General features: G+C 62.8%; 45 protein-coding genes and 1 tRNA gene. 29 read left to right on the forward strand and 17 right to left on the reverse strand.

Features of this window, described 5'->3' with window-relative positions; translation table 11 throughout:
* From XB14_RS01710 to XB14_RS01730, 5 genes are all read right to left on the reverse strand, one after another.
* Positions 1-312: electron transfer flavoprotein subunit beta/FixA family protein (locus XB14_RS01710; protein WP_419178556.1), on the reverse strand; the 312-nt coding region annotated here is incomplete at its 3' end.
* Between the two features lie 291 nt (positions 313-603).
* A complete protein-coding gene (locus XB14_RS01715) occupies positions 604-1,395 on the reverse strand; it encodes a rhomboid family intramembrane serine protease (RefSeq protein WP_077959904.1) in 792 nt (263 codons plus the stop codon).
* Between the two features lie 75 nt (positions 1,396-1,470).
* Complete coding sequence (locus XB14_RS01720; RefSeq protein ID WP_077959905.1) at positions 1,471-2,049, reverse strand: cob(I)yrinic acid a,c-diamide adenosyltransferase; 579 nt, start codon at positions 2,047-2,049, stop codon at positions 1,471-1,473.
* A 57-nt stretch (positions 2,050-2,106) separates the two neighbouring features.
* Complete coding sequence (locus XB14_RS01725) at positions 2,107-2,310, reverse strand: twin transmembrane helix small protein (RefSeq protein WP_034797863.1); 204 nt, start codon at positions 2,308-2,310, stop codon at positions 2,107-2,109.
* Between the two features lie 24 nt (positions 2,311-2,334).
* Positions 2,335-3,168, reverse strand: a complete 834-nt coding sequence (locus XB14_RS01730; protein ID WP_077959906.1) for an SDR family oxidoreductase — start codon at positions 3,166-3,168, stop codon at positions 2,335-2,337.
* Between the two features lie 181 nt (positions 3,169-3,349).
* Here XB14_RS01730 and XB14_RS01735 point away from each other — a divergent pair, with 181 nt between their 5' ends.
* Entirely contained in the window at positions 3,350-4,258 is a 909-nt protein-coding gene (locus tag XB14_RS01735) for a YihY/virulence factor BrkB family protein (protein WP_077959907.1), read from the forward strand.
* On the opposite strand, the gene gluQRS is transcribed toward XB14_RS01735, so the two are convergent.
* On the reverse strand, positions 4,247-5,128 hold the full coding sequence (gluQRS, locus tag XB14_RS01740; RefSeq protein WP_077959908.1) for a tRNA glutamyl-Q(34) synthetase GluQRS: 882 nt from the start codon (positions 5,126-5,128) through the stop codon (positions 4,247-4,249). The genes XB14_RS01735 and gluQRS overlap by 12 nt on opposite strands.
* A 54-nt stretch (positions 5,129-5,182) precedes the next feature.
* Here gluQRS and XB14_RS01745 point away from each other — a divergent pair, with 54 nt between their 5' ends.
* Both XB14_RS01745 and XB14_RS01750 read left to right on the forward strand, forming a co-directional pair.
* Positions 5,183-5,830: a DNA-3-methyladenine glycosylase family protein gene (locus tag XB14_RS01745; RefSeq protein WP_077959909.1), complete on the forward strand. Its 648-nt coding sequence runs from the start codon at positions 5,183-5,185 to the stop codon at positions 5,828-5,830.
* 107 nt (positions 5,831-5,937) lie between these two features.
* A complete protein-coding gene (locus XB14_RS01750) occupies positions 5,938-6,495 on the forward strand; it encodes an HNH endonuclease (protein ID WP_043623031.1) in 558 nt (185 codons plus the stop codon).
* Positions 6,496-6,615: 120 nt separating this feature from the next.
* Here XB14_RS01750 and XB14_RS01755 read toward each other — a convergent pair whose 3' ends face one another.
* Positions 6,616-7,128: a disulfide bond formation protein B gene (locus tag XB14_RS01755; RefSeq protein ID WP_077959910.1), complete on the reverse strand. Its 513-nt coding sequence runs from the start codon at positions 7,126-7,128 to the stop codon at positions 6,616-6,618.
* A 212-nt stretch (positions 7,129-7,340) separates the two neighbouring features.
* Here XB14_RS01755 and XB14_RS01760 point away from each other — a divergent pair.
* Positions 7,341-7,425, forward strand: a tRNA-Leu gene (locus tag XB14_RS01760).
* A 333-nt stretch (positions 7,426-7,758) separates the two neighbouring features.
* Here the strand turns inward: XB14_RS01760 and XB14_RS01765 are convergent.
* Positions 7,759-8,310, reverse strand: coding sequence for a hypothetical protein (locus XB14_RS01765; RefSeq protein ID WP_077959911.1), 552 nt, complete (start codon positions 8,308-8,310; stop codon positions 7,759-7,761).
* 199 nt (positions 8,311-8,509) lie between these two features.
* Here XB14_RS01765 and XB14_RS01770 point away from each other — a divergent pair, with 199 nt between their 5' ends.
* From XB14_RS01770 to XB14_RS01785, 4 genes are all read left to right on the forward strand, one after another.
* Entirely contained in the window at positions 8,510-8,953 is a 444-nt protein-coding gene (locus tag XB14_RS01770) for a CopD family protein (protein ID WP_077959912.1), read from the forward strand.
* 8 nt (positions 8,954-8,961) lie between these two features.
* Complete coding sequence (locus XB14_RS01775) at positions 8,962-9,270, forward strand: DUF3817 domain-containing protein (RefSeq protein WP_077959913.1); 309 nt, start codon at positions 8,962-8,964, stop codon at positions 9,268-9,270.
* A 5-nt stretch (positions 9,271-9,275) separates the two neighbouring features.
* Entirely contained in the window at positions 9,276-9,863 is a 588-nt protein-coding gene (locus XB14_RS01780; protein ID WP_077959914.1) for a TetR/AcrR family transcriptional regulator, read from the forward strand.
* A gap of 135 nt (positions 9,864-9,998) precedes the next feature.
* Positions 9,999-11,660: an AMP-binding protein gene (locus XB14_RS01785; RefSeq protein WP_077959915.1), complete on the forward strand. Its 1,662-nt coding sequence runs from the start codon at positions 9,999-10,001 to the stop codon at positions 11,658-11,660.
* A 15-nt stretch (positions 11,661-11,675) separates the two neighbouring features.
* Here XB14_RS01785 and XB14_RS01790 read toward each other — a convergent pair whose 3' ends face one another.
* Both XB14_RS01790 and XB14_RS01795 read right to left on the reverse strand, forming a co-directional pair.
* Entirely contained in the window at positions 11,676-12,950 is a 1,275-nt protein-coding gene (locus XB14_RS01790; protein WP_077959916.1) for a GNAT family N-acetyltransferase, read from the reverse strand.
* Entirely contained in the window at positions 12,947-14,338 is a 1,392-nt protein-coding gene (locus XB14_RS01795) for a lipopolysaccharide biosynthesis protein (protein WP_077959917.1), read from the reverse strand. Before XB14_RS01795 ends, XB14_RS01790 begins: the two co-directional genes overlap by 4 nt.
* A gap of 212 nt (positions 14,339-14,550) precedes the next feature.
* Between XB14_RS01795 and XB14_RS01800 the strand changes: the two genes are divergently transcribed.
* A complete protein-coding gene (locus XB14_RS01800) occupies positions 14,551-14,772 on the forward strand; it encodes a hypothetical protein (protein ID WP_077959918.1) in 222 nt (73 codons plus the stop codon).
* A gap of 10 nt (positions 14,773-14,782) precedes the next feature.
* Positions 14,783-15,298, forward strand: coding sequence for a Clp protease N-terminal domain-containing protein (locus XB14_RS01805; RefSeq protein WP_077959919.1), 516 nt, complete (start codon positions 14,783-14,785; stop codon positions 15,296-15,298).
* Positions 15,299-15,396: 98 nt separating this feature from the next.
* Here XB14_RS01805 and secA read toward each other — a convergent pair whose 3' ends face one another.
* Entirely contained in the window at positions 15,397-18,105 is a 2,709-nt protein-coding gene (gene secA / locus XB14_RS01810) for a preprotein translocase subunit SecA (protein ID WP_077959920.1), read from the reverse strand.
* A gap of 243 nt (positions 18,106-18,348) precedes the next feature.
* On the opposite strand from secA, the gene XB14_RS01815 reads away from it, so the two are divergent.
* From XB14_RS01815 to XB14_RS01840, 6 genes are all read left to right on the forward strand, one after another.
* Entirely contained in the window at positions 18,349-19,215 is an 867-nt protein-coding gene (locus XB14_RS01815; protein WP_077959921.1) for a peptidylprolyl isomerase, read from the forward strand.
* A 211-nt stretch (positions 19,216-19,426) separates the two neighbouring features.
* Positions 19,427-20,668, forward strand: coding sequence for a bifunctional glutamate N-acetyltransferase/amino-acid acetyltransferase ArgJ (gene argJ, locus XB14_RS01820; RefSeq protein WP_077959922.1), 1,242 nt, complete (start codon positions 19,427-19,429; stop codon positions 20,666-20,668).
* Positions 20,669-20,726: 58 nt separating this feature from the next.
* A complete protein-coding gene (locus XB14_RS01825; protein ID WP_077959923.1) occupies positions 20,727-21,545 on the forward strand; it encodes a GNAT family N-acetyltransferase in 819 nt (272 codons plus the stop codon).
* A 4-nt stretch (positions 21,546-21,549) separates the two neighbouring features.
* The gene (gene mutT / locus XB14_RS01830) at positions 21,550-21,963 is read left to right on the forward strand and encodes an 8-oxo-dGTP diphosphatase MutT (RefSeq protein WP_077959924.1); all 414 of its coding nucleotides are present in this window, start codon (positions 21,550-21,552) and stop codon (positions 21,961-21,963) included.
* Between the two features lie 180 nt (positions 21,964-22,143).
* Entirely contained in the window at positions 22,144-22,464 is a 321-nt protein-coding gene (locus tag XB14_RS01835) for a hypothetical protein (RefSeq protein WP_077959925.1), read from the forward strand.
* 69 nt (positions 22,465-22,533) lie between these two features.
* Positions 22,534-22,701: a Flp family type IVb pilin gene (locus XB14_RS01840; RefSeq protein ID WP_077959926.1), complete on the forward strand. Its 168-nt coding sequence runs from the start codon at positions 22,534-22,536 to the stop codon at positions 22,699-22,701.
* Positions 22,702-22,735: 34 nt separating this feature from the next.
* Here XB14_RS01840 and XB14_RS01845 read toward each other — a convergent pair whose 3' ends face one another.
* Complete coding sequence (locus XB14_RS01845; protein ID WP_077959927.1) at positions 22,736-23,614, reverse strand: methyltransferase domain-containing protein; 879 nt, start codon at positions 23,612-23,614, stop codon at positions 22,736-22,738.
* 103 nt (positions 23,615-23,717) lie between these two features.
* On the opposite strand from XB14_RS01845, the gene XB14_RS01850 reads away from it, so the two are divergent.
* From XB14_RS01850 to XB14_RS01870, 5 genes are all read left to right on the forward strand, one after another.
* Positions 23,718-24,449 (forward strand): ComF family protein, encoded by a 732-nt coding sequence (locus tag XB14_RS01850; protein ID WP_234803933.1) that lies wholly within the window; start codon positions 23,718-23,720, stop codon positions 24,447-24,449.
* Positions 24,450-24,496: 47 nt separating this feature from the next.
* Complete coding sequence (grxC, locus tag XB14_RS01855) at positions 24,497-24,754, forward strand: glutaredoxin 3 (RefSeq protein WP_077959929.1); 258 nt, start codon at positions 24,497-24,499, stop codon at positions 24,752-24,754.
* Positions 24,755-24,821: 67 nt separating this feature from the next.
* A complete protein-coding gene (locus XB14_RS01860; protein ID WP_077959944.1) occupies positions 24,822-25,679 on the forward strand; it encodes a carbon-nitrogen hydrolase family protein in 858 nt (285 codons plus the stop codon).
* Entirely contained in the window at positions 25,676-26,104 is a 429-nt protein-coding gene (locus XB14_RS01865) for a DUF1178 family protein (protein ID WP_077959930.1), read from the forward strand. Before XB14_RS01860 ends, XB14_RS01865 begins: the two co-directional genes overlap by 4 nt.
* 104 nt (positions 26,105-26,208) lie before the next feature.
* Complete coding sequence (locus XB14_RS01870; protein ID WP_077959931.1) at positions 26,209-26,775, forward strand: GNAT family N-acetyltransferase; 567 nt, start codon at positions 26,209-26,211, stop codon at positions 26,773-26,775.
* 15 nt (positions 26,776-26,790) lie between these two features.
* Here XB14_RS01870 and ubiG read toward each other — a convergent pair whose 3' ends face one another.
* Positions 26,791-27,537, reverse strand: coding sequence for a bifunctional 2-polyprenyl-6-hydroxyphenol methylase/3-demethylubiquinol 3-O-methyltransferase UbiG (gene ubiG, locus XB14_RS01875; protein ID WP_077959932.1), 747 nt, complete (start codon positions 27,535-27,537; stop codon positions 26,791-26,793).
* 204 nt (positions 27,538-27,741) lie between these two features.
* Positions 27,742-28,293: a dihydrofolate reductase family protein gene (locus XB14_RS01880; RefSeq protein WP_077959933.1), complete on the reverse strand. Its 552-nt coding sequence runs from the start codon at positions 28,291-28,293 to the stop codon at positions 27,742-27,744.
* A gap of 148 nt (positions 28,294-28,441) precedes the next feature.
* On the opposite strand from XB14_RS01880, the gene XB14_RS01885 reads away from it, so the two are divergent.
* Complete coding sequence (locus tag XB14_RS01885; RefSeq protein ID WP_179119509.1) at positions 28,442-28,963, forward strand: SAM-dependent methyltransferase; 522 nt, start codon at positions 28,442-28,444, stop codon at positions 28,961-28,963.
* A 65-nt stretch (positions 28,964-29,028) separates the two neighbouring features.
* On the opposite strand, the gene XB14_RS01890 is transcribed toward XB14_RS01885, so the two are convergent.
* The gene (locus tag XB14_RS01890) at positions 29,029-30,561 is read right to left on the reverse strand and encodes an ABC-F family ATP-binding cassette domain-containing protein (RefSeq protein ID WP_077959935.1); all 1,533 of its coding nucleotides are present in this window, start codon (positions 30,559-30,561) and stop codon (positions 29,029-29,031) included.
* 651 nt (positions 30,562-31,212) lie between these two features.
* On the opposite strand from XB14_RS01890, the gene XB14_RS01895 reads away from it, so the two are divergent.
* From XB14_RS01895 to XB14_RS01920, 5 genes are all read left to right on the forward strand, one after another.
* Complete coding sequence (locus tag XB14_RS01895; protein WP_077959936.1) at positions 31,213-32,487, forward strand: aspartate kinase; 1,275 nt, start codon at positions 31,213-31,215, stop codon at positions 32,485-32,487.
* 87 nt (positions 32,488-32,574) lie between these two features.
* Positions 32,575-34,842, forward strand: a complete 2,268-nt coding sequence (gene ptsP / locus XB14_RS01900) for a phosphoenolpyruvate--protein phosphotransferase (RefSeq protein WP_077959937.1) — start codon at positions 32,575-32,577, stop codon at positions 34,840-34,842.
* Positions 34,843-34,911: 69 nt separating this feature from the next.
* Positions 34,912-35,994: a peptide chain release factor 1 gene (gene prfA / locus XB14_RS01905; protein WP_077959938.1), complete on the forward strand. Its 1,083-nt coding sequence runs from the start codon at positions 34,912-34,914 to the stop codon at positions 35,992-35,994.
* Between the two features lie 3 nt (positions 35,995-35,997).
* The gene (prmC, locus tag XB14_RS01910; RefSeq protein WP_077959939.1) at positions 35,998-36,867 is read left to right on the forward strand and encodes a peptide chain release factor N(5)-glutamine methyltransferase; all 870 of its coding nucleotides are present in this window, start codon (positions 35,998-36,000) and stop codon (positions 36,865-36,867) included.
* A gap of 327 nt (positions 36,868-37,194) precedes the next feature.
* Positions 37,195-37,860 carry a DUF4167 domain-containing protein gene (locus XB14_RS01920; RefSeq protein WP_077959940.1) on the forward strand — a complete coding sequence of 222 codons (666 nt, stop codon included), beginning with the start codon at positions 37,195-37,197 and terminating at the stop codon, positions 37,858-37,860.
* 203 nt (positions 37,861-38,063) lie between these two features.
* On the opposite strand, the gene XB14_RS01925 is transcribed toward XB14_RS01920, so the two are convergent.
* A complete protein-coding gene (locus XB14_RS01925; RefSeq protein WP_077959941.1) occupies positions 38,064-38,648 on the reverse strand; it encodes a TetR/AcrR family transcriptional regulator in 585 nt (194 codons plus the stop codon).
* Positions 38,649-38,778: 130 nt separating this feature from the next.
* Here XB14_RS01925 and XB14_RS01930 point away from each other — a divergent pair, with 130 nt between their 5' ends.
* Entirely contained in the window at positions 38,779-39,798 is a 1,020-nt protein-coding gene (locus XB14_RS01930; protein WP_077959942.1) for a saccharopine dehydrogenase, read from the forward strand.
* Between the two features lie 240 nt (positions 39,799-40,038).
* Entirely contained in the window at positions 40,039-42,645 is a 2,607-nt protein-coding gene (clpB, locus tag XB14_RS01935) for an ATP-dependent chaperone ClpB (protein ID WP_077959943.1), read from the forward strand.
* An 83-nt stretch (positions 42,646-42,728) separates the two neighbouring features.
* On the opposite strand, the gene XB14_RS01940 is transcribed toward clpB, so the two are convergent.
* Entirely contained in the window at positions 42,729-44,696 is a 1,968-nt protein-coding gene (locus tag XB14_RS01940; protein ID WP_077959945.1) for a M23 family metallopeptidase, read from the reverse strand.
* Positions 44,697-45,379 lie beyond the last annotated feature (683 nt).

The following is a 45,379-nucleotide window of genomic DNA, read 5'->3' on the forward strand; positions in this document are numbered from 1 at the left end:
AACGCCCTTGATGATCTTGGCGACGGCGAGCGGCTCGACCTGGTCTTCGGTCTCGATCAGGATGGCGCGGTCGGCGCCCATGGCAAGCGCCGTGCGCAGCGTCTCTTCGGCCTTGGCCGGACCGACGGACACGACGACGACTTCGTCCGCCTTGCCGGCTTCCTTCAGCCGCAGCGCTTCTTCGACCGAGATTTCGTCGAACGGGTTCATCGACATCTTCACGTTGGCAAGCTCGACGCCCGAACCGTCTGCCTTCACGCGGATCTTGACGTTGTAGTCAACGACCCGCTTCACCGTCACAAGTATTTTCATGGATTCTTCCCTCCAAGAGCTTTCGCAGGAAAATGCGCCTTAACGGAGCCGCCTGATTGTCGGTTGGCGACATCGATACGCGTTTTTTCTCCAATTACAATCGCTGTGCATGGCGCTAAATCGGTATAATCCCGAGAATTGGAATTACGTTTACGTACACGTAAGAATGAGCGATGGCAAGTGGCTTGGGGGCTAACGCACCGCTGTCCCGGATGGGTCGGGTGCATCTCGGGCAAGCCATTGAAATAGCGGTAGATCCGCGTCGGGGCCTCGCCTTCGCGGCTGCCAGGATCAGGTCTGGCGTCCCCAGGGGATGGGCGGTCTTGTCGCATCCGACGGCGGCTGCTGGCCCGCGGTGACCGGCTCCGCCTTGTGCTCGACGGCGCGCGGGGTGACGATCGTGCGGTCGAACAGCGGCACATCGCGGCGTCGCAAAATGACCACCAGAACCAGACCCGCGAGGATGCCGCCGACATGGGCGCTCCAGGAAACGCCGCTGCCGGGATCGACGACCAACATGAAGAACTGCTGGCCGATCCAGAAGGCGAGCGGAATGGCGGCAGGCAGCGGCAGCGGAATGCGGAAAAAGACCAGAACCCAGACGCGCACCTTCGGATGCAGCAGGAAATAGGCCGCAACGACGCCTGAGATCGCCCCGGACGCGCCGATCAGCGGGGCTTCGGAGGCCGGGTCGAGAAGCCCGTGCGCCAGCGCCCCGGCGGCGGCGCACAGAAGATAGAAGACGAGGTAGCGGAAGTGTCCGAGCGCATCCTCGACATTGTCGCCGAACACCCAGAGGAACAGCATGTTCATGGCGAGATGCATGAAGTCGCCATGCAGGAAGGAATAGGTAACGAAGGTGAAGCCGTCGGGGACGACGACGAGCGAGGGATCGAGCTGGGCGTAATCGAAGATGAGCGCGGGGATGTAGCCGAAGCCGAGCAGCGCGGCGTTGGCGAATTCTTCAGACGCGATCGGACCGGTGATCAGCCAGACGGCGATGTTGATGACGATCAGGCTGATCGTGACGTACTGGACCTTGATGTGCTTGAGGGTGTTCGTATCGTGAAGCGGAATGAACATGCGGTCTCCGGAAGCACAAGTTGTGGCCCATTCCTCCCGCCGAATCTGGATCGGGCGACGATGCGGAAGCCGACGTTATCTGTTTTTTCCGGGAATCCAAAGGACGTCGGCTTGACCTTTGTCATTTGCAAAGCGGGCCGCGACGAACAGGAAATCCGACAGACGGTTGATATAGGCGATCGCGTCTTTGCTGACGATCTCGCCTTCGATCTGGGCAAGGGCCACCAGCTGGCGTTCCGCACGGCGTGCGACCGTGCGGGAGACGTGGAGGGCTGCGGAGGCGGGGCTCCCGGCCGGAAGCACGAAGGAGCGCAAGGGATCAAGTTCGGTATTCAGCCGGTCGATTTCGGTTTCAAGCCAGGTCACCTGTGCTGCCACGATCCTGAGCGGCTCGTATTGCGGCGTCTCGCCGGTGTCGGGCGTGGCGAGGTCTGCGCCGAGATCGAAGAGGTCGTTCTGGATACGCATCAGCGCGCCGTCGAGATCGGTGCTGTTGGCGGTGTGCTGCCGCGCCAGGCCGACGAAGGCATTGGTTTCGTCCACCGCGCCATAGGCATCGACCCGGAGATCGCTCTTTAGCCGGCGCGGCCCGGCGACGAGCCCGGTGGTGCCGTTGTCACCCGTCCGGGTATAGATCTTGTTGAGCTTCACCATCTGTCGTCATCGTCCTCTAGAGCAATTCCACGAAGGATTTCCGTCAGGAATTGCGCCTTAGGTCGGGCGGCCGCCGCCGGTGATCCAAAGGGTCACCATGATCAGCACGATCGCGATTGCCTGCAACAGCACGCGTGCCTGCATCAGCTTGTTTGAGGTGTTGCCGCTGCCACCCTTCGCCATGTTCACGAGGCCGCGGATCAGGACGATCACGACCAGGCCCATGACGAACAGGGTCAGGCCGGTAAAGAAGCTGGACATCGAACTCTTCCTTGCAATTCTGCTTCAGCCAAGTCGGCCGATGATGCGATAAAACAATGCCGCCGGCAGGAGCTTCTTCAGAAGCGCGCCCTGTTTGGCGGGCCTTGTTACAATATAGTGCGGTTTCGGTTTCTTTGCTCTCAGCGCGTGCTTCAAAACCGCGTAAACCGCATCAGGCCCGAGCTTGCCGGCCGCCGGTTTGCTTTCACCCTTCAGGCGGCGCATCTGCCGTTCGTATTCGGCGCGATGCACCGAATTCTTGAGGTCGATGAAGCGCTCGATATAGGCGATGGCGTTGGTGGTGAACTTGGATGTGATCGGCCCCGGCTCGATCAGGCTCACCTCGATGCCGCTGCCGGCCAGCTCCATCTTGAGGGTGAGAGACAGGCCCTCGATCGCAAACTTGGAGGCGTTGTAGGCGCCGCGCCAGCGGTAGGGCACGATGCCGAGAATGGAGGAGCACTGCACGATGCGGCCGCTGCCCCGGGCGCGCATGGCCGGAATCACCCGCCGCGTCAGGTCGTGCCAGCCGATCACGTTGGTCTCGAGCTGGAGCCTCAGCGCCTCGGTCGGCAGATCCTCGACCGCACCCGCCTGGCCATAGGCGCCGTTGTTGAACAGCGCGTCGATGCGCCCGCCGGAAAGCGCCAGCACCGTATCGGCCAGTGCAGCGATGGTTTCCGGCTTCGTATAGTCCATCAGGAAGGTCTCGATGCCTTCCGCTTCAAGGGCTTGGCGGTCCTCTTCCCGTCGTACCGTGGCAAAGACCCGCCAGCCGTCGGCGTGCAGCGCGCGGGCGCAATAGGCACCGATCCCGGACGAGCATCCGGTGACAATGATTGTGGGGCGATCCGTCATCCGGTCGAATCCTGTAGAAATCCTGCCTCGGTTTCCCATATTCATCGGCGGGATACAATTGAATTGCGCAAGCCGGAACCCGCCAGCGTTGTCGCCGTCGGGGTCATGCGAAGCCAAGGAAACGGCGCCGAGACGGACGTACTGATAGTGCGGTCCCGGCGCCTCGTAGGATTGGAATGGAATGCCAGCATTTATACGCATCACCTGGAAAGTCGTTTTCGATGCGCTCTGGCATTTCAGCCTCGACGACGGTTGGGCGATGGCAAGTCACGTGGCGCTCTCGTCGCTCTTGGCCGTCTTTCCCTTCCTGATCTTCGGCACGGCGCTCGGCAGTTTTCTCGGCGCCGATCAGTTCGCCGAAACGGCCGTACACCTGATCTTCGATGCCTGGCCGGAATCGATCGCCAAGCCCGTCGCCGACGAAATCGTGCGGGTGCTGACGATCCCGCGCGGTGGGCTATTGACCATTTCCGTTCTCGCCGCAGCCTATTTTGCCTCCAACGGCGTGGAGGCGCTGCGCGTCTCGCTGAACCGCGCCTATCGCGTTACCGAGAGCCGCTACTGGTACGCCACCCGGCTTGCGAGCCTTGGCTTCGTGCTTGCCGGCGTGCTGATCCTTGCGGCGCTCAGCATCCTCCTGGTCGCAGTGCCGCTCGCGGTGCGTTACGCCGGGGAATGGTGGCCATGGCTCGGCGGGGTGCTTGCGACCGTCGACAACTGGAGCTTGCCGCTTGCGCTCGTCATGCTGACCGGCGGTCTGCTGGTGTCACATCTCTGGCTGCCCGACGGCCACCGCAAGGTGGTCGACGTGCTCCCCGGTATCGTGCTCACGCTCGTCTGCTGGACGATCGGCGCCTATGCCTTTGCCTCCTACCTCACGACCTTCGCCACCTATGTCTCGACCTATGCGGGCCTGGCGTCGATCATGATCGTGCTCGTTTTCCTCTATATGATCGCGGCAATCTTCATCATCGGCGCCGAGATCAATGCGGCGATCCTCAAGTACCGGGTCAAGCGCATGGTGCGGCGCAGCTTCCAGCTCCGCAACGGTGGCGAAGCGGCGAGCGAAGAGCAGGACCTAGCCGATTAGCACCCGGATCTCCTCCGGCGTGCGACCGGCGGCGCGGAAGGCTGCGATGCCAGTATCCTGATTGCTCTTCGAGAGCTTGCGGCCATCCGGGCCGAGCACCAGCCGATGATGGTGATAGAGCGGCTCCGGCAGGCCGAGAAGCTGCTGCAGCAGTCGGTGAACGGCGGTCGCCTGATAGAGATCGCGGCCGCGCACCACATGGGTGATGCCCTGCAGCGCGTCGTCGACGACGACGGAGAGGTGGTAGCTCGAAGGCGCATCGGAGCGCGACAGGATGATGTCGCCCCAGGCAGCGGGATTGGCGATGATGGTGCCCGTTTCGCCTTCAGGACCATGGCCGTTCTCGGCCCAGGTCAGACGGTCTTTTCCCAAAAGCGCGACGGCCTTCTCCATGTCGAGCCGCCAGGCGTAAGCCTTGCCGCTCGCGACGAGAGCCGCGCGCTCGATTTGGAGCAATTCGCGCTCGCGGCCCGGATAGAGCGGGCTGCCATCCGGATCGCGCGGCCAGATCCGCCCGCCGGCTTCCGCATCTGTCACCGCCGCCTTGATCTCGCCGCGGGTCATGGCCGAGGGGTAGACGATGCCGAGCGCGTCCAGCCGGTGAAGCGCCGACGCATAGGCGTCGAGATGCTCCGACTGGCGGCGTACCGGGCGCTCCCAGTCGAGGCGCAGCCAGGCAAGGTCTTCGAAGATCGCCGCCTCGAATTCGGGCCGGCAGCGGGTCTGGTCGATATCCTCGATGCGCAGCAGGAAACGCCCGTTCGCGGCCTTCGCCATGTCGTGGTTCAGCAGCGCGGAAAGCGCGTGGCCGAGATGGAGCAGCCCGTTCGGGCTGGGGGCAAAGCGGAAAACGGGTGGCGTGTCAGGCATGCTTTCCCTTTGCCATGGAAGGGGTATAAAAATCATCCGCTTTGTGGAGGCGTCATGCGGATCATCCGGACACATGAGGACATCGAGGCCGGGCTTTCCGGCCTGGTGATGCTCGATGCGCGCCTCGGGCACGTGGTTGCAAGGGCCGGCCCGGTGCCGCTGCGGCGCACCGATCCCGGCTATCGCGGCCTTGCCAGCATCATCGTTTCGCAAATGGTCTCGAAGGCGAGCGCTGCGGCGATCTGGCGGCGCATGGAGGAGAGGCTCGGCGAGGTCACAGCGGCGGGTGTCAATTCGCTGAGCGACGAGGATTGCCGGGTGATCGGGCTGTCGCGGGCGAAGGCCGAGGCGCTCAGGCGCGTGGCCGAGGTGGTCGTCGGCGGGGAAATCGATCTCGACGCGATCTGCAATGTCGAGGCGTCGGAGGCGATCCGCGAGCTGACGGCGATCAAGGGGGTGGGGCGCTGGACGGCAGAGGTCTACCTGCTCTTCTGCGCCGGTCACCCGGATGTCTTTCCCTCCGGCGATGTCGCGCTTCAGAACGCCATCGGGCACGGACTGGGTCTCGAATTGCGCCCGACGGCGCGGGAAATTGATTCGCTCGCGGCCTCCTGGTCGCCCTGGCGCAGCGTCGCCGCGCGTCTCTTCTGGGCCTATTATTCACAGGAAATGCGCCGTGATGCTGTTCCTGTGACACCTTGAAGGAAAAAGCGAATCCAGCGCACGCATTTTTGTTTCCGGCTTCACAATCCTGTTGCAACGGGCCTAATATAGAAGGTGCAGATGCCGAATCGATCAGGAGAATACGCTTGACGATTGCAGTCTCACCACAGGCCTTGCCGGCGCTCGTCTTGAACGCTGACTATAGACCGCTGAGTTACTACCCCTTGTCGCTTTGGTCCTGGCAGGACGCGATCAAGGCTGTCTTCCTTGACCGCGTAAACATCCTTGCCGAGTACGAACATTCGGTGTCGTCTCCGAGCTTCTCGATGCGGCTTCCGAGCGTTGTATGCCTCAAGAGCTACGTGCAGCCCTCACGCCACCCGGCCTTCACCCGGTTCAACGTGTTCCTGCGCGATAAATTCGAATGCCAGTATTGCGGTTCGCCCGACGATCTTACCTTCGATCACGTGGTGCCCCGCGCTCACGGCGGCCAGACGACCTGGGACAATGTCGTCGCAGCCTGCTCGCCCTGCAATCTGCGCAAGGGCAGCAAGCTGCCGAAGCAGGCCGGCATGTTCCCGCACCAGAGGCCCTACCAGCCGACGGTTCAGGACCTGCACAACAACGGCCGGCTCTTCCCGCCGAACCATCTGCATGAAAGCTGGATGGACTATCTCTACTGGGACGTCGAACTGCAGCCCTGACGCTGTTCGTGCCTACTTGCCGGATCGAGCCCAGTGCGGGGTCGGGACAGGTGTGTGCCGTGTTTGGCCGTTACCTGTCGCCGCGTCATGACGCCCTGAGTGTCATGGATTGATGCGAAATCAGCGTGCCTTGGCAGCGCCGCGCAGGGCGATTGCTGCGAGCACGAGGCTGGCAATCACGTTCCATCCGGCAAAGGACAGGCCGAGCACCCGCAGTGCCGCCTCCGTGCAGGACGGGCCGTGCTTGGAATCGAGATCGCCGAGCAGGTCGCCGACATTGGACGAAACGCCTTGAGCGGTCGTCGCACAGGTCGACGGCCCTTCCCAGAAGCCCCATTCGGCGCCCGAATGATAGACGCCCATGCCGGCGCCGACGAGCATCAGGATGCCGACGATCAGGAGCAGGGTGCGGGTCGTCCATGCTGGCAGTTTGAACGCGCTTGTGGCGATTGCCAGAACACCGACCGGGATGCCCCAGTAGTATGGATCCCGCTGCAACAGGCAGAGTGCGCAGGGGATATAGCCGCCGATATGTTCGAAGCCGAGCGCCCCGCCGACGGTCGCCGCCATGCCAAGCGTGACGACAATGGCGATGAAGAGGTGTTGGCGGGATTGGGTGGCGGCGTCGATCATCTATACCTCGCGGGCGGCAGCTCGAAACCGAGGGATGCCGCAGTCCAAACTGGATGGCGCCTTCTTAGGCAGGATCGGTCACACTGTAAATCGTGGCGGCTGCGACGGGTCCGCACGCTTTCGTGATTGTTGGTCGTGCATCCTGAAAATGATGGTTGACCGCGGCGAAATCCTCAGTGTAAACCCGAGCCGCTGATATCGCACTTCCCTGAGCCCCATTGGCGGAATTGGTAGACGCGCTCGACTCAAAATCGAGTTCCGAAAGGAGTGCTGGTTCGACCCCGGCATGGGGCACCACCTATCCTAGACAGCTATTGTTTTTGTTGTTCTTTTTCGCTGTTTTTGCCCACATTTTCGCACCCCGGAACAATCTCGCTGCTTACAATTCCTCACTGGGTCCAGTGGAAGCGCCCGCTAAACAGAACAAGAAGAAGCCTAGGCGGCCAACCGGTGCGAGTGCAGACGTGCCGGCGCAGTTGTTTAAGGTTTTCACGGAAACTGGACGACGGCGCGATTGGAGCGCTGTTTCAGCGTCGTGTGGAACTGATAGGCGCATGTAATTCCGGTTCAGGGTTTCGAAAAATCATCGGACATACCGTCCGAATGGAAGCGCAAGTCTGCGGCTGCGGATCAAAGTGGAGGGGTCAATGCCTCATCATCGAACTTCCGGATTTCAACTAGTCCTAGTCCGGACTTAAGCTTGACTCCCCACGGCCCAATTCGCATTTTTACAATTCGTCCATCGTCATGCGTAATCCAAAAATCCACTTTAGAGACCTGCGGCACCTCATGACGGATAGCTGAATAGTGCTTTGCTGCGAGACCCAGGTGACTCTCATCACCCTCAAATACACAGTCAGTTATTTTCGGGCCAGATTGGTCCGCTGGAACCCACTTTGTCTGTGGGTACCGGATCCATTGCTTTCGCGTTGAATCTTTCAGATAATTAGTACCTGACTGGGTTCGCAAATCGGCAGTAAACACTAAAGATCCATCGTCCTGCTCGGCATAAACCGTCACGCTCGACCGGGTAGCGTTCATGGTTGCCGCGTATGCTAAGTTGACGATTTCACAAGATTGGCCTTGGCCATTGTCACTGTTAGCTTCCGCCGGTTGAACTGCGCTAATGACGACCAATGTCGCTCCCGCCAATCCCATCAAAAGTTCAGAGATGCACTTCATGAATCGCCCCTATCTTGACGGCCTCACCATGTAGTCAGATGAGTCTGATGCAAAGCTAGAATGAAGTGCAATTTGAGCGCTGTTCTGCCACTTCACTCCAGATGGTTCATTTCCTTTCTAGGTGGGACAGCCGATTTGTCGCAGTGACATCCGAGCATGTATCAATAAAACAGAATGACCTTTCTGTTTTGGGTCCGCGATGCTCGAGTTGATTTTCCCGTACTACCTCTGGATCAAGGCGGCGCATGTCGCTTCGGTTGTCCTGTGGCTCGGTGGGCAATGCCTGCTTGTCGTTCTGCTATCGAGCCAACGGCAGATGCTTGCCGAGAACGGTGATGCCGCATTCTTGAGCGTCGTGGTGCAACGTGGGCTGCGCCAGGTGGTCAATCCCGCGATGCTTGCGACCCTCCTCGTCGGTGCGACGCTGTTTTTCCTGCGGGGGGCGGAAACGCTTGGGGAGCCCTGGTTTCAGGTCAAGCTTGTCTGCGTGTTGGCGATGACGGCGTTGCATGGCGCGATCTCCGGGACTGCCGCTTCGCTGCGTCGTGGCAATGGCAAGGTTTCGGCGTTTCGCGTCCGCTGCCTGCAGGTATCCAGCTTTGCGCTGACCATAGCCATCATTTTCCCAGCCATCATCAAGTGAGGCCGCATATGTCCGAACTGCAATCCCGCCCTCCGCTCTCGCGCCTGCTGCGCATCGCCGCGATCGCTGAGGGAACGACGCTGCTATTGCTCGTATTCGTTGGCGTGCCCCTGAAGCACGGCTTCGGCATTCCAGAAATCACCCGCTTTCTCGGCCCTTTGCACGGCGTTGCCTTCCTCACCTACATCTGGGCCGTGATCAATGAACTGTCCCTGCGCGATCAGCCACGCGGCTGGACTGCAAAGGCGGTGCTGTTCAGCTTCGTGCCGGGCGGGACTTTCTGGTTCTTCCGGCGTTCGATCGCATCGGCGAGGTAGGCGCTATGGGGTACGACAAGGGACTTCGTACCCGAGACGAGATCCTCGAAGCCGCCGGCCGGCTCGTCTTCGTCCGTGGGTATGCGGCATCCTCCTTCTCGGAGATCACGGCCGCACTCGGCATATCGCTTGGCAAGCTCACACACCATTTTCCGAGCAAGGCGGCGCTGTTCGAGGCTCTGTTTGCGCAGGCGGTGGCGCATTTTCGCGATGAAACACTGCCAATTTTCGAGGACCCGTATCTTTCGCCGTTGCAGCGCATCGAGCGGGTGCTCTTCCGGATCGAGACGTTCTACGCGACACAGGGAGAGATCATCGGCTGCCCGGTCGGGCAGACGATGGCTGATCCGGTGACGACAACCCCCGCGATGCGCGAACTGGCGGCAGGCGTGCTGGCGGACACCGAACGGCTGATGGCATCGAACCTCGTTCAAACGGGATGGTCGCCGCAGCAGGCGGCGTCACGAGCGGCGATCGTGACGGCGGCATGGCAGGGGGCGGTCCTGCTCGCCCGCGGTGGCAGCGGGATCGGCGGCTTCCGCCGGATACTCGGTCATGTCCGGATGCTCATCAGCGAAACACCGCAGGGCTGAACGCGGCAAATGCTTGACGGCGCTTGCGACGATGCAAGGAAAACGCGACTGCGCAGTGTTGTCGTGCCGGTTATTGAATAGCGGCCCGCGAAGGTGTTAGGTGCGCTGCAGCAAGAAAACTGTCATGGCAGCGTCATGTTACCGAGAATAGAGACCTACGACGAACTCTACCGCGCCTTCCGCTGGCAGATCCCGGAGAAGTTCAACATCGGCGTTGCCGTCAGCGACGACTGGGCGGCGCGGGACCCGGAGCGCGTCTGTCTTCAGCATTTCAATCCCGATGGCGCACATCAGGCGCTCACCTACGGCGAATTCGCCCTGAAGTCCTCGGCCTTCGCAAAGGGGCTTCTCGGGAAGGGCATTGTTCCCGGCGAGCGCGTCGCCATCCTGTTGCCGCAGGGGTTCGAGACGGCGATCGCCCATGCGGCGATCTACAAGCATGGCGCGATCGCGCTGCCGCTGGCGTTGCTCTTCGGCGTCGAGGCGCTCGAATACCGGCTGCGCGATGCCGGCGTCTCGGCGATCGTGACCAACGGCTTCGGCTATGAGCGCATCGCGGCCATTCGTGATCTGTTGCCGGACCTGCGCCTGGTGGTGCTGGCAGAGGACCAGCCGCAGCCGGGAACGATCGCGTTTTCGACGTTGGCATCCGGCGATCCCTCCGGCTTCGTGCCGGCCGATACCGGCCCTGACGATCCGGCGCTGATGATCTATACGTCCGGCACCACCGGACCGCCCAAGGGGGCGCTGCACGGGCACCGGGTGCTGCTCGGCCATCTGCCGGGCTTCGAGTTCCACCATCACTTCCTGCCGCAGCCGGGCGACCGGATGTGGACGCCGGCGGACTGGGCCTGGGCGGGCGGGCTGCTCAATGCATTGTTGCCGTCGCTGCTGCACGGCGTGCCCGTCGTGTCGTCGCCGGCGCAGAAGTTCGATCCGCATACGGCTTTCCGCATCCTGGAAGAGATGGACGTGCGCAACGCCTTCATTCCGCCGACGGCGCTCAGGCTGATGAAGGCAGTCGAGAACCCGCGCGAGCGCTATCGGCTTAATCTGAGAACCATCGGCTCGGCTGGCGAGTCCCTCGGCCGCGAGACCTATGAATGGGCAAAGGCGGCGCTCGGTCTCGAGGTCAGCGAGTTCTACGGCCAGACCGAGTGCAACATCGTCATTTCGTCAGCCGCCGATCTCGGCGTCGTCAAGCCGGGGTCGATGGGCAAGGCCGCACCCGGCCACCGGGTGGCGATCATCGACGGCGAAGGCCGCGAACTGCCGGCCGGCAGCGTCGGGCAGGTGGCGGTGAAGCGACCGGATCCGGTGATGTTCCTCGGCTACTGGGGCAATGAGGCGGCGACCGAGAAGAAGTTCATCGGCGACTGGATGACGACCGGCGACCAGGGGGTGATGGACGAGGAGGGTTATTTCACCTTCTTCGGCCGTGACGACGACGTCATCACCTCGTCGGGCTACCGCATCGGGCCCGGCGAGATCGAGGATTGTCTTGCCGGCCATCCGGACGTGCAGCTTGCCGCGGCCGTCGGCAAGCCCGATCCGGTCAGGACCGAGATCGTCAAGGCCTATGTCGTGCTGCGCCCCGGCGTCACCGGTGACGACCGTGTCGCGGCGTCCATTCGCGAATGGGTGAAGACCCGGCTGTCCATGCACGAATATCCGCGCGAGATCGCGTTCGTCGACAGCCTGCCGCTGACGACCTCGGGCAAGGTTATCCGCCGGTTCCTGCGCGAGCAGGCGGCGGCGGAAGCGCGCGGCGAGCACACCGGAGAGGCCGTATCGTAAAGCAGCGGTGCCGGGCTAGCGCCCGGCCAGCGCCTTGATCTTGTCGCGCAGGATCCGCGCCATGTTGCGGGTGTTGCGGTAAAGGTGGAGCTGGGCTGCCACCTGGCGCACTTCGCGGTCGCGGGTCTGTTGCAGGCCGATGACCAGCGTTCCCATCTCCTCGCGCTCCTGCCAGAACCGGCTCATGATCGGGTGGTCGGGCACGGCGCAGGAATCGGAGCGGGCGATGTTGGCGTCATCGAGGTGCCATTCCGTCAGCTCAGCCAGAAGCAGCTTGCCCGGAGAGTACTTGGCGTAGCGCTCGTCGTAGGCGGTCTTCCAGGTATAGGCCTCGCCCGACATCAGGAAGACGACCATCGAGGCGATCGCCTTGCCATCGAGATCGAGCGTGTGGATACGCACGCTGTCGCCGTCGGCGAGATTGGTGATCGCCTCGCGTGCGAAGGCCGCCCGGAAACGGTCGAGCACCATGGCGCTGCGCGCCTTGCCCTTCCAGCCGGAGGCTTCGAGCGCCAGGAACTCTTCCATGCGCAGGCGGACTTCGGCGGGCTGGCGGGCAACGGAATAGACGAGCTCACCCTGTTTTTCGAGATTGTTCCACTGCCGCCGCAGCTCGCGGAAATGCGCCGGGCTGATGGCGTCGCGCAAGTAGGTCGGTCCGTCGAGCAGGCTTTCGAGCATCGGCCGGCTGAAGGTGTCGGTCACCGTCAGCGGCAGGTTGCGGCCGATGGCGACGGCGCGGGTGAGGCGGGCGACCTTTCCGTTCAAGCGCATGTCAGGCAGTACCAGGATCGATGGCAGCCCGGTTGCCGGCGCGGTAAAGGCTTCGAACAGGTTGTCGATCGTCTCGGCCGCATCCTCGGCGTCGAGCAGCGGCACGCCAAGCGGGCCGAACGGGTTCGACCAGGCGCGGATGATCGGCGCGCCGATCGAGAAGCCGGGCTTTTCGATCGAGAACGGCATCAGGAAGCGCAGACGGCTGCGGCGCTCGTCGTTGTCGCGCATGATCGCAAGCCGGATGACGCGCTCTTCGAGGCGCGGCATGGCCGGGGCAAGGAAGCGGCCGGTGAAGAAGACGTTCGGCTCGAGCGCCCGGTTCGACAGGAAGTCGAGCTCGCGCTGCAACTCGTAGCCGGCCTTGGCCGGATAGATGGCGAGGTGACGACCGGGGCGGCCGACCTCGATCATATGCTCGGCGATGGGGCCGCTCTCGCCACCCTGTTCCAGGCCGCCCAGAACCCGTGCGGCCCGGCTGTTTGCATCGCTCGGAAGATTGGTATTGCCGATCATGGATGGACAGCCCCGTTGTTATCATTGCTGGCCCGTGCGCTTGCGAAGGCAAAGAGCGCGAAGCCGAAGGTACGCCGGACGGCGATGTGCAGCAGCATCGCCTCTACGAACATAGCGCCAGCGGTTGCAAAAGCAGCACCGTTCAGTCCGAAAAGAGGGATGAGGCTGAGGTTGAGTGCGATGTTGACCACCAGCGCGCCGGCGTAGAGGACCACGCACAGCGTCTGTTGGCCGGCCATCGTCAGCAGCGTTTCGGCCGGGCCGACGAAAGCCTTGGCGAGGATGCCCGCAAAAAGCACCATCATCAGCGGCTGCCCGGTGACGAACGCCGGCCCGAAGAGTGAAAGCAGGAAGGGTCCCGCGAGAAGCACCAGCGCGCCGAGCAGCAGTGACGGCCAGAAGGCCCAGCGGGCGCTCTCGATCGCGATGCCGGGGATCTGGCCGGGATCGCGCGCCATGGCATTGGAGACGCGCGGACCCGCGGCTGCCTTGACCGCAAACATGACGAAATGCACAAGCGCCATGGTCTTGGCGGCGGCGAAATAGATCGCGACGTCGTCCGGCTCGAGATAGAGGCCGACGATCACCACATCGGAATTGGTCAGGAGAAAACCGAAGCCATCGACCAGGAAGACGGGGACCGAGACCTTGAGCCAGCGGCGAAGCTCGATGCGCCGCGGCCCCGGCACATAGCGCGAGCGAAGACGGTAGGTCAGCACCAGGAACTGCCCGACGGTGGTGACATAGGCGGCCGCCATGGCTGCGATCATGGCGGTTTGCGCCGTGTGGGGCGCCCCTGCGGTGACCGCGAGAACCATGAAGACGAGGACGAGCACCGGCCGGATGATGAAGGTGGGGCTCAGAGCGGAGAGCGCCCAGCCATGGGCTCTGGCCGTACCGTCCATGACATCGCCAAGCGAGATCATCGGCAGGGTGAAGAGCCCGAGATAGAGTGGGACGAGGTAATAGGCCTCGATGTGGGTTCCAAAGAGCCAGAGACAGGCGAGGCCGAGGATCGCGACCGTGGTGGCGGAAGAAAGGGCGAAGACACGCACTGTTGTTGTCACGCCGCGGATTTCGTCCATGGCCGCCGACGCCTGGTACTCCGGCAGGAAGCGGATCACGACGGAGTGAAATCCGACGCAGGAGAGGCTGCCGAACAGGATGACCAGGACCCAGACGAAGACGAAGATGCCGTATTCGAACTCGCCCATCAGCCGCGCAAGGATGATCTGCGACAGAAAGGCGATGGCGGCGCTGACGATGCGAACCGAAAAGGCGACAAGCGCCATGCGGCGCGCGGCATTCTTCGCGTCAGTGCCGGTCAGGATGGAGAGGAGCTCGCTGATTATTGCGGACAGGCGGTGTCTCAGTGCCGACGGCAGCATTCGTCCGGCCGTTTGACATACCGCCATGAACACGAGAACACCCTGAGATTACGCAATACAGGGTCTCAGTACTGCCAGAACAGCGTTAACAAAGGGTGCAGCGCGGTTGTAAGGAACGGGGACAACCATGCCGATTGAGGACAGTCGCACCAGGCTTCCGATCACCGTCAACATTGGTTGACGCCATCAGGATCGTCAACTAAGGTTGACGCATGGTTGACCTGCACGACATTACCGTTCCGACCGACCCCGACGAAGCGCTTGCTGCTGTCGTCGCCTTGCGAAGGCTGGCCGACAGCATCGAGCGCCAGGCCGTGCGATCAGCGCTGCGCCAAGGCTGGTCGTGGGCGAGGATCGCTCAAGCCCTCGGGATCACCAAGCAGGCCGCTCACAAGCGGCTATCGGACGTGGCCGCAGACAACGGTTCCAGATAAGGGGATTGCGATGTTCGACGGAATGAAATCGAAGCTCAATGACATCAGCACCATCAAACTGCTTTGCGAGCGGGCCGAAGCCCACGCTTTGCTGGACCAGCAGCGGGAACCCGGTGCCGAACATTTCCTGCTGGCCGCACTTGACCTGCCTGACGGGACAGCGCGGCTCGCTTTTGAGCAGGTGGGTGTCGAGCCTGGCGCCGTGAGGGCAGCGATCGAGCGGCAATATACCGATGCTCTTCGCTCGATCGGCCTGAACGCAAATATGCCGGCCGACACGCCGGTGTCGACAAAGCCTGGCGTCTATCAGGCCGCTCCCTCGGGCCGCGAAGTCATGGAGGAACTGGCGGCAACCCGGAAGCATCACAGCCCGCTGCTCGGCGCGCATGTCGTTGGAATTGTCGCGGGCATGTCGCATGGCGTGGCGGCGCGGGCGCTCCGCATTTTGGGCGTCGATTGCAGTGCCCTGAAAACGGCAGCCGATGCGATAGCCGGCGTTGGTCGCTTGCAAGCGTTCGACCGTTAAGCGCTTTTTTCTAAAAGCAAAAATGCCGCCGAAGAGGCGGCATTCTCTATTTGGGGAAGGGCGCGCAGGCGACAGCGTGCGTGCCCGGATCTTGCTTCCTATGCCTCGTAGATGCCGTGGCAGTGCTTGTACTTCTTGCCCGAACCGCAGGGGCAGGGTTCGTTGCGCGAAACCTTGCCCCAGGACAACGGGTTGGTTGCGTCGCGCTGGACCGGGGGGGCGGCCAGAAGCGTTCCGCCGCCGAAATCGTCCTCGCCGGTCAGCGGATCGATATGGTGGCCATGCATGGCCGGCGGGACCGGCTGCGGCGCTTCGGCTGCTTCGCGCACCAGTTCGACGCGCATGAGTTGTGCGGTCACGGCCTGGCGCAGGTTGCCGAGCAGGGCCTGGAACAGCTCGAAGGCTTCGGACTTGTATTCCTGCAGCGGATCGCGCTGGGCGTAGCCGCGGAAGCCGATGACTGAGCGCAGATGGTCGAGGTTGACGATGTGCTCGCGCCAGAGATGGTCGAGCGTCTGCAGCACGACCGAGCGTTCCACATACTGCATGATCTCCGGACCGAAGCGCTCGGCGCGGTCGGCAGCTTCCTTATCGGCAGCGGTCATGACGCGCTCGAGAATGTCGGCCTCGTCGATGCCTTCCTCGGCAGCCCATTCGGTGACGGGCAGGTCGAGATTGAGGTACTGCTGCACGTCGGCCTTGAGGCCGGCGACATCCCACTGCTCGGCATAGGCCTTCTCGGGAATGCGCTTGCTGACCATCTCCTCGACGACTTCGGTGCGCATGTCGGTCACGGTTTCGGTGACGCTTTCGGCATCCATCAACTCGATGCGCTGCTCGAAGATCACCTTGCGCTGGTCGTTGAGAACGTCGTCGTACTTCAGAAGGTTCTTGCGGATATCGAAGTTGCGGGCTTCGACCTTCTTCTGGGCGCGTTCAAGAGCCTTGTTGATCCACGGATGGATGATCGACTCGCCTTCCTTGAGGCCCAGCTTCTGCAGCATGCCGTCCATGCGATCGGAGCCGAAGATGCGCATCAGGTCGTCCTGGAGCGACAGGTAGAACTTGGAGCGACCCGGGTCGCCCTGACGGCCGGAACGGCCGCGAAGCTGGTTGTCGATGCGACGGCTTTCGTGGCGTTCGGTGGCCAGAACGTAAAGGCCGCCGGCGGCAAGCGCCTGTTCCTTGAGCTTCTGCACTTCGGCGCGGATCGCCTCGATGCGCTGGTCGCGCTCGGGGCCCGGCTCGATTTCCGAGAGCTCCTGCTGGATGCGCATGTCGATGTTGCCGCCGAGCTGGATGTCGGTACCACGGCCGGCCATGTTGGTGGCAATCGTCACGGCGCCGGGCACGCCGGCCTGGGCGACGATGAAGGCTTCCTGCTCGTGGTAGCGGGCGTTCAGAACCTGGAAGTTGGCAAAGCCGGACTTCTTCAGGAGATCGGCCAGCTGCTCGGACTTTTCGATCGACGTCGTGCCGACCAGCATCGGCTGGCCGCGCTCGTGCGCCGACTTGATCTCGTCGATGATGGCCTTGAGCTTCTCGCCCTGCGTCCGATAGACCTCGTCGTCCTCGTCGATACGCTTGATCGGCAGGTTGGTCGGAACCTCGATGACTTCCAGGCCGTAGATGTTGCCGAATTCTTCCGCTTCGGTGGAAGCCGTGCCGGTCATGCCGCCGAGCTTGGAATACATGCGGAAGTAGTTCTGGAAGGTGATCGAGGCGAGCGTCTGGTTCTCGGGCTGGATCTGCACCTTTTCCTTGGCTTCGAGCGCCTGGTGCTGGCCTTCGGAATAACGGCGGCCCGGCATCATGCGGCCGGTAAACTCGTCGATGATGACGATCTCGCCGTTACGGACGATGTAGTCCTTGTCGCGCTGGAACAGCTTGTGGGCCTTGAGCGCGTTGTTGACGTGGTGGACGATCGCGACGTTTTCGATGTCGTAGAGCGATTCACCCTTCAGGAGGCCCGCTTCACGCAGCAGGTTTTCGAGCTTTTCCGTGCCGTCTTCCGAGAAGTTGGCGGAGCGCTGCTTCTCGTCGATTTCGTAATCTTCGGGCGCCAGCAGCGGAATGAACTCGTTGATCGTGTTGTAGAGATCGGAGCGGTCGTCGAGCGGGCCAGAGATAATCAGCGGCGTGCGCGCTTCGTCGACCAGGATCGAGTCCACTTCGTCGACGATGGCGAAGAAGTGGCCGCGCTGGACCATCTGTCCGCGCTCGTACTTCATGTTGTCGCGCAGATAATCGAAGCCGAGCTCGTTGTTGGTGGCATAGGTAATATCGCAGGCGTAGGCGTCGCGGCGCTGCTCGTCGGTCAGACCGTGGACGATGACGCCGGTCGTCATGCCGAGGAAGCTGTAGATGCGGCCCATGGTGCCGGCGTCGCGCTGGGCGAGGTAGTCGTTGACAGTAACGACGTGCACACCCTTGCCGGCAAGCGCGTTCAGGTAGACGGGAAGCGTCGCGACGAGGGTCTTGCCTTCGCCGGTCTTCATTTCGGCAATCGCGCGCTCATGCAGGATCATGCCGCCGATGAGCTGAACGTCGAACGGACGCAGGCCGAGCACGCGGCGGGCGGCTTCGCGGGCCACCGCAAAGGCCGGAACCAGGAGGTCGTCGAGCGTCTTGCCCTCTTCCAGTTGCTTGCGGAATTCGAGGGTCTTGGCGGCGAGTGCCTCATCCGACAAAGCCTTCATGTCGGCTTCAAGAGCGTTGATGGCATCCACCCGGGCCTTGTAGCCACGCACACGGCGATCGTTGGAGGAGCCGAACAACTTGCGGGCTAGGCCGCCGAGACTGACCATATGAATGGTCCTTTCTTTTTTGTTGCCTTGGGTCTCATGGCCGCGCCGCCAAAACCGCGCAATGCCGTGAAACGCCCGGAAACTGTTCTGGACGCGAGGTTGCGTGACAGATAAGAGGGGGGTCGAATTATGTCAACGCACTTGCGCTGCCGGACGGCTACAGAACTGCCACATTCTGGTGGTGTGCAGCCGCTACAAGCTGCAGGCAATTGCGCCGAAGGCCAATGTGAAAGGTTAGTGAGCATGACCAAGTTGAAGACCCTGGCCGCCGCGGCACTGGTTGCGGCGATGGCCGTACATGGTGGCGCGCGGGCGGAAGACGCCGATCCGGTGGTCGCCAAGGTTGGCGGCGAGGAAGTGCGCCAGTCCGAGCTCAATCTCGCTCTGGGTGGTCTCGACCCGCAGCTGCAGCAGATGCCGGAAGAACAGAAGCGCGCTGCGGCGCTTTCGGCGATCATCGACGTCAAGCTCCTGTCTGCGACGGCCGAAAAGGAAGGCCTGCAGGATGACGCCACCTTCAAGCAGCGCGTCGCGTACCTCACCGAGCGCGAACTGCACAACGCCTACTTCAAGAAGCATGTCGTCGACGCCATCACCAAGGACGAGGTGAAGGCCCGCTACGACAAGGAAATCGCCGCCATTCCGGTTCAGGAAGAAGTGAAGGCACGCCATATCCTGGTCAAGACGGAAGACGAAGCCAAGGAAATCATCAAGGAACTCGACGCCGGCAAGAGCTTCGTCGAACTTGCGAAGGCCAAGTCCACCGATCCGAACAAGAACGACGGCGGCGACCTCGGCTACTTCACCAAGGGCCGCATGGTGCCGGAGTTCGAAACGGCCGTCTTCACGCTTGAGAAGGGCGCCTATACCAAGACCCCGGTGAAGACGCAGTTCGGCTTCCACGTCATTCTGGTCGAGGACAAGCGTCCGCAGGCCCCGCCGCCGCTGGAGCAGGTCGAGCAGCAGGTTCGTCAGCTCGTCATGCGCGACAAGTATGTCGAGCTGCTTTCCACCGCCAAGAAGGATGCGGGCGTCGAGATTTCCGACCCGGCGCTGAAGAAGGCCTATGACGAGGCCAACAAGGCGCAGGAAGCGCAGGAAACCAAGTAATTCGATGGGCAGGCCCTGCCGCCGATAGGGCCCGCCGTCACCGCGTTTTGTCGATGCCCGGCGGTGAAAACCGTTCGGGCATTTGTCGCAAGATAGATCCGGAGCGGTTTCGGTCGTAGACCCTCCGGATCTTTGTTCTTACGCATTTCCAGAAGGCCGCCAGGCTTTTCCTGGAAATGCTTTGGCTCCAACACGTCACAGCAGGTTTCCCATGTCCGGCTCCGTTTCTCCGCTCGCTCCGAAAACCTTTGCCGAAATGCCCTCCGTGCGCGGTGTCCGCATGGCGACCGCAGCCGCCGGCATCAAGTACAAGAACCGTACCGACGTGCTGATGATGGTGTTCGACCGGCCGGCGACCGTGGCCGGTGTCTTCACCCGCTCCAAGTGCCCTTCGGCTCCGGTCGATTTCTGCCGCAAGAATCTTGCGGGCGGTGTGGCGCGCGCCGTCGTCGTCAATTCCGGCAACGCCAATGCCTTTACCGGCAAGAAGGGCCGCGAAGCCACGGAACTGACGGCGAAGTCGGCGGCAAAGGCGGTCGGCTGCGCGGAGAGCGAAGTGTTCCTGGCATCGACCGGCGTCATCGGCGAGCCGCTGGATGCGACCAAGTTTGCCGGCGTGCTCGACGATCTGGCCGCCACCGGCAAGGAGGACTTCTGGTTCGAAGCCGCCAAGGCGATCATGACGACGGATACCTATCCGAAGGTTGCGACGCGCAGTGCCGAAATCGGTGGCGTCAAGGTGACGATCAACGGCATCGCCAAGGGTGCCGGCATGATCGCGCCCGACATGGCGACGATGCTCTCCTTCGTGGTCACCGATGCCGACATCGCGCCGGCAGCACTGCAGGCCCTGCTTTCGGCGGGCGTCGGCCCGACCTTCAATTCCGTCACGGTCGACAGCGACACGTCGACGTCCGATACGCTGATGCTCTTTGCGACGGGGGCGGCGTCGGCCGACGGCCAGCCGGCAATCTCCGACGCGGCCGACCCGCGTCTTGATGCCTTCCGCGCCGCCTTGAACGACCTGCTGCGCGATCTCGCGCTCCAGGTGGTGCGTGACGGCGAAGGCGCACGCAAGATGGTCGAAGTGACGGTCGAGGGCGCCGAAAACGACACGGCCGCCAAGCGCATTGCGCTTTCGATCGCCAATTCGCCGCTGGTCAAGACCGCCGTTGCGGGCGAGGACGCCAATTGGGGCCGGGTGGTCATGGCCGTCGGCAAGTCCGGAGAGATGGCCGAACGCGACCGGCTGGCGATCTGGTTCGGCGATGTGCGCGTGGCCGTCGATGGCGAGCGTGATCCGACCTATTCGGAAGCGGCTGCCACCGCCGTGATGAAGGAAGAGGACATCACGGTTCGCGTCGAAATCGGCCTCGGCTCGGGTCGCGCCACCGTCTATACCTGCGACTTGACGAAGGAATATGTCGAAATCAACGGCGATTACCGGAGCTGAGGCGCTGGTCGGACGATGGTGAGCGGCCTGGCATGCCGGGCTGCCCAGAGGGTGCAAGATGACATCGAGTGATATTCGGCCCGCGACGGGCAACGTTAAGGCCGAAGCTGGGGAAGTGGCAATGTTGGATCTTCCGAACGTGCGCCGTCTCGAGGCCGTGGGTTTCCGTGCCTGGCCGGCAGCGTCCGTGCAATATGACGGCAGCTGGCTGATCCGGCTCAATGCGGGCCACGATTCCAAGCGGCTGAATTCCGTCAATCCGCTTGATCCGTCCGACTATCGCGACATCCCGATCCGGCTGGAAAAGGCTGCCCGGCGCTTCGCCGATTACGGTCGGCCGCTGACCGTGCGCCAGACCCCGCTGACGCCGCCGCAGCTTATTGCCCACATGGATGCCGAGGGCTGGACGGCCTTCAGCCGCAGCCTGGTCATGACCGTCGATCTTGTCGAGCGCGAGTTTGGCGATGGCATCGACCACTTGCCGATCAAGGATGTCGGCCGTTTCGTCGACGCCTGCATCGGCATCGCGAAGAGCGATCCGAAGCGCAAGGCGGCACTGGCCGAGATCATCAACGCGATCAAGCCGGAGAGCGGCCTCTTCCTGTTCGAGGATGCGGAAATGGGCCCGACCGCCGTGGCGCTCGTCGTCCAGGACAACGATCTTGCCGGCATCATGCAGTTCGCCGTGGACAAGCGGGTCCGTGGCCGGGGCGTCGGCAAGGCCATGCTCGACGTCTGCCTGCGCTGGGCGCGCCTGCGCGGCGCGAAGAAGGCCTGGCTGCAGGTGGAGGCGGACAACAGCGCGGCGCTGGCGCTTTATCGTGGCGCCGGGTTCAGCGAAGTCTACAACTACATTTACCGAACGCCGGGAGCTTGAGGCCATGGACGCCAACGGAAAGAAGATCGTGCTTGTCGCGGCTTGCGCGCTTGTCGATTCCGATGGCCGCATCCTGCTCGCGCAGCGGCCGGAAGGAAAGTCGCTGGCCGGCCTCTGGGAGTTTCCGGGCGGCAAGGTCGAAGCCGGCGAGACGCCGGAGGAAACCCTGATCCGCGAGCTCGAGGAAGAACTGGGCATCCGCACCAAGGTCGCATGCCTGGCGCCGCTCACCTTCGCCAGCCACACCTATGATGATTTCCATCTGCTGATGCCGCTCTATGTCTGCCGCCGCTACGAAGGGGTGGCGATCGGGCGAGAGGGCCAGGCGATCAAATGGGTGCGGCCAAAGGCCCTGCGCGACTATCCGATGCCGCCGGCCGATGAGCCGCTCATCCCGTTTCTCATGGATTTGCTCTGAACCTACCCGAATTCTGATTGATTATTAATCGATCGTTTATCTCCCTCGCGCAAAGATAGCTTCAATTCAGTTTCGGTACGTAACGTTGGCAAACGGCGTACCGATTTCAGGCAGTGCGGTTGAACCAAGCTTGGGAAGGACGCTTGCGTTCGCCGTATTTTGTGCGTTTGTGAGGCTGGGATGGTGGACGACGATTTCTGGAGCACGGTTCAGGAAAAGGACCTGATGAAAAATCAGTCCCGCCGGACAGGTGTGCTCAATCTGTCGCTGTTGTTCGGAACGGCAGTGATCGCGCTGACGCTTATCCTGACGCCTATGCTGTCGTCCAAGACCGACAAGCGCATCATGGCCAACACGCCCGTCGATTACGACAACATTTCCACCGGCTCCATCCCTTCGAATGGCACCACCAAGCGCTATACGGTTCGGCGCAGCGTCCTTCAGGAAATGCCCGGAGCGGTTTGCATCATCGATGCCGACGGCCGCAAGAGCGGCTGCTGAGACGAACGCCTTTGGCCCGCTCGGTTCCGGCTTGCGTTTCAGATTGAACAAAAATCAGGCTGGGGACGCATGGAAACGCTTAGACGCTTGTTTCGCGGTACGGACGGCGGCATCGCCATCGAGTATGCGCTGATCGCCGCCATCGTCTCTCTCAGCCTGATCCTCGGAGCCGAGCGGATAGGCAATGCCCTTACCTCTATATACGATTCGCTCGCGGCAGTGTTTCCGAGCGCATAAGCGGAACGCCCAGGATCGAGCGTGAGCGCCGCCGTTAAAGCGGCTGCTCCTTCGTGCCAAGTGCTGCCGAAAGCCGCTGCTTGGCGGAACCCGGCTTCAACGGCTTCTGCTGGCTCTCGTGCGGCGCCCAGCCGGACAGATAGATGATCGAGAACGTTGCGCGAATGCGGCCGTCCGGATCGGAGAAACGTTCTGCATAGATTTCCGCAGCCCTGAGGAAAAAGCGCCGGGAAACGGGCGATCGGCTGCGCGCCGAAAGCGGGCTGGTCATGCCCATGGCACGCAGGTCGCGGATCAGGGCGAACAGCGAATCGTAGCGCACCGTGTAGGTTTCCGTGTCGGTGACCGGCAGCGCGAATCCGGCTCGCTGCAGGAGCGCGCCGACATCCCGGACGTCGGCGAAGGGAATGACGCGCGGACTGGCGCCGCCGGTCAGTTCGGCTTCCGCAGCCAGCAGTGCCTCGCGCAGTTCCTGCAGCGTGCCGCTGCCGGGAATGGCGGCTAGGAACAGCCCATCGGGCTTCAGCGCCCGCTGCACCTGGATGAAGGCGCCCGGCGTATCGTTGGTCAGGTGCAGGGAAAGCGGCGAGACGATCAGATTGAGGCTATCGGGTTCAGCCGGAACTTCCTCGAGCGAGGCGATCGTCACCGGCGCCTCGGCCGAGCCGAAGCGGACATCGGTCTCGACCCGCTCGATGGCGTCGATCTTGCCGGTCGCCATCAGATGGCGGGCGGTTTGACCGGTGTAGCCGTGCAATTCCATAGCGCGGTCAAAGTGCCGCTCCACGACGCCGACACGCTCGGCAAGTTCCTCGGCAACGATGTCGAGAAGGAAGCCGGCTTTCGGATCTGCGTTTCTAAGCGCCCTTGCCCGGTGCGCCTCGACGAGGCTCTGGTCAAAGATTTTTTCCACGATAGTCTCTCCGCGCGATGGGCAGCAAAGAGACCTTCGGAGGCACAAAGTCAACCGCATGGCATGGGAGAGGTTGCGTATTCCTGAGGCGTGGCGAGAAGGCATGCTGAGACGGCTCGGCCTGGGGCTTGTCGATCTCGTTTTTCCACCCGCCTGTTGCGGCTGTGGCCGGCTGGTCGGCGACCATCGCGCAGTCTGTGCCGCCTGTTGGGCGACGCTGCCGCTGATCGAGCGTCCCTATTGCGACATTCTCGGCACGCCGTTTGCAGTCGATCATGGCGCCGGGTCGGTGTCGCCGGAAGCGATCGCCAACCCGCCGGCCTTCGATCGCTTGAGGTCGGTGGCGATCCACGAAGGCGTGGCGCGCGATCTGGTCCATGGGCTGAAGTATCGCGACCGCACCGATCTCGCGCCGATGATGGCGGCCTGGATGATCCGGGCGAGCGACGGCGCCGTCGCTTCTGCCGACGCGATCATTCCGGTGCCGCTGCATGCCTTTAGGCTCTGGCGGCGGCGGTTCAATCAGTCGGCGGAGCTGGCGCGGGCCATTGCGCAGCTTTCCGGCCGACCCTATCAGCCCGATGTCCTGAAGCGCATCCGGCGCACGAGCCCGCAGGTTCGCCTCGGGCTTCGCGCCCGCGAAGACAATGTGCGCGGTGCTTTTGCCGTCTCGGAAAGCGGCAGGGCGGGTCTCAGCGGGAAAAGCGTGGTTCTCGTCGACGATGTATACACGACCGGTGCAACCGTTGCCGCAGCGACCCGTGCGCTGAAGCGGGCGGGGGCTGGACCGATCACGGTTTTGACCTTTGCAAGAGCCGTATCCGGTCTTATATGACAATCAGATGTCCGGCACGGTCGCCGGCAAAGGAGCGGTTCAGGATCATGGCTTCGGTGGTCATTTATACGCGTCAGTTCTGCGGCTATTGCTCGGCCGCGAAGAAACTCCTGGAAACCAAGGGTGTTTCCTTTCTCGAGCACGATGCCACCTATGATCCGAAGGTCCGGCAGGTGATGATCGAGAAGTCGCACGGCGGCTCGACGTTCCCGCAGATCTTCATCAACGACATCCATGTCGGTGGCTGCGACGACCTGCACGCGCTGGAACGCGCCGGCAAACTCGACGCGATGCTGGCTGCCTGAGGCACCGCACCCCTGCATGAGGCGACGCCCCTTTTTATCAGCGGTGCGCGCTTAAGAGTTGGACGAGATGACTTTCAAGGCCGCAGCCATTCAGATGTGTTCCGGCGTCGATCCGCGCAAGAATGCGGAGACGATGGTGCGGCTTGCGCGTGAAGCGGCAGCCCAGGGCGCGACCTATATCCAGACGCCGGAAATGACCGGAGCGCTCCAGCGGGACCGTGCGGCTCTGCGCGCGGTCCTGAAAGACGAGGCCAACGATCTCATCGCTGCGGCGGCAGCGCAGCTTGCCGGCGAACTCGGCGTCTATCTCCATGTCGGCTCGACGCCGATTGCGCTTCCCGACGGCAAGATCGCCAATCGTGGCCTGCTGTTTGGACCGGACGGCGGCAAGATCTGCGATTACGACAAGATCCATATGTTCGACGTCGATCTCGACAACGGCGAGAGCTGGCGGGAAAGTGCGGCCTACCAGCCCGGTAGCATCGCGCGCCTGGCCGAACTCGACTTCGGCAAGCTCGGCTTTTCCATCTGCTACGACGTGCGCTTTCCGGAGCTTTTCCGGCAGCAGGCCGTTGCCGGCGCCGAGATCATGTCGGTGCCTGCCGCCTTCACCCGGCAGACGGGCGAGGCGCATTGGGAAATCCTGCTGCGCGCCCGCGCGATCGAAAACGGCCTCTTCGTCATTGCTGCCGCGCAAGGTGGCAGACATGAAGACGGACGCGAGACCTTCGGCCACTCGATGATCATCGATCCCTGGGGTCGTGTGCTCGCTTCTGCCGGCCCCGCCGGCGAGGCGATCGTGCTTGCCGACATCGACGTTGCCGCCGTGCACGCGGCGCGCGCCAAGATACCGAACCTGAAAAACGCCCGCAGTTTCGTGCTCGATGAAGTGGCGCCGACCGGGAAGGGAGGCGTTGTCGCTTGATCCGCTACACCCTTTCTTGCGACAACGGCCATTCCTTCGAGGGCTGGTTTTCGTCGAGTGACGATTTCGACCGTCAGGTCGAACGCAAGCTGGTGGCCTGTCCGAGCTGCAATTCCACCATCGTCGCCAAGCAACTGATGGCGCCCTCGGTCGCGACCGCGCGCAAGAAGGAGGCGACGCGGGCGGTGATCATGGACCAGGCGCAGAAGGAAACGATCTCCAAGATCCGCGAGCTGGTGAAATCCGTGCGCGAGAACGCCGAGGATGTCGGCGAGCGCTTTCCGGAGGAGGCGCGCAAGATCCATTATGGCGAAGCGGAAGAACGCGGGTTGATCGGCAAGGCGACGGCGGAAGAGGCGGTAGCACTGCTCGAAGAAGGGATCGCGGTCGCGCCGCTGCCGATCTTGCCCGACGAGGTCAACTGACGCGGCGAACTTTCCCGTCTGTGCGTCTAAACTTTAGTTCCTGCCCTTTAAAAACAATGCCTTGGCTCCCATCTCGCAGCTTTGCAATGGGAGTTTTCCAGCCAATGGCATTGTCCGATGTTCACATTTCCACCGATCGCCTCGTTATCCGGCCCTTCGCGCCTGGCGATTTTGCGGCATTCTTTGCCTATCATCGCCTGCCGGAGGTCTACCGTTATCTCTATCAGGACCCGCTCGACGAAACGGCAGCGCGGATAAAATTCGCCAAGGCTTCGGCGCCAAAGCTCGTTGACGATGGGGACGTCGCGGTGTTTGCCGTCGAGCGCAGCGAGGATGGCGCACTGATCGGCGAAGTCCTGCTGAAGCTCGCAAGCAGTGCGGCGGAGCAGGCGGAGACCGGCTACATCTTCAATCCCGACTTTGCCGGCAAGGGCTACGCTACGGAAGCGATGCGGGCGTTGCTGGATCTCGGCTTTTCGACGCTGAAGTTTCACCGGATCTTTGCCCGGCTCGACGCCCTCAACACAGGGTCGGTCGGCGTCGTCGAGCGTCTCGGCATGCGCCGCGAAGCGCATCTGGTCGAGAACGACCGGTTCAACGATGTCTGGGGCGACGAATACGTCTATGCACTGCTGAAGCGCGAATGGCAGGAGCGTCGGCAGGCCGGCTGAGCCCGCCGACAGCTCTTACAGCGGCCGCTTGGCGACGATCATGTAGTTGACGTCCATATCCTTCGACAGGTTCCACTGGTTGGCGAGCGGATTGAAGAAGACCCCGGTCCGCTCGGTGACTTCAAGGCCGTTGGCCACCAGCGGCTTTTCGAGCTCCTCCGGACGCACCAGCTTTTCGTACTGGTGCGTGCCGCGCGGCAGCCAGCGCAGCACGTTCTCGGCTGCGAAGATGGCAAGCGCCGCCGCCTTCATCGTGCGGTTGATGGTGGCGACGAACATCAGGCCGCCGGGGCGCACCATATGGGCGCAGGTGGTCATGAAGAAGTCGACATCGGCGACGTGCTCGACCACTTCCATGTTGAGCACGATGTCGAAGCTCTCGCCGGCTTCGGCAAGCGCTTCGGCGGTCACGGCGCGGTAATCGACGGCAACACCGCTTCCAGCCGCATGCGTCTTGGCAATGCCGATGTTCTTTTCCGAAGCGTCGGCGCCGAGGACATCGGCGCCCATGCGCGCCATCGGCTCCGACAGCAAACCGCCGCCGCAGCCGATATCGAGCAGCCGCAGACCCTTGAGCGGCTGCGGGCCTTTCGGGTCGCGGCCGAAATGTTCGGCCACCTTGTCGCGGATATAGGCAAGGCGAACGGGATTGAACTTGTGCAGCGGCCGGAACTTGCCGGTCGGGTCCCACCACTCCGCAGCCATGGCGGAAAACCGGTCCACCTCGCTCTGGTCGATCGTCGTGCGTGCGGTCTCGCTCATGTCGCCGTCTCCTTGCATCGTCCCTACAGCGCCGCGCGTCTTTCAGACGCGCTAAGGACGCTGTAACACTTTAAACTGCTGCATGATTTTATCCTTAAATCGATCCCGATTTAGGGAAGTATGCAGCAGTGAAGTCGGACGATCGGGCAGGGAAGTCAAGAGCCGGCGATGGGCCAGATGGGCGCAGGCCAAGCGGAAGTGTTTCTAGCCTGCGTCTGCCGCCGGCTCGTAGTGCAGGATGACCACGCCCGATTTCAGCGGACGTGTGTGGGTCAGCTTCAGTTTCGTCCGCTGCGGGCCGGGTTTGAACAGAGGCACGCCATCGCCAAGCAGCACAGGGTTGATGCCGAGGCGATACTCGTCGACGAGACCTTTCTCGATCAATCCTGCCGCGAAGTCGGCACTGCCGAAGATGAAGATCGTACCGCCCTCTAGCTTCTTCAGTCGTTCGACTTCCTTGACGGCGTCGCCGGTCACGAGCGTCGTCCTTGCCCAATCGGCGGAGGTCAGCGTGCGCGAGAAGACGAATTTCTCGACGCCGTTCATGAAGGTCGCGATGTCGCCTTCGGCGGATGGCCAGTAGGCCGCCATCATTTCATAGGTCACGCGGCCGAAGAGCAAAGTGCCCGTTCCGAGCTGCGTTTCGCCGATATAGGCGGCGAGCTCGTCCTCGAAAACGAACCAGCCGATGTCGTGACCGGGGGCCTCGAAGAAGCCGTCGACACTGACCATGTCCCACATGATGACCTTGCGCATTGTCTCTCTCCCGTTGCGGCCTTTCCTGGGGGAAGATTGACAAAACTGATTCTATTTTGCAAGTGGTTTAGTTAGTGCATCAGATGGACTCGCGCCGTCGCTCGTCGCCATGCTAGTTTCTCGGGATACGGGTGGAAGGGGGATTCAGATGTCGCTGGACAGGATCGGCTGGGCGGTCGACATCGTCGCGCCACAGGCTTCGGAGCGCCTGCTCGAAATCGGCTGCGGTCATGGCGTTGCGGTGACCAAGGTTTGCGATCGGCTCGTCGACGGGGAGATTGTCGCCATCGATCGTTCGGCTGCGATGATCGCAGCGGCTGCGCACCGAAATGCCGAATATGTTGCTGCGGGCCGGGCGACCTTGCGGGTCGCTGAGCTTCGGTCGTTCGACCCGGGTCAGCGACAGTTCGACAAAGTGTTTGCGATCCGTGTCGGCGTCTTCACGCGCGGCGATCCCAAGCGGGAGTTTGCAGCGCTGGCGCGGCTTTTGAAACCGGATGGACGCGTTTTTCTCTTTCACGATGAGCCATCGACCCATGCGGACGAGGTCGCAGCGAAACTCGATGCCGCCGCCCTTCGGCATCAGTGGATTGTCGAGGCGCAGCTCGCCCACGCCTTCGACGGTGGCGAGATTGCCTGCGTCGTTGCCCGGCCGCCTTCCTCGCCATGATCGTGATTTGTGACGCCCGCCTTTTGCGGACGTCACTGGCGCGATCGGGTCCGCCTGCGCGACCGTCAGCCGACGTCGCTCGCTGCCGCCGAGGCGAAGAAGTCTTCGGGATCCTCGACTTCGATGAGGCGACGCTTCTCGATCAGCCAGAAGCGGTCGCCGACATTACGCACGAAGCTGCGGTCGTGGGAAACCAGGAGGCAGCTCGTCTCGTTTCTCAACAACTCCGCTTCGAGCGCCTCCTGGCCCTCGATATCAAGATGGTTGGTCGGTTCGTCGAGCAGATAGAAGTTAGGCTCCCTGAGGCGCAGAACCAGCATGGCAAGGCGTGCCTTTTGGCCGCCCGAGAGCCGGCCGATCGCCTTTTCCTGCATGTCGATGCCGACGCCGACACCCACAAGCAGGCTGCGGGCACGCTGGTCGCCGAGCGAGAAGCGGCGGGAGAGTGCTGCAAGCGGCGTCTCGTCGTCCGCCAGTCCGGCAAGCGCCTGGTCGCTGTAGCCGAGCACAAGCGAGGGCGTCGCTTTCAAGGTTTCCGGTGCGCGGGAGGGCTCCTCGATCGCCGCACGGATCAGGTTGACGAGCCGGGTCTTGCCCGCGCCGTTTTCGCCGAGCAGGACGATGCGGTCGCCCTGGCAGATCCAGCGCTTGCCGGTGCGGAAGAGCGGAGTGCCATCGGGCGTTTCGACCTGGACGTCGTCGAGCGTCACCAGGATCTTGGCGTGGGTGCCGCGATTGGCGAGCCGGATCGCGCCGGCGGAGCGTTCCTGATGGGCCGGCTTTGCCGCATCCTCCAACCGTTCCGCCCGCTGCTTCAACTGCTTCGTCTTTACCGTCAGCAGGTCGCTGCCGGAATTGATGCCGATATTGTTGAGCTTGGCGGCCTGGCGACGCAGCTGCTGCGCCACCTTCATGTCGCGCTGGTAACGCCGCTCCTCGGACGCGTCCACTTCATCGAGAGCGGCGCGCGCCCGCGAATAGGGAAGCGCGAAGATCGGCGATTGCTCTGGCCTCAGGAACAGCGTGCGGTTGGTGGTTGCGTCCAGGAAGGCGCGGTCGTGGCTGGCAACCAGCACCGGGACGTCGCGCGGCAAGGCGTTCAGCCAGGTTTCGAGACGGGCAATCTTGGCGAGGTCGAGATGGTTGGTCGGCTCGTCGAGCAGCAGCGCATCCGGCTCGCTGACCCAGACGCGGGCAAGCAGCATGAGCCGTTGCCAGCCGCCGCTCAAGTCCGAGACGGCACGGTGGCGCAGAACCTCCGGTACGTCGAGCTGGTCGAGCACGATATCGACGCGCCAGCTCTCGTTCTCCGCCTGGTCGGCCGGGAGCGCCGAAAGGACGGCGCCGTGGAAGGAGAGGGGCAAAAGGCGAGCCGGCACGTTCTGCTCGACGTGACCGACGGTCAGGCCGCGCGAACGGGTGATCTCGCCTGCGGTCGGATCGAAGCTTCCGGCGATCGATCTCAGCAGGGTCGACTTGCCCCGCCCGTTGGCGGCGACGATGCCGACCCGGTCACCGGCGGCGACGGAGAGGTTGAGATTGGAGAAAAGCGGTGCGCTCAGGCTGACGCCGAGGTTTCGGATATTGATCAAGGCCATGGTCGTTCTCTGGACTGCGCGAGCGACGATGAGGCATCCGGGGCGGCATGCTTAGGCCGTGGTTGGCGGATGGTTGGACTCGAAACAGCAACACGCTGTCAACGGGCCACGTCGGCTCGGTATTGGAAAACAATGCAGACGTTCAAACCGGTAGTACGGTTGCGCACTGCATCACTCTGGGCAGACCAGGGATAGGATCGCGACTTTCGCGAAAGGATATCTGATCAGCCCTGCAAACGCATCTGCAGGGCTTGGACGGGGCCACGCTGGCGGTGGTGCCGGAAGTATGTAATCACGCGCAGCCCCCCTTTCTCGAACTCAAGTTGCGCCTGCACGTTTAACATCGGTGCCGGTAATTTTCAACGCGGCATTGCAGGGTCCTTCGGCACGGATATTTCCATCCTGTGGCGCCTTCGGTAATATTGATGCGGACGGTGGCTGCCGGGCGTGCGGCAGGGGTTCCGAATCTATGCCCGCTTGCCATTGCGTGCGGCCCCCTGATCCGCTAAGAGACGCCGCGACTTTCCGCTCCCCGAAGCGGTGACTGCCGATGTCCGAGAAGTCTCCCAAGCTTTTTGACCGTCGGGCGCCGGCGGGGGCTTTCCTGTCACGCGCGCGTCGCGCGCGCAAATTGGGTACCGGTAGAGGCACATGGCACGCATCGTGATGAAATTCGGCGGAACCTCCGTCGCTGATTTGGAACGCATCCACAATGTCGCACGCCATGTGAAACGCGAGGTCGATGCCGGCCACGAAGTCGCCGTCGTCGTATCCGCCATGTCCGGCAAGACCAACGAACTGGTCGGTTGGGTGCAGAACATGCCCAAGGCGACCGGTGCCAACTCGCCCTTCTACGACGCGCGCGAATACGACGCGATCGTCGCTTCCGGCGAGCAGGTGACCTCCGGCCTGCTGGCAATCGCGCTGCAGTCGATGGGCATCAATGCCCGCTCCTGGCAGGGCTGGCAGATCCCGATCCGCACCGACAACGCCCATGGCGCCGCCCGCATTCTCGACATCGACGGTGCCGAACTCGTCCGCCGCATGGGTGAGGGCCAGGTCGCCGTGATCGCCGGCTTCCAGGGCCTTGGGCCTGACAATCGCGTCGCCACGCTCGGCCGCGGCGGTTCCGACACCTCGGCTGTGGCGATCGCCGCGGGGGTCAAGGCCGATCGCTGCGATATCTATACCGACGTCGATGGCGTCTATACGACCGACCCGCGCATCGAGCCGAAGGCGCGGCGGCTGAAGAAAATCGCGTTCGAGGAAATGCTGGAAATGGCATCGCTCGGCGCCAAGGTGCTGCAGGTGCGCTCGGTCGAGCTCGCCATGGTGCACAAGGTCCGCACCTTCGTGCGTTCGTCTTTCGAAGATCCCGATGCGCCGGGCATGGGTGACCTTCTCAATCCGCCCGGTACGCTGATTTGTGATGAGGATGAGATCGTGGAACAGGAAGTCGTAACCGGCATTGCCTATGCCAAGGATGAAGCCCAGATTTCGCTGCGCCGTCTCGCCGACCGGCCGGGCGTTTCCGCCGCGATTTTCGGCCCGCTCGCCGAAGCCCATATCAACGTCGACATGATCGTTCAGAACATCTCCGAAGACGGCTCGAAGACCGACATGACCTTCACGGTTCCGTCGGGCGACGTCGACAAGGCGCTGAAGGTGCTCGGCGACAACAAGGAAAAGATCGGCTACGACGTCGTTCAGTCCGAAGCCGGCCTCGTCAAGGTTTCGGTCATCGGCATCGGCATGCGCAGCCACGCCGGCGTTGCCGCTTCCGCCTTCCGTGCGCTTGCCGACAAGGGCATCAACATCAAGGCGATCACCACCTCCGAGATCAAGATTTCGATTCTGATCGATGGACCCTATGCGGAATTGGCGGTTCGCACTTTGCATTCCGCCTACGGTCTCGATAAGAGTTAATCGACAGACGACCGATTTGGGATTCGCGGCAGGGTTGGCCGCGTATCCCCTTGCCGCCGTCCCCTCTATTTCGGGAGACCCCACGCGATGAGAGACCTTTCCGCAGGTCCGCGCGTTCTCCTCAAGCGGTTGCGCGAGTTGATGGCGGAACCGCTGGAGCCGCAGGAGCGCCTTGACCGTATCGTGCGCCAGATCGCGCAGAACATGGTCGCGGAAGTGTGTTCGGTCTACGTGCTGCGCTCCGACGGCGTGCTCGAACTCTATGCGACCGAAGGTCTGAACAAGGCCGCCGTTCACCTGGCGCAATTGAAGATGGGGCAGGGCCTCGTCGGTACGATCGCCGCCTCGGCGCGTCCGCTCAACCTTTCCGACGCCCAGTCGCACCCGGCCTTTACCTATCTGCCGGAAACCGGCGAAGAAATTTACCACTCCTTCCTCGGCGTGCCGATCCTGCGCACTGGCCGCGCGCTCGGCGTTCTCGTCGTCCAGAACAAGGCGATGCGCAACTATCGCGAGGACGAGGTCGAGGCGCTTGAGACCACCGCCATGGTGCTCGCCGAAATGGTGGCGACAGGCGAGTTGAAGAAGATCACCAAGCCGGGTCTCGAACTCGACCTCTCCCGCCCTGTCTCGATCGAAGGCAACAGCTACGGCGAAGGCATCGGCCTCGGCTATGTCGTGCTGCACGAACCGAGGATCGTCGTCACCAATCTTCTCAATGAGGATACCGACCAGGAGCTGCAGCGGCTTGCCGAAGCGCTGGGGTCGCTGCGTATCTCGATCGACGACATGCTGTCGCGGCGCGAAGTGTCGATGGAGGGCGAGCACCGGGCGGTGCTCGAGACCTATCGCATGTTCGCGCATGACCGCGGCTGGGTGCGCAAGCTCGAAGAGGCGATCCGCAACGGCCTGACGGCCGAAGCGGCGGTCGAACGGGTGCAGAGCGAAACCAAGGCGCGCATGATCCGACTGACGGATCCGTACCTGCGCGAGCGCATGCATGATTTCGACGATCTCGCCAACCGCCTGCTGCGCCAGCTCTCGGGCTATGGCGCCAAGCTTTCGGCGAGCGACTTCCCGACGGACGCCGTGATCGTCGCGCGTGCCATGGGTGCTGCCGAACTGCTCGACTATCCGCGCGAAAACGTGCGCGGCCTCGTGCTCGAAGAGGGCGCCGTCACCAGCCATGTGGTGATCGTCGCCCGTGCCATGGGCATTCCTGTTATCGGCCAGGCGACCGGTGCGGTGGCGCTCGCCGAAAACCGCGACGCGATCATCATTGATGGCGACGACGCCAAGGTCCATCTGCGTCCGCTCGGCGACCTGCAGCGGGCATATGAAGAGAAGGTCCGCTTCCGGGCCCGGCGCCAGGCACAGTTCCGGGCGCTGAAGGACGTCGATCCGCTGACCCGGGACGGCAAGCGCATCACGCTGCAGATGAATGCCGGCCTGTTGGTCGACCTGCCGCACCTGAACGAGGCGGGTGCCGAAGGCATCGGCCTCTTCCGCACCGAGCTCCAGTTCATGATCGCCTCGACGATGCCGAAGGCGGAGGAACAGGAAGCGTTTTACCGCAACGTCTTGAAGCAGACCGGCGGCAAGCCGGTGACCTTCCGCACGCTCGACATCGGCGGCGACAAGGTGGTTCCCTATTTCCGAGCCGCGGAGGAGGAAAACCCGGCGCTCGGCTGGCGCGCCATCCGGCTGTCGCTTGATCGCCCGGGTCTGTTGCGCACCCAGCTTCGCGCGATGCTTCGGGCTGCGGCCGGCGCCGAGCTCAAGCTGATGCTGCCGATGGTGACCGAAGTCTCGGAACTCAGGATCGCGCGCGACCTGCTGCAGAAGGAAATCGAGCGGCAGTCGAAGCTCGGCGAACAGTTGCCGCGCAAGCTGCAGTTCGGCGCCATGCTCGAAGTGCCGGCGCTGCTTTGGCAGCTCGACGAGCTGATGACCGAGGTGGACTTCGTCTCGGTCGGTTCGAACGACCTCTTCCAGTTCGCCATGGCGGTCGATCGCGGCAATGCCCGCGTCTCAGACCGCTTCGACGTGCTCGGGCGGCCGTTCCTCAGGATCCTGCGCGACATCGTGCGGGCCGGCGACAAGCACGACACGCCGGTGACGCTCTGCGGCGAGATGGCGAGCAAGCCGCTTTCGGCCATGGCATTGCTGGGCCTTGGCTTCCGTTCGGTGTCCATGTCGCCGACGGCTGTGGGGCCGATCAAGGCGATGCTCTTGGCGCTCGACGCGACCAAGCTTGCGGATCTGCTCGACGCGGCGCTGGACGATACGCGCGACCAGACGCCCATTCGCCAGATGCTGGTGGATTTCGCCGCGGAAAACGGCATTCCGGTTTAGATTGAATTGACGCGTCGCGACCCTCGTCCGGACCTGGTCCGGGCGAGGGAGACGCATTTGGAGTGAGACTTGGCAAAGCTTCCCGTTGAAAAGATGCGCGAACTGGAACGTCGGTTCGGTGAGATCGAGGCGCGCATGTCGGCTGGCCCGGCCGCAGACGTGTACGTGAAGCTCGCTTCGGAATATTCCGAACTGCAGCCGGTCGTGACCAAGATCCGCGCCTACGAGAAGGCAACGGCGGAGCTTGCCGACATCACCGCCATGCTCGCCGACAAGTCGACCGACCGGGACATGCGCGACCTCGCCGAAATGGAGAAGCCCGAGGTGGAGGCGACGATCGAGGGCCTCGAACAGGAGATCCAGATCCTGCTCCTACCGAAGGACGCCGCCGACGAGAAAAGCGCGATCCTCGAAATCCGCGCCGGTACCGGTGGCTCCGAAGCCGCGCTTTTTGCCGGTGACCTCTTCCGCATGTACGAACGCTATGCGGCCGGAAAGGGCTGGCGCGTCGAAGTTCTTTCGGCAAGCGACGGCGAAGCGGGCGGTTTCAAGGAAATCATCGCGACCGTTTCCGGGCGCGGGGTGTTCTCGCGGCTGAAGTTCGAATCCGGCGTGCACCGGGTGCAGCGCGTGCCGGAGACCGAGGCGAGTGGCCGCATTCATACGTCAGCGGCAACCGTCGCCGTGCTGCCGGAGGCCGAGGACATCGACATCGAGATCCGGCCCGAGGACATCCGCATCGACACGATGCGCTCGTCGGGCGCCGGCGGCCAGCACGTCAACACGACGGACTCGGCCGTGCGCATCACGCACCTGCCGACAGGGCTCGTCGTCACCAGTTCGGAAAAGTCGCAGCACCAGAACCGGGCAAAGGCGATGCAGGTCCTGCGCTCGCGCCTCTACGACATGGAGCGCCAGCGCGCCGACAGCGAGCGCTCGGCCGACCGCAAGAGCCAGGTGGGATCGGGCGACCGCTCCGAGCGCATCCGCACCTACAATTTCCCGCAGGGGCGCCTTACTGACCACCGCATCAACCTGACGCTCTACAAGCTCGACCGGATGATGATGGGCGAGATCGACGAGGTCGTCGATGCCCTGCTTGCCGACTACCAGGCAAGCCAGTTGGCGCAGCTCGGCGAACAGCGGGGCTAAGAGATGGCCGAGACGCTCGCTAGCCTCGTTGCCGAAAGCCGCGACCGCCTGCAGGCGGGCGGCATCGAGCATGCGGCGCTCGAGGTCCGGCATCTGATCTCGGGGCTGCTGGATCTTTCGCTGAGCGCGGTCGTGTCGCGGGGCAGGGATCCGGTTTCGGACGAGGATGCCGCGCGGATCCGGGCAGCCGTTGCGCGGCGGCTGGCGCGCGAACCGGTCTATCGCATCCTCGGTGAACGCGAGTTTTTCGGCCTGCCGCTGAAGCTGTCGAAGGAAACGCTGGAGCCGCGCCCGGACACCGAGACCCTGGTCGATCGGATGATCCCCTATCTGCGGGAGGTGGTCGGCCGAAAGGGAAGCTGCGAGATCATCGATCTCGGCACCGGCACGGGTGCCATATGTCTCGCCCTTCTGTCTCAGGTTCTTGAAGCGCGGGGCACGGCTACCGATATATCCCGGGACGCGCTGGCAACGGCGACGGCAAATGCCGCTGCTCTTGGGCTTGCGGATCGCTTTCGGCCCCTTCTCAGCAACTGGTACGAAAAGGTGGACGGCCGCTACGACGTCATCGTCTCAAATCCGCCGTATATCCGGTCCAGTGTTGTCGAAGAGCTTGAGCCGGAGGTGAGACTTCACGACCCGGCCGCAGCGCTTGATGGCGGAGTAGACGGGCTGGAGGCCTATCGCGCCATCGCTTCTCAAGCTGGTCATCATCTTGAGACAAACGGCGTGATAGGCTTGGAAATCGGTTTCGACCAGAAAGAGGCGGTGACGGCGTTGTTTTACGCCGAAAGATTCCGTCTGCGTGAAGAGGCGAAGGATCTCGGCGGCAATGACCGCGTCCTGATCTTCGAACGCGACACAAACCGTTGAAAAAATGCTGCACTGGCGCATCTTCTTTCTTGCAGAGGCAAAGAAAGGGCTTGGAATCCCAGAGGAAGCGGGCTAGTTTGCCCGCGCACTGGGCAGAAGGTCATGGACCTAAGATTCGTTCCGGTATGACCTGGCCACGGGGATTGCTCTCAAGAAAGAGTTGCTAGGGTTCAACACGTGCCTTGTGCGGGTACCTGTGAATTTGACGTCAGTCGGCGCCGAAGCCGCCATTGTGCGAGCGCAACGGTGCGTGCTCTGTCGGGCGGATCCGGCCGGAAGACGAAACCACATGATCATCATTATCAAGAGAATTCGGGTGAATGTACTATGAGGCCAGGACAGCAAAACAAGCGCGGCCGCGGGCGGAATAACAACAACAACAACAATAACAACAATGGAAACAACAACAATCACAACCGCAAGGGCTCGAATCCGCTGACGCGGACCTATGACAGCTCCGGTCCGGATGTGAAGATTCGCGGTACTGCCCAGCACATCGCCGAGAAGTACTCTGCACTTGCGCGCGATGCCCAGAGCTCCGGCGACCGGGTCATGGCCGAAAACTACCTGCAGCACGCCGAACACTACAACCGCATCATTGCTGCCGCGCAGGCGCAGATGCAGGATCGGTTCCAGCGGGACGATCGCCAGGATTTCCGCGGCCACGACGCCGCCGACCAGGATCAGGACGATCTGGATCAGGGCTACGCCGACGACATGCCGACCCCGGTTGCCGCCGCTGCTGCGACCGCTGCTCCCGAGCCGCAGCCTGTCGTCATCGACGGCACGGGCCCGCAGCCGGTGATCGAAGGCACGCCGGCCGAAGTCGCGATGGAAGAAGAAGCACCGGCCGCCTCCGGTCGCGCCGCTTCGCGCCGCCGCAACACGCCGCGTCCGCGCCGTCCGCGCCGCAGCGCGGAAGGTGCTGGCGACGAGGCTCAGCCATCGGGCGACGACGCATCGGAAGCACCGGCTCTTGCCGCTTCCGAGTAAGCGAAATCACAATTGACCCGTTTCATGCGGGCATCAAAAACCCGGCCCCTGTGGCCGGGTTTTTCTTTGTCCGATCGCCGTTGATCCGCCCTTGCAGCGCCGCGCGTCTTATCAGGCGCGCAAAGGTCGCTGTAGACTTCTGATTTTCTGCATGTTTTGGCCCGTTGATCGGCTACGATTAAAGAAAACATGCAGTAGCGCGGTCAGCTTTTGGCACTGTCGATGATGAGCGCAGTAAGGTTGCTGCTGGCCGCCGTCTCGTTCGTCCGACCGCGGATCAGTTCACGGCCGATTGCCTCGGCTGCGCCGGCGATGCCGGTGCAGCGCAGTCGCAGATCGTCTTCAGGAACGTCCGAGAAAGGGGAGAGCGCTTCCTTGATCATGGCGACGTAGTCGTCGGCCTGCTGTTGCTGTGTGGCGATCATGTCCGCATTGCCGCGCAGTGCGCCGGAGATTGCCTGCCATTCCTCCCCGCTTTCGACCGCACAGTCGATGTAGACCGAGCTAATGATGCCAGCGATCGCATCGAGCTGCTTCGAGGCGCCGCTTAGCGCGCCCCTCAGCTTTTCCGTGTGACGGTCCTCGATTTCCTGGGAGAGCGCGATCAGCAACCCTTCGCGCGTGCCGAAATGCTCGTAGGCGATCGGCTTGCTGACGCCGGCGCGTTCGGCGAGATGGCCGAGCGTCAGGGCGTCGGCGCCACATTCGCGCAGGATCTCCTTGGCCGCATCGAGCAACTGGGCGCGCCGCTCGGGCTTCGCAAGCTTTCGGCCTTTCGTCGGGCTCATCGATCGCAATCCTCTTTCCGCGTCGGCTCATGCCTCTTGAAAGTAGTGTTCGGCATCTTATTTACCAATAGTAAGTTACTAATGGTAGGTTCGGTAGATGCCGAACACCTCTCGTTTAGGAGATAGGAAGATGTCGAGCAAGTTTCTGCCCGTTTTGATTGTCGGCGGTTCCGGTGTCGTCGGGTCGCAGGCCGCAAGGATCATTCGTCGTCTGCACCCGACGTTGCCGATCGCGATCGGTGGCCGCGATCTTGGCAGGGCCGAAGCGGTCGCACGTGAGGTTGGCGGCGCGGTCGGGGTCAGCGTCGACCTCAGTCGCCCGGATCTCGGCCTTGGCGATGCGCCCAGCTTCAGCGCCGTCGTCATCTTCCTGAAAGACGAAAAGCTGAGTTCGATGCGTTACGCCCAGCGCCACGGCATTCCCTATATCAGCCTATCGAGCGGCACCTTCGAGGTCGGTCCGGAGATGGCGCAGTATATCCACGCGCCGGACAGTGCGCCGATCCTGCTCGCCAGCCACTGGCTCGCCGGCGCCGCCATCTTCCCAATCCTCGACTTTGCGAAAGCCTATGAGGCGATCGACACGATCCGCATCGGCGTCTTGCTCGACGAAGAGGACATGGGTGGGCCGGCAGCACTTGCGGATTACAACCGCATCACCGGCCTTGCGCCGGCGGCACTGACGGTCAGGGATGGCAGGTTTCACTGGGCGGGCGGCGAGGATTCCAAGGCGCGTTACGTCAGTGTCGACGGCGTCGAACTCGATGCGGCCGCGTATTCGCCCTTCGACGTCATGGCGCTCTCGGCGCGCACCAACGCCAGCGATATCCGGCTGGATCTAGCCTATAGCGTGTCCGCGAGCAGGCGGCGTGGCGAGCCGTTCTCGACGGAGATCGCCATCGATATCAAAGGCCGCGACAAACACGGCGAACTGGTCGACCGTCGCTATGAGATCGTGCACCCTCAGGGCCAGGCCCCACTGACGGCGCTTGGCGTCGCCCTTGCGGTCGAGCGCATGCTCGGCCTTGAAGGAGGGGCCGCCCCGACGCCGGGCCTCTATCTGCCGGAGGTCCTGATCGAGCCGGCCTACTATGTGCAGCGGATGAAGGAATTCGGCGCGTCCTTCGCCGAGCGAACGCCCGCGGCATAGACGATCCCGCGGCCGCGTTACCCTTTCGGTGCGCGGCCGCCTCGCGGTTGCAGATTTCCGTCTCAGGAGCGTCGGGAGGCTCTTTAATTTCCAAAATCGCTGCCCCATATTCGCTTCGGACGCGTTGATCCGACGCAAAGCGGGGATCGCGCCACACTGACAGGCTTGCCGAATGCGGGAGCCTGATCCTGAAACACCGACGGGTGCCATGATGGGCCTGCCGGGCTATGGAGGTAGAGTATGAACATCGAAAAATATTCCGAGCGCGTGCGCGGTTTTCTGCAGTCGGCGCAGACCTATGCGCTGGCGCAAGGACACCAGCAGTTCACGCCGGAGCATGTGCTGAAGGTACTGCTCGATGACGACCAAGGCATGGCCGCCTCGCTGATCGAGCGGGCCGGTGGTGATGCCCGCGAAGCGCGCGCCGGCAATGACGCAGCGCTTGCAAAGCTTCCCAAGGTTTCCGGCGGCAACGGTTCCGTCTATCTGTCGCAGCCGCTTGCGCGGGTGTTTTCGAGCGCCGAAGACGCAGCCAAGAAGGCCGGCGACAGCTTCGTCACCGTCGAGCGCCTGTTGCTGGCGCTGGCGATCGAAAGCTCGGCTGCCACGGCTGCCGTGCTGAAGAAGGCCGGCGTGACGCCGACCAAGCTCAATCAGGTGATCAACGACATCCGCAAGGGCCGCACCGCCGACAGCGCCAATGCCGAACAGGGTTTCGACAGCCTGAAGAAATACGCGCGCGACCTGACGGCCGATGCGCGCGAGGGCAAGCTCGACCCGGTGATCGGCCGCGACGACGAGATCCGCCGCACCATCCAGGTGCTGTCACGCCGTACCAAGAACAATCCTGTTTTGATCGGTGAGCCCGGCGTCGGCAAGACCGCGATCGCCGAAGGTCTGGCGCTGCGCATCGTCAATGGCGACGTGCCGGAAAGCCTCAAGGACAAGCGGCTGATGGCGCTCGATCTGGGCGCGCTGATCGCCGGTGCGAAGTTCCGCGGCGAGTTCGAGGAGCGGCTGAAAGCCGTGCTCAACGAGGTGCAGGCCGAAAACGGCGAGATCATCCTGTTCATCGACGAGATGCACACGCTGGTCGGGGCCGGCAAGGCCGATGGCGCCATGGACGCCTCCAACTTGCTGAAGCCGGCGCTTGCGCGCGGCGAGCTGCATTGCGTCGGCGCGACCACGCTCGACGAATACCGCAAGCATGTCGAAAAGGACGCGGCCCTTGCCCGCCGGTTCCAGCCGGTCATGGTCGAGGAGCCGACGGTCGAAGACACGATCTCCATCCTGCGCGGTCTGAAGGAGAAGTACGAGCAGCACCACAAGGTCCGCATTTCGGACTCGGCACTGGTCGCCGCCGCGACCCTTTCGAACCGCTACATCACCGACCGGTTCCTGCCGGACAAGGCGATCGACCTGATGGACGAAGCGGCTTCGCGGCTGCGCATGCAGGTGGATTCGAAACCCGAGGAGCTCGATGAACTCGATCGACGCATCATTCAGCTGAAGATCGAGCGCGAGGCGCTGAAGAAGGAAACGGACGTCTCGTCGAAGGATCGGCTGGAAAAGCTCGAGTTCGACCTTGCATCCCTTGAAGAGCAGGCGTCGGCGCTGACGGCTCGCTGGCAGGCGGAGAAGCAAAAGCTCGGACGTGCCGCCGACCTCAAGAAGCAGCTCGACGAAGCCCGCAACGAACTGGCGATCGTCCAGCGCAAGGGTGAGTTCCAGCGCGCCGGCGAATTGACCTACGGGGTCATTCCGAAGCTCGAAAAGGAGCTCTCGGATGCCGAAAGCCAGGAAAACGCCAACGCCAACCCGATGGTGCAGGAGGTCGTGACCCCCGACAACATCGCGCACGTGGTTTCGCGCTGGACCGGCATTCCGGTTGACAAGATGCTGGAAGGCGAACGCGACAAGCTGCTGCGGATGGAAGACGAGCTTGCGAAGTGGGTGGTCGGACAGGGCGACGCCGTGCAGGCGGTATCCCGTGCCGTCCGGCGTTCGCGCGCCGGCCTTCAGGATCCGAACCGGCCGATCGGCTCGTTCATCTTCTTGGGCCCGACCGGCGTCGGCAAGACGGAGCTTACCAAGGCGCTGGCCCGCTTCCTCTTCGACGACGAGACCGCGCTGATGCGTGTCGACATGTCGGAATACATGGAGAAGCACTCCGTTGCCCGGCTGATCGGCGCGCCTCCCGGCTATGTCGGTTACGAGGAAGGCGGTGCGCTGACCGAGTCCGTCCGCCGGCGGCCCTACCAGGTCGTGCTGTTTGACGAGATCGAGAAGGCGCATCCGGATGTCTTCAACGTGCTCCTGCAGGTGCTCGACGACGGCCGCCTGACCGATGGTCAGGGCCGCACCGTCGACTTCAAGAACACGATGATCATCATGACCTCGAACCTTGGGGCCGAATATCTGATCGGCCTCGGCGAGAACGAGGACAGCGATGCGGTTCGCGACCAGGTGATGGAGGTTGTCAAGTCTGCCTTCCGGCCCGAGTTCCTGAACCGCGTGGACGAGATCATCCTGTTCCACCGGCTGCGCCGCTCGGAGATGGGCGCGATCGTCGACATCCAGCTCGAAAGGCTGCGCAAGCTGCTTGCCGAGCGCAAGATCACGCTGGAACTCGAGGACGATGCCCGCGCATTCCTGGCCGACAAGGGCTACGACCCGGCCTATGGCGCGCGTCCGCTGAAGCGGGCGATCCAGAAGTACGTTCAGGATCCGCTTGCCGAGAAGATCCTGCAGGGCGAGTTCCCGGATGGGGCGACCGTCAAGGTGCTCTCGGGCTCCGATCGCCTCAACTTCAAGCGCGGGGCGGCGCCGGACAAGGAAGCCGCCTAAGTCGGGAATAGCACAAATCAAGAGGCCGCCCTTCGGGGCGGCCTTTCTGTTTGTGCAGATTTTCGAGAAGGGGAGGGGAGCGCTTAATTGCTCGCGACTTCTGCGCCGGTGCCGTCCTTGTCGAGCAGTTCGTCGATGCGGTCGCGTTCCTTCTCGAACTTCGCCAGCGCGTCGCCGGAAAGCGACTTGCCGCCGGGCAGGCGGATGCGCAAGGGGTCGACCTTGTTGCCGTTGACGATCAGCTCGTAGTGCAGGTGCGGTCCGGTCGAAAGGCCCGTCGTGCCGACCCAACCGATCACCTGGCCTTGGACGACCTTGTTGCCGACCTTGACGTTCTTGGCGATGGCGCTCTGGTGGTTGTAGGAGGATACGTAGCCGTTGGCATGGCGGATCAACGTCTGATTGCCATAGCCGCCGGAGTCCCAGCCGGCCTTTTCCACGACGCCGCCGCCGGCGGCGATGATCGGCGTGCCGCGAGGGGCAGCCCAGTCGACGCCGGTGTGCATGCGCGAGAAACCGAGGATCGGGTGGCGGCGCATGCCGAAGCCCGAGCGGAAGTGGCCGTTCGGTACGGGGTTGCGCAACAGGAACTGGCGGATGCTTTTGCCGTCCTGGTCGAAATAGTCGATCGTGTTGTCGCTCGGATCCTGGAACCGGTAAAACGCGGTAACGGCATCGCCGAACTTGGCACGAACATAGAGCAACTCGGAATCTTCCGTCGCCATGCCGCGTTCGTCGGTCACGGAGAAGAAGGCTTCCAGCGAATCCGTCGGTTTCAACTGGGCCTGGAAATCGACATTGCTGGCGAGCAGCTTGACGACGAGGCCGACCATGTCGGCGCTCATGCCATAGGAAAGTGCAGCCCGGTAGATACCGTCATAGACCCGCGGCAGATCGTGGCTGCTGGTCATGACCGGCGCGCCGTTGTCGTCGAAGGCGGTGGCAACCGCGTCGAGCCTCGGTGGCTCGGCGCCGGGCACGAAACGGCCCTTGTCGTCGACCGCCATCGTCAGCACATGCCGGTTGCGCGAATAGATCGTGGCCCGCACGATGCGTGCGTCCTGTCCCTTTTGCGTCTCGCCGTTCTGAATGATGCCGATGCGCAGGACATCGCCTTCGGAAAGTTCGCTGGCGCCGAGCGCCTGGCCGAGGTAGCTGGCGGCGTCCTCGGCCTGAGCCTTGGTATAGCCGGCACTGCTCATGACGACCGCGATGTCGGTCTGGCGCCGCACCGGAATGATGTCGTCGGCGTATTCGGTGGTTTCCTCGTCGATCGTCTCGTAAGCGGCGTCGCTCTTGTTCTGCTCGACGATGCGGGCGGTCAGGCCCTGGAGAAGGTCGAGCCCGTCGTTCTCCGAGGCGAAGCGCTGCGGATCGACATAATAGAGCGAGGCGACCTGGGTGCTGCCCTCCGTCAGGACGGAGCCGTTGGTGCGGACGTTTTCCTCGACCTCATCGAGCGACATCGAACTGTCGAAGGTGGGGCCGCCGCGCAGCGGGAAGTCGACGGTTTTCAGCGCCACCTCGGAATCGACATTCGAGCCGTAAAGCGTGCCGGTTCGCGAGACGGGGGACTCTTCGTCGGCCTCTTCGGTCGAGAAGATCGCCAGAGGATCGAAGTCCGGATAGCTTTCCGAGGCCTGATGATTGGCGGCCAGCGCCATCTTGACGTGAACGAAGGGCTGCTTGCGCACCACTTCCTTCTCGCCGTCATGGGTCATTGTCGAGACTTCCATGACCGTCTTGTCGGCCGGCTTGGCGACGAGCTTCGGCGACAGAATGCGACCGCCGCGAACGGCGACCGCTTGCTCGTCGCCGTTTGCGCCCGCATCGAGTGCGGCGTAGGCTTCGGCCGGGATTGCGAGTTGCTGGCGTCCGTCAAGCGCTGCAAAGAGCGCGACACCCATCAAGAGGCTCGAGGTGATCCCTGTAAGGAAGGTGCCCGATAGCCAGCGCAAAGAGATCTCGCGCCTGTCGGGCGCGCGGCGGCCATGCGCAAGGATCGGTGGCTGATCGCCAAGCGACCTGGCCATGTTCTTGTCGGTGATCATGCCGAACTGAGTGTCCCCGATTTCTCTAACCGTATTCTTGCCTGCGATACGTTGCGCGAAGATGTGCATCTTTCAGGCAACGGAGTCAAATCACGGGGGAGGGGGCGAAGTATAAGATTATACCCGCCTGGGCACGCTCTCCCGCGCGAGGACACTCGCGAAGCATCGTTCGCTTTCGCTTAGATCGGCCGATTGTGAAAAAGTGAGGGCCAAAATGTGTCTCCACAGGTCCAGGAGAGGGGGCAAAACTTTTTTGGGGGCGCAAAGCCCTGGGTTTCCGGGCTTTGTCAGAAAACTGTCATTTTTTTTCCAAATTGGCTGTTGACGTGTCGGATGTGTGGGGTCTATAAGCCCGATCACTGACGAGGGCGGCGGCGCTGCTGGCGACGACGACCTTCGCTCTAGAGTTTCCTGGGTTGGCTGAGGCTGATTTGAGGGGTCCGGGACGAGAGTTCTGGGCTTTGTGGAAACGGTTTGACGGACGGTGAGTTCGTCGGTTTTTTGACAATTGAATATAGAGAAAGAGAAACGTGGGCGGCGGAGCTCGTGAGGAACTCTAAGGAGTTCTTTCAGAAAGAGACTTTGGCGGTCACGTTTTAACAAGAGACAACACCAGTTTTCTCGGTTCGGATTTAGGTCCGGGTCGATTGAAAATGGGTGTGAGTTCTCGTCGATTCAGAACG

Origin of the sequence: Ensifer adhaerens, assembly GCF_002007205.1 — a bacterium.
In the GTDB taxonomy this organism is placed as follows: domain Bacteria; phylum Pseudomonadota; class Alphaproteobacteria; order Rhizobiales; family Rhizobiaceae; genus Ensifer; species Ensifer adhaerens_D.

What these genes read in the sequence shown, in the direction of transcription:
- XB14_RS01715 (WP_077959904.1), bottom strand. Translation starts at nt 1,395, where the DNA reads ATGTTCATTCCGCTTCACGATACGAACACCCTCAAGCACATCAAGGTC.
- XB14_RS01720 (WP_077959905.1), bottom strand. Translation starts at nt 2,049, where the DNA reads ATGGTGAAGCTCAACAAGATCTATACCCGGACGGGTGACAACGGCACC.
- XB14_RS01725 (WP_034797863.1), bottom strand. Translation starts at nt 2,310, where the DNA reads ATGTCCAGCTTCTTTACCGGCCTGACCCTGTTCGTCATGGGCCTGGTC.
- XB14_RS01730 (WP_077959906.1), bottom strand. Translation starts at nt 3,168, where the DNA reads ATGACGGATCGCCCCACAATCATTGTCACCGGATGCTCGTCCGGGATC.
- XB14_RS01735 (WP_077959907.1), top strand. Translation starts at nt 3,350, where the DNA reads ATGCCAGCATTTATACGCATCACCTGGAAAGTCGTTTTCGATGCGCTC.
- gluQRS (WP_077959908.1), bottom strand. Translation starts at nt 5,128, where the DNA reads ATGCCTGACACGCCACCCGTTTTCCGCTTTGCCCCCAGCCCGAACGGG.
- XB14_RS01745 (WP_077959909.1), top strand. Translation starts at nt 5,183, where the DNA reads ATGCGGATCATCCGGACACATGAGGACATCGAGGCCGGGCTTTCCGGC.
- XB14_RS01755 (WP_077959910.1), bottom strand. Translation starts at nt 7,128, where the DNA reads ATGATCGACGCCGCCACCCAATCCCGCCAACACCTCTTCATCGCCATT.
- XB14_RS01765 (WP_077959911.1), bottom strand. Translation starts at nt 8,310, where the DNA reads ATGAAGTGCATCTCTGAACTTTTGATGGGATTGGCGGGAGCGACATTG.
- XB14_RS01770 (WP_077959912.1), top strand. Translation starts at nt 8,510, where the DNA reads ATGCTCGAGTTGATTTTCCCGTACTACCTCTGGATCAAGGCGGCGCAT.
- XB14_RS01775 (WP_077959913.1), top strand. Translation starts at nt 8,962, where the DNA reads ATGTCCGAACTGCAATCCCGCCCTCCGCTCTCGCGCCTGCTGCGCATC.
- XB14_RS01780 (WP_077959914.1), top strand. Translation starts at nt 9,276, where the DNA reads ATGGGGTACGACAAGGGACTTCGTACCCGAGACGAGATCCTCGAAGCC.
- XB14_RS01785 (WP_077959915.1), top strand. Translation starts at nt 9,999, where the DNA reads ATGTTACCGAGAATAGAGACCTACGACGAACTCTACCGCGCCTTCCGC.
- XB14_RS01790 (WP_077959916.1), bottom strand. Translation starts at nt 12,950, where the DNA reads ATGATCGGCAATACCAATCTTCCGAGCGATGCAAACAGCCGGGCCGCA.
- XB14_RS01795 (WP_077959917.1), bottom strand. Translation starts at nt 14,338, where the DNA reads ATGCTGCCGTCGGCACTGAGACACCGCCTGTCCGCAATAATCAGCGAG.
- XB14_RS01800 (WP_077959918.1), top strand. Translation starts at nt 14,551, where the DNA reads ATGGTTGACCTGCACGACATTACCGTTCCGACCGACCCCGACGAAGCG.
- XB14_RS01805 (WP_077959919.1), top strand. Translation starts at nt 14,783, where the DNA reads ATGTTCGACGGAATGAAATCGAAGCTCAATGACATCAGCACCATCAAA.
- secA (WP_077959920.1), bottom strand. Translation starts at nt 18,105, where the DNA reads ATGGTCAGTCTCGGCGGCCTAGCCCGCAAGTTGTTCGGCTCCTCCAAC.
- XB14_RS01815 (WP_077959921.1), top strand. Translation starts at nt 18,349, where the DNA reads ATGACCAAGTTGAAGACCCTGGCCGCCGCGGCACTGGTTGCGGCGATG.
- argJ (WP_077959922.1), top strand. Translation starts at nt 19,427, where the DNA reads ATGTCCGGCTCCGTTTCTCCGCTCGCTCCGAAAACCTTTGCCGAAATG.
- XB14_RS01825 (WP_077959923.1), top strand. Translation starts at nt 20,727, where the DNA reads ATGACATCGAGTGATATTCGGCCCGCGACGGGCAACGTTAAGGCCGAA.
- mutT (WP_077959924.1), top strand. Translation starts at nt 21,550, where the DNA reads ATGGACGCCAACGGAAAGAAGATCGTGCTTGTCGCGGCTTGCGCGCTT.
- XB14_RS01835 (WP_077959925.1), top strand. Translation starts at nt 22,144, where the DNA reads ATGGTGGACGACGATTTCTGGAGCACGGTTCAGGAAAAGGACCTGATG.
- XB14_RS01840 (WP_077959926.1), top strand. Translation starts at nt 22,534, where the DNA reads ATGGAAACGCTTAGACGCTTGTTTCGCGGTACGGACGGCGGCATCGCC.
- XB14_RS01850 (WP_234803933.1), top strand. Translation starts at nt 23,718, where the DNA reads ATGCTGAGACGGCTCGGCCTGGGGCTTGTCGATCTCGTTTTTCCACCC.
- grxC (WP_077959929.1), top strand. Translation starts at nt 24,497, where the DNA reads ATGGCTTCGGTGGTCATTTATACGCGTCAGTTCTGCGGCTATTGCTCG.
- XB14_RS01860 (WP_077959944.1), top strand. Translation starts at nt 24,822, where the DNA reads ATGACTTTCAAGGCCGCAGCCATTCAGATGTGTTCCGGCGTCGATCCG.
- XB14_RS01870 (WP_077959931.1), top strand. Translation starts at nt 26,209, where the DNA reads ATGGCATTGTCCGATGTTCACATTTCCACCGATCGCCTCGTTATCCGG.
- ubiG (WP_077959932.1), bottom strand. Translation starts at nt 27,537, where the DNA reads ATGAGCGAGACCGCACGCACGACGATCGACCAGAGCGAGGTGGACCGG.
- XB14_RS01880 (WP_077959933.1), bottom strand. Translation starts at nt 28,293, where the DNA reads ATGCGCAAGGTCATCATGTGGGACATGGTCAGTGTCGACGGCTTCTTC.
- XB14_RS01885 (WP_179119509.1), top strand. Translation starts at nt 28,442, where the DNA reads ATGTCGCTGGACAGGATCGGCTGGGCGGTCGACATCGTCGCGCCACAG.
- XB14_RS01890 (WP_077959935.1), bottom strand. Translation starts at nt 30,561, where the DNA reads ATGGCCTTGATCAATATCCGAAACCTCGGCGTCAGCCTGAGCGCACCG.
- XB14_RS01895 (WP_077959936.1), top strand. Translation starts at nt 31,213, where the DNA reads ATGGCACGCATCGTGATGAAATTCGGCGGAACCTCCGTCGCTGATTTG.
- ptsP (WP_077959937.1), top strand. Translation starts at nt 32,575, where the DNA reads ATGAGAGACCTTTCCGCAGGTCCGCGCGTTCTCCTCAAGCGGTTGCGC.
- prmC (WP_077959939.1), top strand. Translation starts at nt 35,998, where the DNA reads ATGGCCGAGACGCTCGCTAGCCTCGTTGCCGAAAGCCGCGACCGCCTG.
- XB14_RS01920 (WP_077959940.1), top strand. Translation starts at nt 37,195, where the DNA reads ATGAGGCCAGGACAGCAAAACAAGCGCGGCCGCGGGCGGAATAACAAC.
- XB14_RS01925 (WP_077959941.1), bottom strand. Translation starts at nt 38,648, where the DNA reads ATGAGCCCGACGAAAGGCCGAAAGCTTGCGAAGCCCGAGCGGCGCGCC.
- XB14_RS01930 (WP_077959942.1), top strand. Translation starts at nt 38,779, where the DNA reads ATGTCGAGCAAGTTTCTGCCCGTTTTGATTGTCGGCGGTTCCGGTGTC.
- clpB (WP_077959943.1), top strand. Translation starts at nt 40,039, where the DNA reads ATGAACATCGAAAAATATTCCGAGCGCGTGCGCGGTTTTCTGCAGTCG.
- XB14_RS01940 (WP_077959945.1), bottom strand. Translation starts at nt 44,696, where the DNA reads ATGATCACCGACAAGAACATGGCCAGGTCGCTTGGCGATCAGCCACCG.